Raw genomic sequence first — 55,612 nt, forward strand, 5'->3', positions numbered from 1 at the left:
GGCGGCGGCTGCGTGGTAGCTGGCCATGACGAACCTCCTGTCGTCTGTGTGACGGCACGGGTGCCGTATGTGCCCATCGTGAGGTATGGCACTGACAATCCGTTCTGACCTGGGCTTTTGCTTCGCTCGACAGTTCGGGTTAGTTTTTGCACTGACCAGTCAGTTTAAAAACAGGGGATGGGGGAGCCGTGGCCGCAGCAGGCGTCACGGCCCAGGGCCTCGGCCTCGAAGGGCCCCGCGGATGGGCGTTCCGCGGGGTCTCCTTCGAGGCGGACCCGGGCTCACTGATCGCGGTGGAGGGGCCGTCCGGATCCGGGCGCACGTGCCTTCTGCTCGCGCTCACCGGACGGATGAAGGCCACCGAGGGGACGGCCCGGGTGGGTGCGGCCGTGCTGCCTAAGCAGCTCGGGGCGGCGCGGCGCTTCAGCGCCCTCGCCCACGTCCCCGGTGTCACCGACCTCGACCCGGCGCTCACCGTCGCCGAGCACCTGCACGAGCGGGCGCTGCTCCAACGGCGGTTCGGCGGCTCCCTGCGCGGACTGCTGCGGCCCAGGGCGGAGCGGGCGACGGAGGCCCGGCTGCGGATCGACCGGGCGCTGGCCGCCGCCGGCCTCGACCGGGAGGCCCTGCCGAAGGGCTCCAGGACCGCCGTACGCGATCTGGAGCGGGTGGAGGCGCTGCGGCTGTCCGTGGCGCTGGCCCTGATCGGCGAGCCGGGGCTGCTGGGGGTGGACGACACCGACCTCAAGCTCTCCGACGCCGAACGGGACGTGGTCTGGGCGCTGCTGAGGTCGATCGCCGAGTCCGGGACGACGGTGCTGGCGGTGTGCAGCGAGGCGCCGGAGGGAGCCGTCGCCGTGTCCACGGCACCCCGGGAAGAGGCCGGGCAAGACGAGGACGCGGAGGAGGTGTCCGCCGATGCGCTCGCCGAGGCTCGCCGCGCTTGAGATCCGGCGGTTCGGGCGGGGGAAGCTGCCCCGTGCCGCCCTGGTGGCGCTGCTGGTGCTGCCGCTGCTGTACGGCGCCCTGTACCTGTGGGCCTTCTGGGACCCGTACGGCCGTCTGGACCGTATCCCCGTGGCGCTGGTGAACGACGACAAGGGGGCGAAGGCCGACGGGAAGAGGATCACCGCGGGTGACGACATCGTCGAACGCCTGCACGACAGTGAGGTTTTCGACTGGCACGAGGTCAGCTCCGACGAGGCACGCGCGGGCGTGGAGGACGGCACGTACTACCTGTCCCTGACCATGCCGGCCGACTTCAGCGAGCGGATCGCGTCCAGCTCCGGGAAGTCCCCCGAGACCGGCGCGCTCCAGGTGCGCACCAACGACGCCAACAACTACATCGTCGGGCAGATCTCCCGGACGGTCTTCAGCGAGGTGCGCGACGCCGCGTCCACCAAGGCCTCGCGGTCCTTCCTGGACCGGATCTTCATCTCCTTCTCCGACATCCACGGCGAGACGGTGAAGGCCGCCGAGGGCGCCGACAAGCTGGAGAGCGGCATCGGGAAGGCCGAGAAGGGCTCGCGCGACCTCGCCGACGGGCTGAAGGACGCCAAGGCCGGCAGCGGCAAGCTGGCCAAGGGGCTGACGAAGCTCGACAAGGGCGCCGGCGATCTCGAGGACGGCTCCGCGAAGGTGGCCGAGGGCACCCAGAAGCTCGCCGACAAGGTCAACGCGACCGCCGGGAAGGTCGGTCCGTTCCTGAAGGACAACGAGAAGACCATCGGCGACACCGCCCAGCTGGTCGCCGACGCCTCGGGAGCGATCCGCGACAACCTGGACGCCCTGGTGAAGCGCGCGCCGACCGCCGCCGAGAACGCCCGCAAGGCCTCCGACGACCTGAACCGCGTCCACAAGGCACGCTGCGAGGACGCCGTGCTGCCCGACGCGGCCTGCGCCGACCTGAAGACGGCCAAGGACGCCGCCGCGGACGTGGCCGGGATCGCCGACGACGTCAACACGCTGATCGCCGACCAGGACGGCGACCTGGACAAGCTCGACGGGCACCTGGCCACCCTGGAGAAGCAGGCCCAGGCCCTGGCCGACCGCGCGCCCCACCTCTCCGAGGACCTCGACGACGCGGTCACCAGGATCAACGACCTGAACGAGGGTGCCGCCAAGGTCGCCGCAGGCGCCGGGAAGCTTCACACGGGACTCGGCACGGCCAGTACCGGGGCCACGGACCTGGACGAGGGCGTCGGCGACCTCAAGACCGGCGCCAAGGACCTCAAGTCCGGCCTGTACAAGCTCGTCGACGGCTCCAGTGACCTCTCGGACGGACTGCACGACGGTGCCGAGCAGATCCCCGACTACGGCAAGCGGGACCGCGACGAACGCACCGAGGTGATGGCCGACCCCGTCCGGCTGGTCTCCGAGGACCTGCACAAGGCGCCCAACTACGGCACCGGATTCGCGCCGTACTTCATCCCGCTGTCCCTGTGGGTGGGCTCGATGGTGGCGTACATGCTGATCGCGCCGATGAACCGGCGGGCCCTCGCGGCGGGCGCCTCGGCCTGGCGGATCGCGCTGGCGGGCTGGCTGCCGGTGGTGGCGATCGGGGTGCTCCAGACGGTGGCCCTGATGTCGGTGCTGCACTGGGCGGTGGGGCTCCAGATGGCCCGCGCGGCCGGGACGGTGGGCTTCCTGTTCCTGGTGACGGCGTGCTTCGCGTCGATCGTGCAGTGGCTGAACGCCCGCTTCGGGGCGGCCGGCCGGATCCTCGTGCTCGCGCTGCTGATGCTCCAGCTGACGTCCGCGGGCGGCACGTACCCCGTACAGACCAGCCCGGGCTTCTTCAACGCCCTCCACCCCTTCCTGCCGATGAGCTACGTCGTCGAGGCCCTCAGGAGGCTCATCACGGGCGGCGGTCTGGAACCGGTGTGGCACGCGTGCGTGGTGCTCGCCGTCTTCACCGCGGGCGCCCTCGCGCTGACCGCGCTGTCGGCGCGCCGCCGCCAGGTGTGGACGCTCGACCGGCTGCACCCGGAGCTGAGCCTGTGAGCGCGCGCGGGACAATCATGGCCATGGACAGCAGCAGCGCCGCGTCGGGCGGCAGCACGCGCCGTGAGGCCACCCGGCAGAAGCTCTACGAGGCCGCCGTCACCCTCATCGCCGAGCAGGGTTTCTCCGCCACCACGGTGGACGAGATCGCCGAGCGGGCCGGGGTCGCGAAGGGCACGGTGTACTACAACTTCGCGAGCAAGTCGGTCCTCTTCGAGGAGCTGCTGCGGCACGGCGTGGGCCTGCTCAAGGCCTCCCTCCAGGAGGCGGCCGAGCGCACGGACCGGGAGGGCGGCAGCAAGGTCGACGCCCTGGACGCGATGATCCGCGCGGGGCTCGGCTTCATCGCCGCCTACCCGGCCTTCACCCAGCTGTACGTGGCCGAGCTGTGGCGCACCAACCGGGCCTGGCAGTCCACGCTCATGGTGGTGCGCCAGGACGTCGTCGCCGTGGTGGAGGGCGTGCTGCGCGACGGCGTGGCGAACGGCGAGTTCAGCGACGAGATCGACATCCAGCTGACCGCCGCCGCCCTGGTCGGCATGGTCCTGGTGGCCGCCCTGGACTGGCAGTCGTTCCAGCCGGAGCGCTCCCTGGACGACGTCCACTCGGCGCTGTCGCGGCTGCTCCAGGGACGGGTGAGCGGCCGGGGCTAGGCCCCGGGCGAACAAGGCGCACAAGCCCGTACGCCCAAGGCGCACAAGCCCCGTACGACCAAGGCGTGCACGAAAGCGCCGGTCCGCCGTGGCCACGTTCCCCCGCGTGCCACCGCGAACCGGCGCTTCCGTCGTACGCCCCCGTTGTCCCCCGTGTCCCCCGTCGGTCCCCCGTCCGGTCGTTTCCCCCGGGTTCCCCGTGTCTCGCTTCCGCCGACGCGCGGGCCGGCGGAAGGAGCGGATCCAGGGGCGGCTCCGTTCCGGCGCCCCGTGTCGCCGGTGCCGGAGCCGGTCCCTTTCTCCGTGCCTCCACTCTCTCGTTCCCGCAGGTCGTACCCCATCCGCGCGCGTACTCATCTCCGCGCCTAGGTACCCGTACTCAGTCCTGCGCGCCCGGGCCCACGACGGCCGGGCCCCGCCTGGTTACGATCGCGTCCGTGTCGGTACTCCCCCTCGTCTTCACGAGCGGCTGGGCCAGCGGCATCAACGCGTACGCGGTGGTGCTGCTCCTCGGCGTCTTCGGCGCGACCGGGGTGAGCGAGGAGGTCCCCGAGTCGCTCCAGCGCCCCGAGGTGCTGATCGCGGCGGGCGTGTTGTTCCTGTGCGAGGCGGTCGCCGACAAGATCCCGTACGTCGACTCCGCGTGGGACTCGGTGCACACGGTGATCCGTCCGGTCGCCGGCGCCTGGATCGGCGCGCTGCTCGCCGGGCAGAGCGGATCGCTGTCGGACGTGGCGGCGGGCCTGGTCGGCGGTTCCTCGGCGCTGGCCAGCCACGCGGTGAAGGCCGGGACGCGGATGGCGGTGAACACCTCCCCGGAGCCGTTCAGCAACGTGATCGTGAGCCTGGCCGAGGACCTCGGCGTCGGCGCGATCGTCACCTTCGCGATGTTCAACCCGGAGGCGGCCGCGATCATCGCCGGGGTGCTGCTGCTCGCCGGTCTCGGTGTGCTGTTCTTCCTCGCCTCGCGCATCCGCCGGTTCCTGCGGCGCAGGGCCCAGCGCCGGGAGGAGCGACGACTGGCCGCGCGGCCCGAGCGGCCTCCGCCGCCGTGACTGTCAGTGGCGGCGGATAAAGTCCCTGACATGGCACGGATTGCGGTGATCGGCGCCGGGACGGGCGCGATGGCGGCCGCTGCCCGGCTGGCCGTCGCGGGCCACCGGGTGGCGGTGTACGAGCGTACGGAGACCTACGGCGGAGCGGTGCGCCGCTTCGAGCGGGACGGCTTCTCCTTCGACACCGGCCCCGGCCTGCTGCCCCTGCCCGCGGTCTGGCGCGATGTGTTCGTCAAGACCGGCAAGGAGCCCCTGGAGGACTGCGTCGAGCTGGTCCAGGTCGACCCCTCGTCACGGCATGTGTTCGCGGACGGCACGGAGTTCGCGCTGCCGAACGCCTCCCGCGCGGGCGTCGTCGCGGCCCTGGACGCGGCGCTCGGCGCGGGCGCGGGCGGACGCTGGGGCGACTTCCTGGTGCGGGCCCGCGAGGCGTGGGACCGCAGCCGCAGGCCGCTCCTGGAGGAGCCGCTGTGGCCCAACTGGCAGGTGCTGGCCGAGCGCGAGCCCTATCCGGCGGTCCCCCACAAGCGGCTGCTCCGTACCCGAAGGGCCACCACTCTCGCCGAGATCGGCGCCTGGGAGCTGCGCGACCCCCGGCTGACGGCACTGCTGGAGAGCCACGCCCTCGCCCACGGTCTGGATCCCGAGGCCGCTCCGGCGAGCGCGGCCGTCCTGCCGTACATGGAGCACGCCTTCGGCACCTGGTATGTGCGGGGCGGCATCCGGGAGTTGGCGCGCGCACTGTACGAGCGGTGCCTGGCCCGGAAGGTGGAGTTCCATTTCGGCGCCGAGGTGACCGGGGTGGTGGAGAAGGACGGCCGGGCGGCGGGACTGGAGCTCGCCGACGGCACGGTGACGGAGGCTGATCTCGTCATCGGCGGCGGGCCGTGGCGGCTCGGCGACCTGGCGCGCGGCCGGGAACTGTACGGCGTGGGGGACGTCCAGCCCCGGCCCGAGGGGTCCTCCCCCGGCCGGGTCGTGGTCTGTCTCGCCCTGCGCGGTGCGCGCGAGGCGGGGGCCGCGCATCTGACGGTGGTGCACACCCCGGACCGGCAGGCCGAGTTGGGCGCCCTCGCGCTCGGTGAGCCGCCCGCGCGGCCGACCGTCCGCGTCGGCCGCCCCGACGACCCCGCACTGCGGCCCGACGAGGAGCACGAGTCGATGGTGCTCACCGCGACGGTGCCCTCCCAGACGCGCTACGACTGGACGGCCCCGGGCGCCGCCGACTCCTTCGCGGACCGGATGGTGGAGGCGGCCGAGCGCGCGATACCGGGACTGCGCGAGCGGACGCTGTGGCGTGAGGTCCGTACGCCGGTGCACACCCGCGCGGAGACCGGCGCCGAGGGCGGCGGAGTGCCCGCGCCCGCGCTGGCCGCGGCGGAGGGGGCGTTTCTGTACCCGGCCAACAGCACCCGGATGCCCGGCCTGTTCAGCGTCGGCGGCTGGTCGCACCCCGGCGGCGGACTCCCCCACGCGGGCATGTCGGGCGCGCTGGTCGCCGGTCTGATCGTGGAGGGCCCGGACTTCCAGGGCTCTCAATGACAAGGGGCGCGAGAGCCGTCACAGCTCTCGCGCCCCCCGGTGAAGATCGCTCAGAAGCGGTACTGCTCGTCGTACCCGCCACCCTGCTGCCCCTGGCCGCCCTGGTACGGATACGGCTGCTCCGGCGGGAGTTCGCCGCCGTAGGGGTCCTCGGTGCTGCGCTGCTGCGGGACCCACACCCCGCCGGGCGGGGTCTCGCCGGTGTAGGTGCCGGTGACGTACTGGTCCTGGGCGTAGCCCTGCTGGCCGTACTGCTGGCCGTAGCCGGTGTCGTACGAGCCGCCGCCGTAGGTCTGGGTGCCGATGTACGGGTCGGAGTAGGCGGCGTACTGCTGCTGACCGGTGGTGTCGTAGCCGTACTGCTGCTGGTCGTACCCGGTGTAGCCGTCGTAGCCGTAGGACTGCTCGCCCTGGGCGGCCGTCGCGTACTGCTCCTGCGGCTGGTAGGAGGGGTCCGGGGTCGTGCCGTAGACGCCGTAGGAGCCGGTGTCGTCCGGCATGGGCTGCGGTTCGTAGACCGCGGTGGTCTCGGCGGCCGAAGGCTCCGCGGCACGGGAGGGAGTGAAGACGTCGTCGCGGTCGTAGGCCTCGTCCTGGCCGTAGCCCGCGCGGTCGCCGCCGTAGCGCTCGTCCTCGCCGAAGTGGCCCTCGCCCGCCTCGAGGTCGGAGACCTCCAGGGTCGGGTCCTGGTGGTCCGGCTCACCGCGGCGGCGCTTGCTGCCGGCCAGCGCCGGAGCGTTCACCGCCCAGCCGGAGGCGAAGCCGCGGCGGAACGACAGCGTGACGTAGGTCTGGCCGACCGCGAAGGCGGCGGCACCCAGACCGATGACGATCACCTGCGAGATCAGTACCCCGCCGACGACGCCGAGGAAGCCGCCGAAGGCGAGCAGCCGCCAGCGCAGGCGTGCCTTGTACTGCAGCAGCACCTCGCCCAGCAGCCACAGCGCGACGACGCCGAACGCGATGTAGAGGACCGTCCAGCCCATGTACGCCCCTCTCCCAGTGGCCGTTACGCAGTGTGTCGTACAGCGGTGTGGCCGGTCTAGGCCTGCGGAGGATGGTGCAGACCCAGGTTCTCGTAGATCTCCAGTGTCGCCGTGGAGTTGTTGAGCGTGATGAAGTGCAGACCGGGCACTCCCTCGGCCAGCAGCCGCGCGCAGAACTCCGTGGCGAACTCGATGCCAATGGAGCGTACAGCGGCCGGATCGTCTTTGGCTGTGAGGATCCGCTCTTTCAGGGCCGCCGGGAAGGCCGCGTTGGTGAGGGACGGGATGCGTTCCAGGGTCTTCACGCTGGCGATGGGCATGATCTCGGGGATGATCGGGGTCTCGCAGCCGGCCGCCGCGACCCGGTCGCGCAGCCGCAGATAGTCCTCCGGCTCGAAGAACATCTGAGTGATCGCGTAGTCCGCGCCGGCCCGGCACTTGTCCACGAAGTGCCGGACGTCCGTCTCCCACTCCGCCGAGCGCGGGTGCATCGCGGGGAAGGCCGCGACGCCCACGCAGAAGTCACCGGAGGCCTTGATCAGCTCGACGAGCTCGGCCGCGTAGGCGAGGCCCTGGGGATGCGGCACCCAGTCGCCCATGGGGTCGCCGGGCGGGTCGCCGCGCAGCGCCAGCATGTTGCGGATCCCGGCGTCCGCGTACTGCCCGATGATGTTGCGCAGGTCGGCCACCGAGTGGTCGACGGCGGTGAGGTGGGCGATCGGGGTGAGCGTGGTGTCGGAGGCGATGGCCTCGGTCGCCTTGACCGTGCCGGCGCGGGTGGTGCCGCCCGCGCCGTAGGTCACGGAGACGAAGTCGGGCGCCACGGCCTCGACCCGGCGCAGCGCGTTCCACAGGTTCCGCTCGCCCTTCGGGGTCTTCGGGGCGTAGAACTCGAACGAGTACGTCGTCTTGCCGGTCGCGAGCATCTCGCGCACGGTACGAGCGTGGTCCGACCTGGTGGATGCGGTGCCGAGGGCCATACCCGCAGGTTAGCCAGGGGGCGTCGGTCCCCCAACCGAACGCCGGGTATTTGCCCGATTTGTCCGGTTGTTGTCCAGCCCTTGGACAAACCGCGGCCGCTGAGGGCTACCGAGCCTGCCGCAGCCGCTTCGAGAACTCCGCCGCGGCGGCACCCGGGTCGTCCGCCTCGGTGATCGCCCGTACGACGACGACCCGGCGGGCGCCCGCGTCGAGCACCTCGTCGAGGTTGCCCAGGTCGATGCCGCCGATGGCGAACCAGGGACGGTCGGTGCCGAGGGCAGCGGTGTGCCGGACGAGGTCCAGACCCGGGGCGTACCGGCCGGGCTTGGTCGGGGTGGGCCAGCAGGGGCCGGTGCAGAAGTAGTCCACGCCCTCCTGGGCGGCCGCCGCCTCCGCCTCGGACTGCGCGTGCGTGGAGCGGCCGATGACGACGTCCTCGCCGAGGATCGCGCGGGCGGCCGGAACCGGCAGGTCGCCCTGGCCGAGGTGCAGCACGTCGGCGCCCGCGGCGTGGGCCACGTCCGCGCGGTCGTTGACCGCGAGCAGCTTGCCGTGGCGCGCGCAGGCCTCGGCGAGGACCGCCAGGTGCTCCAGCTCCTCGGCGGCCTCCATCCCCTTGTCCCGCAGCTGCACGATGTCGACACCGCCCGCCAGGGCCGCGTCCAGGAACTCGGCGAGGTCGCCCTGGCGCTTGCGGGCGTCCGTGCAGAGGTACAGCCGGGCGTCGGCGAACTGGTCTCGGGCGGTGGCAGGCATACGTGTTCCCCCGTGCTGGGTGGTGCACGGGCCGCGGACCGGCCGTGGCCCGTGCACCGGGACTGTTGATCAGGTCAGACGGCGAGCGCCTGGGCGCGGCGCTTCACCTCCGTGCCGCGATTCTCGCTCAGGGCCTGCGCGGGGGTGCCGGGCAGGCTCTCGTCGGGAGTGAAGAGCCACTCCAGCATCTCTTCGTCGGTGAAGCCGTCGTCCCGGAGCAGCGTCAGAGTGCCGGCCAGGCCCTTGACGACCTTCTGCTCGGCCCCGTCGATGAAGGCGGCGGGGACGTGCAGCGCACGGTTCTCACCACGGCGTACGGCGATGAGCTGGCCCTCCTTGACCAGCTGCCGCACACGTGTCACCTCGACGCCGAGCATTTCGGCGATGTCGGGGAGGGTGAGCCAGGCGGGGACGAGAGCATCGATCTTTGCGTCAATCTCGGTCACGGAAACAAGCCTGCCATCCCGCACTGACATCAGGAAGCCAGACGGCTCCGACCAGGCCGGACGGCGGCTACGCGACCGCCGATTTCAGCGGCCTGGCCGGGTCCTCCAGCAGCGTCGGGTCCATCTGCGTGCCCGCCTCGATCAGCTTGCGGCCCTGCGCCAGGTCCCGGGGCCTGCCGACCGCCAGCAGGGCGACCAGCCGGCCCTCGCGCAGCCAGCAGACGCTCCAGGCGGGGCCGGAGGGGTCGCCGCGCCACACCGTGAGGTCGGCGGAGGCGTGGTGTCCGGCGTACTGGACGAAGCGGCCGAACTGCTCGGACCAGAAGTACGGGACCGGGTCGTAGACCAGCGGGGTCTCGCCGATGATGTCGGCGGCCACCGTGCGCGGGCCCTGGAGGGCGTTGTCCCAGTGGTGGACGAGGAGCCGCTCGCCGTACCGGGCCGAGGGGAAGGAGGCGCAGTCGCCGACCGCGTGGACGTCCGGCACCGAGGTGCGCAGCCGGTCGTCGGCGACGACCTCGCCGTACGCGCCGAGTTCGATGCCCGAGCCCGCCAGCCAGGCGGTGGCGGGCCGGGCGCCGATGCCGACCACGACGGCGCCCGCGGGCAGCCGCGAGCCGTCGTCGAGGACGACCTCGCCGGGCTCGACGTGGGCCACGCGCGCGTGGGTGCGCAGTTCGGCGCCGCTGTCGGCGTACCAGGCGGTCATCGGCGCGGCCACGTCGGCGGGCAGCGCGCCCGCGAGCGGCCGGTCGGCGGCCTCGACGACCGTCACCGTGCAGCCGGCCTCGCGCGCGGCGGTGGCGAACTCGGCGCCGATCCAGCCGGCCCCGACCACCACGATGTCGTGCTGCCGGGCGAGCACCGGCCGCAGCCGCTCGGCGTCGTCGAGGGTGCGCAGCAGATGCACTCCGGGGACGCCCTCGGCGCCGGGCAGCCGGATCGGTTCGGCACCGGTGGCGAGGACGAGACCGTCGTACGCCACGGGCCCCTCGGCGGTGTCCAGCTCATGGTCGGCGGGGCGCACGCCCAGGACCTCGCGGCCGAGTCGCAGGTCGATGCCGAGCGCCTCGAAGTCCACGTCGAAGGCGGAGTCCTCGGCCTTGCCGAGCAGCACGGCCTTGGACAGCGGGGGCCGGTCGTAGGGCTGGTGCGGCTCGGCGCCGATCACGGTCACCGTGCCCGTGAAGCCCTGTTCGCGCAGGGCGACCGCGGTCTGGACCCCGGCCATGCCGGCGCCGACCACCACCACCGTCCGCTGCGACGTCTTCTGCTCGCTCACCTGATCACCCTAGCCAACTGACAATCTGTCAGTCAGCCGTCGTGCCGCGTGACCTGCTCCACAACGCTGGTCCCGGATCCCGGCTGGGACTCCCACTCCCAGGTCTCCTCCAGGCGCACGCGCCCGTCGGGCAGCTCCACCACGGTCGACACACAGTGCCCCGACGAGGTGGTCCCGTCGTGCTTGAGCTGCACGTACCGGAAGTCCAGCCGGTCACCCTCCCGCCTACCCACCAGATGCCCGCGTACGACATCGCCGCCCGCGTACTCGGCCCAGATCTCACCGTTCTTCTCGTGGTACGTGAACCGGGTGCGGGTGCCCACCTGACCTGGGGCCTGATCGGCGACAGGGGCGAGGACGAGACCGTCGAGCGAGCGGGCCACGGGCGGAGGCTCCCTTACTGAGACATACGGCGGGCGGCTAGGGTGGCCAACGTAGAGCACTCGCGGGAGCCCGGACGCACCGGGCTGAGAGGGAGGCTGGCGGCCTCCGACCGTACGAACCTGATCCGGGTCATGCCGGCGAAGGGAGGGGCTGGACGCCCATGTCGCGTACGCGAACGTCAGACGTCCTTGTCATCGGGGGCGGGATCATCGGCCTGGTCACGGCCTGGAGAGCGGCTCAGCGCGGCTTCTCCACGGCCGTGCTGGACCCCGAGCCGGGCGGCGGCGCCGCCCAGGTGGCGGCCGGAATGCTGGCCGCCGTCACGGAACTGCACTACGGCGAGCAGACGCTGCTCGGCCTGAATCTGGCCTCGGCCCGCCGCTATCCCGACTTCGCGGCCGAGCTCGGCGACCTCACCGGTCAGGACCTCGGCTACCGGCAGTGCGGCACCCTCGCGGTCGCGCTGGACGCCGACGACCGGGCGCACCTGCGGGAACTGCACGCGCTGCAGCGGGAGTCGGGGCTCGACTCCGAGTGGCTGTCGGGGCGGGACTGCCGGCGTCTGGAGCCGATGCTCGCGCCGAGCGTGCGCGGCGGGCTGCGGGTGGACGGCGACCACCAGATCGACCCGCGCCGGCTGGCGGGGGCGCTGGTGACCGCGTGCGAGCGGGCCGGGGTGGTCTTCCACCGGGACTGGGCCGAGCGGCTCGTCGTGACCGGGGACCGGGCGGCGGGCGTCGTCACGCGCGGGGGAGAGGAGCCGGCGGCCGGGCAGGTGGTCCTGGCCGCCGGGAGCCTGAGCCGACGCCTCGCCGGTGTCCCCGACGCCGTACTGCCGCCCGTGCGGCCCGTGAAGGGGCAGGTGCTGCGGCTGACCGTGCCGCGGCGGCACGCGCCGTTCCTGAGCCGGACCGTCCGCGCGGTGGTGCGCGGCAGCCAGGTCTACCTGGTGCCGCGGGAGAACGGCGAGCTGGTGGTCGGCGCGACCAGCGAGGAACTCGGCTGGGACACCACGGTGACCGCGGGAGGCGTGTACGAGCTGCTGCGCGACGCGCACGAGCTGATGCCCGGGATCACCGAGCTGCCGCTGACGGAGACCCGCGCGGGGCTGCGCCCCGGGTCACCGGACAACGCGCCGCTGCTCGGCCCGACGGAGCTGGACGGCCTGCTGCTGGCCACGGGCCACTACCGCAACGGCGTGCTGCTGACACCGGTCACCGGTGACGCCCTCGCCCATGCCCTGGCCACGGGTGAACTCACCGACGAGGCCCGTCCGTTCAGCCCGAAGCGATTCGCCCCGCAGTTCGCCCTCACGGAGCAGCCCGTATGAACATCTCGGTCAACGGCGAGCGGCGGTCGGTCGAGCCCGGCACGGCTCTCGACACGCTCGTGAAGTCCCTCACCGCGGCGCCCTCCGGAGTGGCCGCCGCGCTCAACGAAACCGTCGTCCCGCGCGCGCAGTGGTCCTCGACCTCCCTCTCCGAGGGGGACCGGGTCGAGGTCCTCACCGCCGTCCAAGGAGGCTGACCCATGGCCGACGATCCCTTTGTCCTCGGCGGTACGTCCTTCTCGTCCCGGCTGATCATGGGCACCGGCGGTGCGCCCAGCCTGGAGGTGCTGGAGCGGGCGCTCGTGGCGTCCGGAACGGAGCTGACCACCGTCGCGATGCGGCGGGTGGACGCCTCGGTGCACGGATCCGTGCTGTCGGTGCTGGAAAAGCTCGGCATCCGGGTGCTCCCGAACACGGCCGGGTGCTTCACGGCCGGGGAGGCCGTCCTGACCGCCCGTCTCGCGCGGGAGGCGCTCGGCACCGACCTGATCAAGCTGGAGGTCATCGCCGACGAGCGGACCCTGCTGCCGGACCCCATCGAGCTGCTGGACGCGGCGGAGACGCTGGTGGACGACGGCTTCACGGTGCTGCCGTACACGAACGACGACCCCGTGCTGGCCCGGAGGCTGGAGGACGTGGGCTGCGCGGCGATCATGCCGCTGGGCTCCCCCATCGGCTCCGGCCTCGGGATCCGCAACCCGCACAACTTCCAGCTGATCGTGGAGCACGCGCGTGTGCCGGTGATCCTGGACGCGGGCGCCGGCACGGCCTCCGACGCGGCACTGGCGATGGAGCTGGGCTGCGCGGGTGTGATGCTCGCCTCGGCGGTGACGCGGGCGAAGGAGCCGGTCCTGATGGCCGACGCCATGCGCCACGCGGTGGAGGCCGGGCGTCTCGCGCACCGGGCGGGCCGGATCCCGCGCCGCCACTTCGCGGAGGCCTCGTCACCGGTCGAGGGCCGGGCGGTGCTGGATCCGGAGCGGCCCGCGTTCTGACGAAGCGTGGGTTGCGTCACAGGTCGGCTTCAGTACCGCCCCTATCCCGGACTGAAAGCCGGCCGTGTCGGTCGCTGCTCGTACACTCGCCTGCGTGGATACGACCCTTCAGGACCCGCTGGTCGGGCAGGTGCTCGACGGACGTTATCGCGTGGAAGCGCGGATCGCCGTCGGCGGGATGGCCACGGTCTACCGGGCCGTGGACACCCGGCTCGACCGCGTGCTCGCGCTGAAGGTGATGCATCCCGGCCTCGCGGCCGACGCGACCTTCGTGGAGCGGTTCATCCGGGAGGCCAAGTCGGTCGCCCGGCTCGCGCACCCCAATGTCGTCCAGGTCTTCGACCAGGGCACCGATGGGTCGTACGTCTACCTGGCCATGGAGTACGTCGCCGGCTGCACCCTGCGTGACGTGCTGCGCGACCGCGGGGCCCTGCAGCCCCGCGCCGCCCTGGACATCCTGGAGCCGGTCCTCGCCGCGCTGGGCGCCGCGCACCGGGCCGGTTTCGTGCACCGGGACATGAAGCCGGAGAACGTGCTCATCGGGGACGACGGCCGGGTCAAGGTCGCCGACTTCGGGCTCGTGCGCTCCGTGGACACGGTCACCAACACCAGCGGTGCCGTCCTCGGCACCGTCGCCTATCTCGCCCCCGAGCAGATCGACCAGCCCGGCACCGCCGACGCCCGCGTCGACGTGTACGCGTGCGGTGTCGTCCTGTACGAGATGCTCACCGGCCAGCAGCCGCACAGCGGCGAATCCCCCGCGATCGTGCTCTACAAGCACCTGCACGAGGACGTGCCCCCGCCCTCGGCCGTCGTCCCGGGCCTCGCGTACGAGCTGGACGCGCTGGTCGCCTCGGCCACCGCGCGCACCCCGGACGTCCGCCCGTACGACGCGGTCGCCCTGCTCGCCGAGGCCCGCGACACCCGTGCCGCGCTCGGCGCCGAGCAGCTGGACGCGCTGCCCCCGCAGGCGCTCTCCGCCGAGCACGACAGCGCCGAGGACCGCACCAGCGTGATCCCGCGTTCCCTCACGGTGCCGCGCCCCCTGCCGGTCAACGAGGAGGAAGAGCAGCGCTTCCACACGAGCCGCCTGGAGAGCGCGCCGCTGCCTCCGTCCAACCGGCCCGGCCCGAGATCCTCCCGGCGCGGTCCCCTCGCCCTCGTGGTCGCCGTCCTGCTCGTCCTCGGCGTCGGCGCGGGTGTCTGGTACATCAACTCCGGCCAGTTCACCAAGGTCCCGGCGCTGCTGACCAAGACGGAGGCGCAGGCCGAGGACCGGCTGGCGGACGCCGGTCTGGAGCTCGGCAAGGTCGAGCTCGCCTACAGCGACACCGTCAAGCGCGGTCAGGTCATCAGCACCGACCCCGCCGCGGGCAGCCGGATCCGGCACAACGACTCGGTGAACCTGACGATCTCCAAGGGGCCGGAGGTCGTGAAGGTCCCGGACCTGACGGGCCACCGTCTGGACAAGGCGCGCGGGCTGCTGAGGGACGGGGGACTGGAGCCGGGGATGGTGACCCGGGAGTTCAGCGACTCCGTCCCCAAGGGCTTCGTGATCTCTACGGACCCCGAGGCGGGCACCGAGCGCCGCTCGGGCTCCGCCGTCGCGCTGGTCGTCAGCAAGGGCGCCCCGGTCGACGTGCCGGACGTGCTCGGCGACAGCCTGGAGGACGCGAGGGCCGAGCTGGAGGAGGCGGGCCTGAAGGTGCGGGTCGCCGCGGAGCAGGTGACCTCCTCCGAGTACGACAAGGGCGAGGTCGCCGCGCTGGACCCGGAGGCCGGCACCGAGGTCGTCACGGGTGAGACGGTGACGCTGACGCTGTCCAAGGGCCCGGAGATGGTCGAGGTCCCGGACGTCACCGGCGACAACGTCGACGACGCCAAGGCGGAGCTGGAGGCCGCGGGCTTCGAGGTCGACGAGGACCGCGGGCTGCTGGGGCTCTTCGGCGACACCGTCGAGAGCCAGTCCGTCGAGGGCGGCGAGACCGCGCCGAAGGGCTCGACGATCACGATCGAGATCCGGTGACCACGAACCGATGACCCGGCGACCGCTCCGCAATCCCGTAGGCGGCCATGTCCCCGTGGCCGGCGGCCTGAACTCCGTCGGCCTGACCTACGCCCGTGACCTCAAGGCGGAGACCGTGCAGGTCTTCGTCGCCAACCCGCGCGGCTGGGCCACCCCGGCCGGGAACCCCCGGCAGGACGAGGCGTTCCGCGCCGCCTGCGCGGAGGAGTCGATACCGGCGTACGTCCATGCCCCGTACCTGATCAACTTCGGTTCGCACACCGAGGCGACGGTCGAGAAGTCGGTGGAGTCGCTACGGCACTCACTGCGGCGCGGACGGGCGATCGGGGCGCTGGGCGTGGTCGTGCACACGGGCAGCGCGACCGGCGGCCGGGACCGCTCGGTGGCGCTGAAGCAGGTGCGGGAGCACCTGCTGCCGCTGCTCGACGAGCTGACCCACGACGACGACCCGTTCCTGCTGCTGGAGTCCACCGCGGGGCAGGGTTTCTCGCTGTGCTCGCGCACCTGGGACTTCGGGCCGTACTTCGAGGCCCTGGACGCCCACCCGAAGCTGGGCGTGTGCCTGGACACCTGTCACATCTTCGCCGCCGGACACGATCTGACCGGGCCGAGCGGGATGCATCAGACGCTCGATCTGCTGGTGGACACGGTCGGCGAGGGCCGGCTGAAGCTGATCCACGCCAATGACTCCAAGGATGTGGTCGGCGCACACAAGGACCGCCACGCGAACATTGGCGCAGGACACATCGGCGAGGACCCGTTCCGTGCGCTGATGACCCACCCCGCCACCGAGGGCGTACCGCTGATCATCGAGACGCCCGGCGGCAAGGAGGGGCACGCGGCGGACGTGGAGCGGCTGAAGAAGCTCAGGGAGATGTCGACGCCGTAGCTACAGCTCGGGCCCGTCTCCCGGCTCCTCCTGGTAGGAGTACCGCTGCTCCTTCCACGGGTCACCGATGTTGTGGTACCCGCGCTCCTCCCAGAAGCCGCGCCGGTCCGCGGTCATGTACTCCACGCCCCGGACCCACTTGGGCCCCTTCCAGGCGTAGAGGTGGGGGACGACGAGCCGCAGCGGGAAGCCGTGCTCGGCGGTGAGCAGTTCGCCGTCCTTGTGGGTGGCGAAGATGGTGCGCGCGTCGGCGAAGTCCTCCAGGCGCAGGTTCGAGCTGAAGCCGTACTCGGCCCACACCATCACATGGGTGACGGCCGCGGCGGGCGGGGCAAGCTCCAGGATCGTCCGGGCGGGAATCCCGCCCCACTCGGCGCCGAGCATGCTGAACTTGGTGACGCAGTGCAGATCGGCCACGACGGTGGTGTACGGCAGGGCCGCGAACTCCTCGTGGTTCCAGCAGTGCTTCTCGCCGTCGGCGGTGGCGCCGAAGACCCTGAACTCCCAGCGCTCGGGGCGGAACTTGGGGACCGGCCCGTAGTGGGTGACCGGCCAGCCGCGCTGCAGACGCTGCCCCGGCGGAAGCTCCGGCTGTGCCGCTCCTCCAGATGCGCTCTCCACCGGCTGACCCATGTATCCATCCTGACAGACCTGAGGCAGTGCCCTTGACCAGCCGCCCGCCGAAGCGGTCGAAACAGCTGAAAACGAACTAAGCATGCACTTACTTACTAAGTGAAGACTTACTGGACGATCTTCGAGACCGGTGCAAGGATGCGGCGCAACCTGCCAGTTCCCCCCTTCACTTGGAAGGAGCCTCTGCGATGCAGGGCGACCCCGAGGTCATCGAGTTCCTTAACGAGCAGCTCACCGGCGAGCTGACGGCGATCAACCAGTACTGGCTGCACTACCGGATCCAGGACAACAAGGGCTGGACCAAGCTCGCCAAGTACACGCGTGAAGAGTCCATCGATGAGATGAAGCACGCGGACAAGATCACCGAGCGCATCCTGATGCTGGACGGGCTGCCCAACTACCAGCGGCTCTTCCATGTCCGGGTGGGCCAGACCGTCACCGAGATGTTCCAGGCGGACCGGCAGGTGGAGGTGGAGGCGATCGACCGCCTCAAGCGCGGGATCGAGGTGATGCGCAACAAGGGCGACATCACGTCGGCGAACCTCTTCGAGTCGATCCTCGAGGACGAGGAGCACCACATCGACTACCTGGACACCCAGCTGGAACTGATCGACAAGCTCGGCGAGGCGCTGTACCTGGCCCAGCAGATCGAGCAGCCGAGCTAGGGCCTCGACTAGGCGGCGTCCGCCAGGTCGGTGAGCACCGGCTTGCCCTGGTCGGCCAGCTCACGGCGGGGGCACGCGCCCCGGCCCAGGATCGCCTGGATACGGCGTACGCACGAACCGCAGTCCGTGCCCGCCTTGCAGGCCGACGCTATCTGGCGGGGGGTGCAGGCACCGTCCTCCGCGTGCTTCTTGACCTGCTGCTCGGTGATGCCGAAGCAACTGCAGACGTACACGCGGTTCACCTCCCGGTGGGATCGATGTGCCATCCCCTTGATCGGTGAGGCTAACCTAACCTTACCCGGCTCACAGGAGCCATAAAAGTGCTGTGGGGTGCGGATCGAATGTGATCCGCACCCCACACTGCTCTGCTGTAACAGCCGAACCGGCTACTGGTCCCTGTACATCTCCGCGACCAGGAAGGCCAGGTCAAGCGACTGGCTGCGGTTCAGGCGGGGGTCGCAGGCCGTCTCGTAGCGCTGGTGCAGGTCGTCGACGAAGATCTCGTCGCCGCCGCCCACGCACTCGGTGACGTCGTCACCGGTGAGCTCGACATGGATGCCGCCCGGGTGGGTGCCGAGGCCCTTGTGGACCTCGAAGAAGCCCTTGACCTCGTCGAGCACGTCGTCGAAGCGGCGGGTCTTGTGGCCGGAGGCCGCCTCGAAGGTGTTGCCGTGCATCGGGTCGGTCACCCAGGCCACGGTGGCACCGGAGGCGGTGACCTTCTCGATCAGCTCCGGGAGCTTGTCCCGGACCTTGTCGGCGCCCATGCGGACGATGAAGGTCAGCCGGCCGGGCTCGCGGTCCGGGTCCAGGCGCTCGATGTACTGCAGCGCCTCCTCGGCCGTCGTCGTCGGGCCGAGCTTGATGCCGATCGGGTTGCGGATCTTCGAGGCGAACTCGATGTGCGCGTGGTCCAGCTGCCGGGTGCGCTCACCGATCCACACCATGTGCGCGGAGACGTCGTACAGCTGTCCGGTGCGCGAGTCGACGCGGGTCAGCGCCGACTCGTAGTCCAGCAGCAGCGCCTCGTGCGAGGAGTAGAACTCGACCGTCTTGAACTCCTCCGGGTCGGCCCCGCAGGCGTGCATGAAGTTGAGCGCCTGGTCGATCTCGCGGGCGAGCTGCTCGTAGCGCTGGCCGGACGGGGACGACTTCACGAAGTCCTGGTTCCAGGCGTGCACCTGGCGCAGGTCGGCGTAGCCGCCGGTGGTGAAGGCGCGCACCAGGTTGAGCGTGGAGGCGGAGGCGTTGTACATCCGCTTCAGACGCTCGGGGTCCGGGACGCGGGCGGCCTCGTTGAAGTCGAAGCCGTTGACCGAGTCGCCGCGGTACGTCGGCAGGGTCACGCCGTCGCGGGTCTCGGTGCCCTTGGAGCGCGGCTTGGAGTACTGGCCGGCGATCCGGCCGACCTTCACGACCGGGACAGAGGCGGCGTACGTCAGCACGGCGCCCATCTGGAGCAGGGTCTTGAGCTTGTTGCGGATCTGGTCGGCGGACACCGCGTCGAAGGCCTCGGCGCAGTCGCCACCCTGGAGGAGGAACGCCTCTCCCTTGGCGACGGCCGCCATCCGGGCGCGCAGCTGGTCGCACTCGCCCGCGAAGACGAGCGGCGGATACGACTCGAGGTCCGCGATCACTGCGCGCAGAGCCTCGGTGTCGGGGTACTCGGGCTGCTGCGCCGCGGGCAGGTTTCGCCAGGTGTTGCCAGCGCTCGCGCTGGTCTTAGCGTTCACGGTCACGACGTCAACATTACGGGGTCATGTCCGGAGCCCTGCCGCCCGCTCACCCATTGAGACAGGATGTCCGTTCCGTGCCCGCACTCCGGCCGGAGCCACGGCGAGGGCCAGCCGGCGGTGTTCGCGGCGCAGCGCGCGCCGGGCCATGAAGGGGTGGAACGGCCGTGCGAGGCCCCAGTAGAGCCGTGCGGGCAGGGTGTCGGCGCGGACGGCGGTGTTGAGGGTGACCTCGCGGGCGCCGACGTGGATCGAGGCGCGGGCGGTCAGGCCGCCGGCCAGGACTTTCTGCAGCAGTTCGGCCTCGGAGCGGGTCAGCTCCGGGAAGCCGAGGACACCGGCCCAGGCCCCCGGGTCGCGGGGCATGCCGGGGAGCAGTTCGATCGCGTACGTGTCCGTGTACGCGGGCTGCTCGAGGGCGGTACGGATCAGCCGGGCGCCCTCGGGTGCGGCGGCCGCCTTCGCCCGCGGCCAGATCAGGCGGTTGCACAGCCGCACGTACGGCGACCAGCGCACCGGCCGGGCGACGGAGCCGGTGGCCGCCCGCTCGGCGTTGTCGAAGAGCTCCTCCACGATCACGTTGTGGAGCACCTTCACGGCCAGCACCCAGGCCAGCAGGTCGGCGCCCCGCATGTCCTGCTCAAGGACGTGCCGGATCCGGCAGCGGGCGTCGCCGAGGGGTTCGACGGAGATCTCGTGGAAGCCGTTGTCCGGCGGGCTGAAGTCGAAGCGGACGCGTCGGCCCGGCTCGTAGGCCGAGACGCCGTAGCGGACCGGGCCGTGACCGCCGGTCGCCCCTACGGCGAGTGGGCGGTCGAAGAGCATCGGCTCCCAGGCCGGTGCCGGGAAGAGTGGGTCGTCGGCGGCGGAGAGCCGGTCCAGCAGGGGGCCGACGGCGGTCGCCGGGGCCTCGATCACGCGCTCGTGGATGTTGCGTATCGCAGTCATCGCGCACCTCCATACGCTGGCGTATGTTCCACCGTACGGTACCGTATGGTCATGGTGCAACGTCCTCGGAAGACCACCGGCAAGCCCCGGCTCAGCGCGAGCGACTGGGCCGACGCGGCGCTCGCCGCGATGAGCGAGGGCGGACTCGCCGCCGTCGCCGTGGAGCCCCTCGCCGTCCGCCTCGGCACCACCAAGGGCAGCTTCTACTGGCACTTCGCCAACCGGGACGCCCTGATCGAGGCCGCGCTCGAACGCTGGGCCGAGACCGAGACGGAGGCGATCATCACCGCGCTGGAGGCCGAGCCCGACCCGGAGCGGCGGCTGCGGCTGCTGTTCGGCGAGGCGATCCGGTCGAGCGTCGAGGACCCGCTGGAGGTCTCGCTGCTGGCCACCGCCGACGACCCGCGGGTGCGGGCGGCGCTCGAACGCGTCACCGAGCGCCGCGTCGCCTACGTCGCGCAGCAGTTCGAGGAGGCCGGCTTCCCCGTCCCGGAGGCACGACGCCGCGGCCTGCTCGCCTACACGGTCTACCTGGGCCACGCCCAACTCGCCCACGCCGTCCCGGCCACCCTCCCGGACGACGAGGAACTGACCCACTATCTCGACCGCGCCCTGGATCTGCTGCTCATGCGCTAGCGCCTGTCCGGCGGATCAGGCCGGCTGGAGCAAGCGGCGCTCGAAGGCGCAGGTGAGCGGGGTCTGGCGGGTCCAGCTGCAAGGCGGAGGAGGGCGGCGACGCGGAGCGTCGGCAACCGACGACAACGCCGCAGATGGGCGCGTCAGACCCCGCGACGCTGGCATGATCCGCCGGACAGGCGCTAGGGTTCGGGGCATGTTCGCGCACTCGATCCAGAACTGGTGGTGGACCGCTTCTCCGGCGGCCCGCTGACTGCGCGTACTCAAGACTTCGCGAAGGCCGCCCGAGGGGCGGCCTTCGGTGTTTTCCGGCGGCGCGCTCCTCTCCCCCTGAGAAGGAGCACGGACCATGAACCTGCTCGGCTTGCTGGACGATCCCCGCCCGTTCGCCCTGCTGCGCCGCCGCACTCCGGGACACGACGAGAACACCGTGGAGGTGTTCCTCGGCCCGGTCGGCGACCACGACCGTCTCGCCGACCTCCCCGACGAGGGGCTCGCGCTCGTCCCCTTCCGCCAGATCCGCGAGCGCGGCTTCGACGTCCGCGACGACGGCACCCCGCTGACGGTGCTGGTCCCCGAGGAGCGCTACGACATCCCGCTCGCGCAGGCGCTGGAGCAGCTCCCCGCTCACGAGGTCCGGGTACGGGGCGGCGGCTTCGACGTCGGGGACGAGGAGTACGCCGAGATCGTCGGCCGTGTGCTGCGGGAGGAGATCGGGCGCGGCGAGGGCGCGAACTTCGTGATCCGGCGGACGTACGAGGGCGAGATCCCGGGATTCTCCCGCGCGGACGCCCTCGCCCTGTTCCGGCGGCTGCTGAAGGGTGAGCGGGGTGCCTACTGGACCTTCGTCGTGCACACCGGGGAGCGGACCCTCGTCGGCGCGAGCCCCGAGGTGCACGTGCGGATGTCCGGCGGCACGGTCGTCATGAACCCGATCAGCGGGACGTACCGCTATCCCGCCGAGGGCCCCACCCCCGAGCATCTGCTCGGCTTCCTCGCCGACGGCAAGGAGATCGAGGAGCTGTCGATGGTCGTCGACGAGGAGCTCAAGATGATGTGCACGGTCGGGGACATGGGCGGGGTCGTCGTGGGGCCCCGGCTCAAGGAGATGGCCCATCTCGCGCACACCGAGTACGAGTTGCGCGGCAAGTCCTCGCTGGACGCGCGGGAGGTGCTGCGGGAGACCATGTTCGCGGCCACCGTGACCGGGTCGCCCGTGCAGAACGCCTGCCGGGTCATTGAGCGGCACGAGGTCGGTGGGCGCGGCTACTACGCGGGCGCCCTGGCGCTGCTCGGCCGGGACTCCGGCGGGGCGCAGACCCTGGACTCCCCCATCCTCATCCGCACCGCCGACATCTCCGCCGGCGGCCACCTGCGCGTGCCGGTCGGCGCGACCCTGGTCCGTGGCTCGGACCCGGCGAGCGAGGTCGAGGAGACCCACGCGAAGGCGGCGGGCGTGCTGGCGGCGCTGGGGGTCCGTGCGGGGCGGGCACGCGCCGAAGCCGTACGGCCGCGGCTGTCCGACGATCCACGCGTGCGTGCCGCTCTCGACGGGCGCCGGGCCTCCCTCGCCCCCTTCTGGCTGCGGATGCAGGAACGGGCCGAGGACCTCTCCGGGCACGCGCTCGTCGTCGACGCCGAGGACACCTTCACCGCGATGCTCGCGCACGTGTTGCGGGCCGGCGGCCTGGACGTCACCGTCCGGCGCTACGACGAGCCCGGCCTGCGCCAGGCGGTCCTCGCCCATGCGGGCCCGCTCGTCCTCGGCCCCGGCCCGGGGGACCCGTCCGACACCGAGGACCCCAAGATGCGCTTTCTGCGCGGCCTCACCGCCGAGGTGATCCGCGAGAACCGGCACGGCGTGCTCGGCGTCTGTCTGGGCCATGAGCTGATCGCGGCCGAGCTGGGCCTGGAGATCGTCCGGAAGGAGGTGCCGTTCCAGGGCGCCCAGACGACGGTCGACCTGTTCGGGCGGGCGGAGACCGTCGGCTTCTACAACAGCTTCGTGGCCCGCTGCGACGACGAGGCGGCCGGGGAACTGGCCGCGCACGGCGTCGAGATCAGCCGCAGCACGGCGTACGAGGTCCACGCGCTGCGCGGTCCGGGCTTCGCCGGGGTCCAGTTCCACCCCGAGTCCGTGCTGACGCTGAACGGCGCCGCGATCGTCCGGGACCTGGTCGGTCAGCTCCGCGGCACCAGCACGTTCTCCGAGCGGCGGCCGGCCGTGTAGTCGAGGACGTTCCGCACCGTGGCGTCGACGATCTGGCCGACGGCGTCCACGGTGTAGTACGCCTGGTGGGAGGTGACCAGGACGTTGGGGAAGGTGACCAGGCGGGCCAGGGTGTCGTCCTCGATCGCCTCCAGGGACCTGTCGAAAAAGAACAGGCCCGCCTCCGCCTCGTACACGTCGAGCCCCACGCCCAGGAAGCGGCCGGCGCGCAGTTCGGTGACGAGGGCCGCGGTGTCGATCAGGCCGCCGCGGCTGGAGTTCACCAGGATCGCGTCGTCCCGCATCGCCCGCAGGGCGGCGGCGTCGATCAGCCGCTGGGTCTCGGGCATCAACGGGACGTGCAGGCTGACCAGGTCGGACTCGGCGAGGAGCTGTTCCTTGGGGACGTACTTCATGCCGAGTTCCAGGCAGCCGGGGTTCTCGGCGATGTCCCAGCCGAGCAGCCGCATGCCGAAGCCGTGGGCGATCCGCGCGAAGGCCTCACCGATCTTCCCGGTGCCGAGGACGCCCGCGGTACGGCCGTACATGTCGCGGCCCATCAGTCCGTCGAGCCGGAAGTCGAAGTCCCGGGTGCGGATGGAGGCGCGCACGACACGGCGGTTGACGGCCATGGCGAGGGTCCAGGCGAACTCGGCGACGGAGTACGGCGAGTAGTACGAGACCCGGGCGACCGTCATGCCGAGCCGCTCCGCCACGTCGAGGTCGATGTTGTTGAAGCCGGTGGAGCGCTGGGCGACCATCCGCGTGCCGCCGGCGGCGAGGATCCGCAGGACGCGCGCGCCGAGGTCGGCGTTGACGCTGGTGGAGACGATCTCGTAGCCGGCCGCGATGGGAGCGGTGTCCTCGTTGAGGAAGACGTCGAGGCAGCGGACCTCGTGGTGGCCCTGGAAGGCCTGCTCGATCAGGGGTTTCTCGTCCGCTTGCACGCCGAAAGCCAGGATCTCCACGAGGAGGCTCCCCTTCTGGTGGGTTATGGGCCGAATATACGGCCCATAACCCGGGCGTGCCGGTCGGGTATCAGCCGGGTATCAGCCGAAGAAGACCCCGACTTCCTCGTACAGTTTCGGGTCCACGGTCTTCAGCTTCGCCGTCGCCTCCCCGATCGGGACGCGGACGATGTCCGTGCCGCGCAGGGCGACCATCTTGCCGAAGTCGCCGTCGCGGACGGCCTCGATGGCGTGCAGCCCGAACCGGGTGGCGAGCCAGCGGTCGAACGCGCTGGGAGTGCCGCCGCGCTGGACATGGCCGAGAACGGTCGTCCGCGCCTCCTTGCCGGTGCGCCGCTCGATCTCCTTGGCCAGCCACTCGCCGACGCCCGAGAGCCGGACGTGCCCGAAGGAGTCCAGCGACTCGTCCTTGAGGACCATGTCGCCGTCCTTGGGCATCGCGCCCTCGGCGACGACCACGATGGGCGCGTACGACGCCTTGAAGCGGGAGGTCACCCACCCGCACACCTTGTCGACGTCGAAGCGCTGCTCGGGGATGAGGATGACGTTGGCGCCGCCCGCGAGCCCGGAGTGGATGGCGATCCATCCGGCGTGACGGCCCATCACCTCGACGACGAGAACGCGCATGTGGGACTCGGCGGTGGTGTGCAGCCGGTCGATGGCCTCGGTCGCGATGCCGACGGCGGTGTCGAAGCCGAAGGTGTAGTCGGTGGCGGACAGGTCGTTGTCGATGGTCTTGGGGACGCCGACGCAGGGCACGCCATACTCGTCCGACAGCCGCGCGGCCACCCCGAGGGTGTCCTCGCCGCCGATCGTGATGAGCGCGTCGACCTCCTGCTTGGCGAGGTTCTCCTTGATCCGGCGGATGCCGTCCTCGTGCTTGAGGGGGTTGGTGCGCGAGGAGCCGAGGATAGTGCCGCCGCGGGGCAGGATGCCGCGCACGGCGGGGATGTCGAGGCGCACGGTGTCCCCGTCGAGCGGACCGCGCCAGCCGTCCCGGAAGCCGGTGAACTCGTAGCCGTACTCCTGTACGCCCTTGCGGACGACGGCCCGGATGACGGCGTTGAGCCCGGGGCAGTCGCCGCCTCCGGTCAGTACTCCGACCCGCATGGAAATGTCCCTTCGCCGCGGTTGCCTGGTGAGGCCACGCTAATAGTGATCCAGGTCACTCAGGGATGGGTCGGAGCCGCAATTCCGGTGAAACGTCAGGCGGTTGGTTTACGCGTCGTCAAGTCCGCGCTCGATGGCGTACCGAACGAGTTCCACGCGATTGTGCAGCTGGAGCTTGCCGAGGGTGTTCTGGACGTGGTTCTGCACGGTCCGGTGGGAGATGACGAGACGCTCGGCTATCTGCTTGTAGCTCAGGCCCTTGGCTACCAGCCGCAGCACCTCGGTCTCCCGCTCGGTGAGCTGCGGGGCGCCCGGCTGGTCGGTGTCCCGGCCGGTGGGCGCGGGCTCGGAGGCGAGGCGGCGGTACTCGCCGAGGACGAGCCCGGCGAGGCCCGGGGTGAACACCGGGTCGCCGACGGCGGTACGGCGGACCGCGTCCAGGAGTTCCTCCGTGGAGGCGGACTTCAGCAGGTAGCCGGTGGCGCCGGACTTCACGGCCTCCAGCACGTCGGCGTGCTCGCCGCTGGCCGACAGGACGAGGACGCGCAGGGCCGGGTTGTGGCCGACGAGTTCCTTGCAGACCTGGACGCCGGGCTTGGCGGGCAGGTTCAGGTCGAGGACGAGGACGTCGGGGGCGGCGGCCTTGGCGCGGCGCACGGCCTGCTCGCCGTCGCCCGCCGTGGCGACCACCTCGAACCCGGACTCGGCGAGGTCCCGGGCGACGGCGTCGCGCCACATGGGGTGGTCGTCGACCACCATGACCTTGATCGTGCCGGCCTGCTCGCTCATCGCGTCCCCCGGGACATCTGCTTCGGTACCTTCAGTTCCACTTCCGTGCCCTGTCCGGGCACGGAGATCAGCTCCGCGCTGCCCCCGATGTCGCGCAGCCGGCCCCGGATCGACAGGGCGACCCCGAGCCGCCCCTCGCCCTCGGCCTGCGCGAGCCGTCCCTCGGGGATGCCGGGTCCGTCGTCCCGGACGGTGACGATGACCGCGTCGGGCTCGTCCTCCACCAGGATCCACGCGCGTGCCTGCTCGCCCGCGTGCCTGCGCACATTGTCCAAGGCGGCCCCGACGGCCGCCGCCAGCTCCCGCGCGGAGGCCCGGGGCAGCACCACGGGCGCCCCCGGCTCGGCGAGGCTGACCCGGGAACCGGCGTAGGAAGCGAGCAGCGAGCGCAGGTCCAGCGGCCCGTCCTGGTCCGCCTCCTCCTCCACGGCCCGGACGAGGGCGCCCTCCGCCGCGTCCTCCGACACTCGCGACACGGGGGTGAGGCCGCCGGAGACCAGCGTGCGCAGCGCCACCTCCTGCTCGCCCGCCAGCCGGCCCAGTTCGGCCGCCTCGCCGCCGATGACGGCACCGCGCCGCTGCACCATGGCCAGCACCTGGAGCACGCTGTCGTGGATGTCCCGGGCCAGCCGCTCGCGTTCCCTGGTCGCGGCCTCGATCTCCAGGGCGCGGGCGAGGGTGCGCTCGGAGGCCCGGGCGACCTCGACGACGTAGCCGATGGCGATGGAGGCGACCCAGACGAGGATCACCGCGTGGACGGTGTCCCGGGTCGGGGAGCCGCGGTGCACCAGGTTGCCGACGGCGACCAGGGTGGAGGCGAAGGCCGCCCAGCGCCAGCCGCCCTTGATGGCGAAGGCCAGCACCGAGCCGGCCGTCCATATCGAGGGCAGCGTGGGACTGCCCGCCTCGATGTGCGCCGCCGAGTCGGCGAACCGGGTGAGCAGGATGCCGACCAGCGCTATGGTCAGGTCGGCGGCGAGGAAAGGCTTGGTGCAGGCCGCCGCGTTCGCGACCTTCGGGAGGGTCGCGAACGTCCACACGGTCAGTACGGCGAAGTAGCCGATGGCGACCCAGGGGCGGGCGAACTCGTCGTACGCGCTGACGAACAGGCCGATCGCGTACAGCAGGGTGAGGATCCGGTACCCCCGCAGCGCACGCCACAGCGGCTGCTCGACCGACATCCTCAGGACTCTCTCGCGCTTGGCCAACTCCCCCACCCCCCGAACCGGAATGCCGCGTCTAGGACTCGGACTTCTCCTTGTCCGCCTGATCCTGGTCGGCCTTGGCGAGGGCGGCCTTGGCCGCCTTCTCCGCTTCCTTCTCGGCCTTCGCCGCGTCCGCGATCTGGCGCTTGGCGGCGGTGGCGTAGATGTCGACGTACTCCTGGCCGGAGAGCTGCATGATCTCGTACATGACCTCGTCGGTCACCGCGCGCAGGACGAAGCGGTCGTGCTCCATGCCCTGGTACCGGCTGAAGTCCAGCGGCTTGCCGATCCGGATGCCCGGACGCATCAGCTTGGGCATTACCTTGCCCGGCGGCTGGATCTTCTCGGTGTCGATCATGGCGACGGGGATGACCGGCGCCCCGGTGGCGAGCGCCACGCGCGCGAGGCCGCCGGGCTTGCCCCGGTAGAGCCGGCCGTCGGGCGAGCGCGTGCCCTCCGGGTAGATCCCGAACAGCTCACCGCGCTCCAGGACGTCTATGCCGCTCTTGATGGCGGCCTCGCCCGCGCCGCGCGCACCGGAGCGGTCCACGGGGAGCTGGCCGACGCCCTTGAAGAACGCGGCCGTCAGCCGGCCCTTGAGGCCCGGGGTCGTGAAGTACTCCGCCTTCGCGATGAACGTGACCTTCCGGTCCAGGACCGCAGGCAGGAAGAACGAGTCCGAGAAGGAGAGGTGGTTGCTCGCCAGGATCGCGGGGCCCTCGGTGGGGATGTTCTCCAGGCCTTCCACCCAGGGCCTGAAGGCGAGCTTCAGCGGCCCCCCGATGGATACCTTCATCGCGCCGTACAACAACCGAGTGCCTCCTGTGTCTGTCGATCAGACCTTAACCCGGAGCGCCGTCAAAGAGTCCGACGACCCTGGTCGGTGTCAGTGCGGTCGCGTACGGTGAAGTACCTGCAACCGACCTCATGAACAGGAGACCGAAGGTGCCGGTCCTTCCTGGAGCCGAGCCGTACCGCCATGAGGGCGGGGAGATCTCCGTACTCCTCTGCCACGGCTTCACCGGTTCCCCGCAGTCGCTGCGCCCCTGGGCGGAGTATCTCGCCGAGCGCGGTCTGACCGTCTCGCTGCCGCTGCTGCCCGGGCACGGCACCCGCTGGGAGGACCTCCAGCTCACCGCCTGGCAGGACTGGTACGCGGAGGTGGACCGCGAGCTGCGCGCACTGCGGGAGCGCTCCACCCACCTGTTCGTGGCCGGTCTGTCCATGGGCGGCGCCCTGGCGCTCCGGCTGGCGGCGAAGCACGGCGCGGCGGTCGACGGCGTGGTCGTGGTGAACCCCGCCAACAAGGTGCACGGCTTGGCCGCGCACGCCCTGCCGGTGGCCCGGCACCTCGTCCGTACGACCGCGGGCATCACCAGCGACATCGCGAAGGAGGGCGTCGAGGAGCTGGGCTACACCCGGGTGCCCCTGCACGCGGCGCACTCGCTGCGGAACTTCTTCCGGCAGGTCGACGGAGAGCTTCCGCAGGTCACCCAGCCCCTGCTGCTCCTGCACAGCCTCCAGGACCATGTGGTGCCGCCGGCCGACTCGGCGCGCGTGCTCAGCCGCGTCTCGTCGGTCGACGTGCGGGAGATCGTGCTGGAACAGAGCTACCACGTGGCGACGTTGGACCATGACGCGGACCGGATCTTCCAGGAGAGCCACGCTTTCATGAGTCGGCTCGCATCCGGTCTCGGCAAGGAAGGGACGGCCGTAGGTGGCTGAGCACGACTCCGACCGCGAGGATCGCGAGCCGGACGACCAGGGCGCCCGTTTCGACGAGGACGCCGCCTGGGCGGCCATCGTCGCCGGGTACGGCGCCGAGCCGGAGGACCCGCCGGGCGCCAAGCCGTTCAAGTCCGTGGAGGACCTGGCGCTGCTGGAGGCCGAGACCAACGACGACGAGCCGGAGGAGAAGCAGCCGGCCAAGCCGCTGGGCGGCTCGGTCACCTTCGCGCCCGGCGTCGGCCCGCGCGACTACACCGCGCCGGAGCCGACGGAGGACGACTTCGACGAGGACGACGAGGGTCACTTCGTCCCGCCGGAGCCGCCGCCGCTGCCCGCGGCCGACACCACCGCGAAGTTCGCCTGGCTGGCGGTCGTGGGCGGTCCGATACTGCTGCTGCTGGCGGTCGTGCTGAGCTGGGACATGACCTGGTGGCTGACGACGCTGGGCATCGGCGGCTTCCTCGGCGGCTTCGCCACGCTGGTGATGCGGATGCGCACGGACGACGAGGACGACGACCCGGGGCGCGGCGCGGTCGTCTGATCACATGTGACCGAGGGCCCGCCCGGACAGGTTCCGGGCGGGCCCTTCCGCGTGCGCGCGAAAACGGAACTCGATCCGGCCGGCCGGCGAAGGACAGGTGAACAACCCGAACAAGCCCAAGCCTTCGAGGCGTTCAGACGAACGAGAGGAGCCCCGATGACCGTCGAGGATCGCGAGGAGAGCGATGCCCGCGTGATCGCACGGTCCCGGGACGAGCCCGAGCGGTTCGCCGCGCTCTACGACCGGTACGCCGACGCCGTGCACCGTTACGCGGCCCGGCGGCTCGGTCCCGAGGCGGCGGAGGATCTGACGGCGGAGACCTTCATCACCGCCTTCCAGCGGCGCCACACCTACGACCCGGGGCGGGACGACGCCCGCCCCTGGCTGTTCGGCATCGCGACCAACCTCGTGGGCCGGCACCGCCGGGCCGAGGCGCGCCGGTTCAAGGCGTTCGCGCGACTGCCGGAACCGGTCGAGCACGACGAACCGGTCGCGGAGAGGGCGGTGAACAGGGCCGGTGCCACGGGGGTGCGCCGGGAACTGGCGGCCGCGCTGGCCGGGCTCTCCGCCCGGCACCGCGACGTCGTGCTGCTGGTGGCCTGGGCCGGCCTCGACTACGAGGAGGCGGCCCAGGCCCTCGGGGTGCCCGTCGGAACGGTCAGATCCCGGCTGCACCGGGCTCGCAGCAGATTGCGCGAAGCACTGGGCGGATCCGATCCGACAGCTTTCCGAGAGGCAGACGCCCATGCGTGACATCGACGAAGCGCGCGAACTGCGCGCACTGCGGGACTTCGACGCGGGGGTCCCCCCGCTCGACGACGAGACCCGTCGACGGGTGCGGGTACGCCTGTTCGCCGCGATGAACGGCCCGGCCCCGGTCGTACGGCCGCGCCGCGCCCAGCGCCCCGCCCTGCGCATCGCCCTGACCGGCACGCTCGCGGCCGTGATCGCCGCCGGCACCCTGGTCGCCGTACGGGACGACGACGGTGCGGGCACGGACCGTACGGCCCAGCCGCCCGCCACCAGCGCACCCGCCATGCGCAACGTCAGCGCGCGGACCGTGCTGAACGGAGCCGCCGCCTACGAGCGCGAGCACGAGCGGGCGGTGACCCCGCGGGACGACCAGTTCCTCTACACCAAGGAGATCATCAAGGAGACCGAGCAGAAGACCGGGACCACGAAGAGCTACGTCGACGAGAACTGGCGCTCGGTGGACGGCACGAAGGCGTCCTGGATCATGGAGATCGGCAGGGGCTGGTGGTCGCAGCCGCTCGGGGAGGGCGAGAGCATGTGGCCGCCCCAGGACTGGGGCACGCTCGAGAAGCTGCCGACCGATCCCGAACAGCTGATCCTCACGATCGGGCGGGACGTCGGCATGAGCGGGGAGGGCGGCTCGCTGGACGACCTCACCGACCAGGAGTGGTCGCACATCCACTTCAGCCTCGCCGGACTGCTGAAACTGGTGCCGGTGATGCCAAAGGGGCTGCGCCCGGCGGCGTACGAAGCGCTGGGGATGGTGCCCGGGGTGAAGGCCGTCCCGAACCAGCAGGACGCCAAGGGGCGCACGGGCGTGGCCGTCACGTACGACGACCCGACGCTTCCGGAAGGGGCGTCGGGATTCGGCGGCTACTTCATCTTCGACCCGAGGACGTACGAGTTCCTCGGCTTCCGTGACACGCGCACCTCGGGCGACGGCGCGGCCATGAAGACGTACACCCAGCTCTCGTACCTCGACAGCTGGGCGGTGGTCGACAGGGCGAAGCAGCGGCCGTAGCTAGGACGCGGGGATTCTGAGGGTGGCCAGGACCGGGAGATGGTCCGTGGCCGCCCTCAGGTCGTGCTCGGTGACGCCGGGCCGGTCCAGCGGGACTCCGCAGCTCACGACCTCGATGCCCTTGGTGGCGAAGATCGCGTCGATACGGCTGTGGGGCTCGGACCGCGTCCAGGTGTGCTCGCCGCCGTCGGGGGCGGTGGCCCAGCAGTCCTGGAGCGTGTCGGACAGCAGGGCGAAGGTGCGTCCGGCGGGGCCTTCGTTGAGGTCACCGCCCGCCACGGCGTGCTCCACGCCCATCCCGGCGAGGCGGTCCAGGAGCATGCCGCCCTGCTCGTACCGCTCCTCCTTCTGGAGGCTGAGATGGCAGCTCAGGACGCCCACGCGGGCGGGACCGAAGCGCACGACCGCCGTCGCGAAGCCGCGGCGATGCAGGCCGGGGGTGAGGGGGAGCAGGACGTCCTCGGTGCGCTCGACGGTGGCGCGGAGGCCGCACAGGACGGCGGGGCCCGCGGCGGTGGCTCCGCCGCTGAGGATCACGAGATCCGACGCCCTGGCCAGGCGGGCCAGTTTCTTGCGCCAGCGGAAGAAGCGGGGCGCTTCCTGGACGAGGACGAGGTCGGGAGCGCAGGCGCGGATGACGCGGGCGAGTGCCGCCGTGTCGTCGCGCATCGAGCGGATGTTGTAGCTCAGGACTCGGACGAGGGCTGAACCGTCGGACATGCCGATCAATGTACGCCCAACAAGGCGGGGCGCGAGGGCTGTACGCCTCGCGCCCCGTCCAGGAGTTACATGATCGGGTCGGGTTCCCGCGCCAGGTCCGCCGCGCCCACCAGGCCCGCCTTGTTGCCCAGCTGGGCGGCGATCACGTCGGCGACCGGGCGCCAGTTGCCGCCCACCAGCCAGCGCTTGTAGGACTTGCGGATCGGGTCGAGGACCAGCTCGCCCTCGTCCGACAGACCGCCGCCGACGATGAAGGCGGACGGGTCGAAGAGCGAGGCGAGGTCGGCGAGACCCGCGCCGGCCCAGCGGGCCAGCTCGCGGTAGGAGTCGACGGCGACCAGGTCGCCCTGCCGGGCGGCCATGGAGATGTGCTTGCCCTCGATGCCGTCCGGGGTGCCGTCGCCGAGGCCGAGCAGGACCTCGGCGTTCTCCGGGGTGGCGTTGGCCCGCTGCTTGGCGTACCGCACGAGCGCCCGCCCCGACGCGTACTGCTCCCAGCAGCCCTGCGAGCCGCAGCCGCAGAGCAGGCCGTCCGGGACCATGCGGATGTGGCCGAACTCGGCGGCGACGCCGAAGTGACCGCGGCGCAGCTTGTTGCCGATGATGATGCCGCCGCCGAGGCCGGTGCCGAGCGTGATGCAGATGACGTTGCGGTGGCCCTTGCCGGCGCCGAACTTGTACTCGCCCCAGGCCGCGGCGTTGGCGTCGTTCTCCACGACGACCGGGAGACCCACGCGGCCCTCGACCGCCTCCTTCAGCGGCTCCTGGCGCCAGTCGATGTTCGGCGCGAAGTAGACCGTCGAGCGCTGGCGGTTGACGTAACCGGCGGCACCGATGCCCACGCCGACGATCTCGTGTCCGGCGCGCGCCCCTTCCACGGCGGAGGCGATGGCGTCCACGATGCCCTCGGGCGTACCCGGGGTCGGCACCTTGTGGGTCGAGAGGATGTTGCCTTCCTCGTCGACCACGCCGGCCGCGATCTTCGTGCCGCCGATGTCGACGCCGATGGTGAGTCCCATGAATCCCTCAGTTTCGGTCGAGCCCCGCTACGGCCAACCGTACCCGAGGGGGCTTTAATCCAAGTCGATGCGTTCCCCCGGACCGGCACCCTCGTCCCCGTCGGGGTCCCGGGGGGCGGTCCAGCGGCGCTCCTGGGCCTGCACGGCCGAGCGGTAGGCGGCGAGGAGTTCGTTCCCGGCCGCCGCGAGGTGGTCGAAGACGTCCGGGTTGCGCTCGATGACGGGCTCGACGGCGGCCTTGGCCTGCTCCACGACCTGCTTGACCACCTGCTGGGCGGCGGGTCCGGCGACCGCGCCGAGCAGCGGGGAGTTGAGCGAGGACAGCTTGTCGCTGACGGCGTCGACGAGTTTGCGCAGTTCCTCGGCGGCCGAGCCGGGCGGCGGGCCGTACTCGGCCCGGCGGCGGGCCTGCTCCGCGGCGAGATCCTCGGCGCACGCCGTCGCCCACGCGTCGGCGTCACTCGCCCGCACCTCGTCGAGCGCCTCCTGCCCGTCGTCTCCGGACGGCTGGAGCTCTTCGCTCATGACGGACTCCTGACTACGTTTCGTCCTTACGACGTTACCCGAACGGGCGTACCGGCTTCACCGGGTCCCGGGCCACAGCTTGGGGTCGGGGGCGAACCGGACGCGCAGCTCGCCCTCGCGCAGCGCGGCGCCGTCGACGGTACACCGGCGCAGGGCGGACGGCAGCGGGACGATACGGCGGAACGGCCCGGCGGTGAGGACGAGTTCGTCACCGCGCCGGACCAGGTCGAGATCGTCGCGTATGGCGCCGGGCAGCGGGATGTGCCACACCAGCACCCCGTCGTCGGCGAGGCTGTCGGTGACGGGCCACTCGACCGTGGAGGCGGTGGGGTTGACGGGGACGTCCAGGGCCTCCAGGTCGTCGGCCCCGCGCGGGTCGTGTCCGAGGTGCGGGACGACCTGGACGTCGTACGACTCCCGCCACTCCTCCAGGGTCTTGCGCTGCTGGGCGACGACGCCGGCGGGCCAGTCCTCCGGTACGGCGCGGTTGGCGATCAGGACGTCGGGGCGCAGTCCGCGCAGGGCGAGGGCGAGGGTCGCGGCCCGTACGGCGTCGGCGCCGGCCGGGCCGGGCTCGGCGACGAGCCGGACGGCGGTGCGCTTGTCGGCGACGACGGCTTCGACGGCGGCCAGCTCGACGTCCCAGCGGGCGGCGGTCTCGTACAGCCACTCGGCGGGCATCGGGACCCCGGCCAGCCGCCCGAGCATGGGCCGCAGTGCCCGGGCGGCCTGCCGCTCCGGGGGCAGCAGCCGGCGCAGGTACCGGCGCAGTTCCTCGGGCAGGGCGAGCAGGGCGAGGGCGTGCGGGGTGGCCGGGAGATCGACGACGAGAAGGTCGTGCCGCTCGGAGAGGGCGGTGTCGCGCAGGGCCCGGAGCAGGGTCAGCTCCTCGGCGCCCGGAAGAGGGGTGACCTCCTCGGGGTCCAGCCGGGAGGCACCGAGGAGATCGAGGGCGGCGGTGGCGCGTTCCTGGAAGGCGGCGAGATCGTCCCGGAATCCGGCGGCGGCGTCGGGACAGCGGACGGTGAGATTCGGTTCGGCCTGCGTCCCGAGCACCGCGCCGACGGTGTCGGCCGGGTCACCGCTGAGCAGAAGGGTCCGGCTGCCCGCACGGGCGGCACGCAGCGCGGTGGCGGCGGCGACGGTCGTACGACCGCCACCGCCAGGGCCGGTGATCAGGATGGTGCGCATGAGGGTGAACGGTAACGGACACCCGGCTGCCCACCGGTTACTTGGATCCTGCCTCGACCCGCTTCTTCAGCCCGGCCAGCGCCCGGTCGATGATGACCTTCTCGGCCTTCCGCTTGATCATCCCGAGCATCGGGATCTTGACGTCGACCGTCAGCACGTACGTGACCTCGGTCGACCCCGCTCCGGCCGGCTTGAGGATGTACGACCCGTCCAGCGACCGCAGCATCTGGGACTTCACCAGGGTCCAGGACACCTCGTGCTCCCCGGTCCAGGTGTACGCCAGCACCTGGTCGTCCTTGATCGCACCCGCGTCCATCACGAGCCGCACCTGCTCGGCCCGCCCCTGGGGATCCGACTGAAGGACCTCCGCCTGCTTCACCTCGCCGGTCCAGTCCGGGTAGCGGGCGAAGTCGGCGATCACCTCCATGACGTCGGCCGGTGCCGCCTCGATCGTGATGCTCGAGCTGGTGTGTTCCGCCATCGCCGTGGCTCCTCCAGATGCGGTCCGGTAGGTCTTTCTCATGCGCACGTGCTCATGCGCACGTGTGTGCAGCGTGAAGGCTACCGCGCACCCGACCCGCCGAACTCCAGCGCCCACGGCTTCCCGCTCCCGGCGAAGTGCCCCACGTTCACGCACTCCGTGGAGCCGATCCGCATCCGGCGCACCAGCGGCTGATGGACATGGCCGAAGAGCGAGTACCGCGGCTTGGTGCGCCGGATCGCGGCGAGCAGCGCCTCGCTGCCCCGCTCGAAGCGGCGCGCGACCGTGTCGTAGACGAGTTCCGGCACCTCCGGGGGGATGTGGGTGCAGAGCACGTCCACCTCGCCGACCGCCTCGATCTTCGCCGCGTATTCCTCGTCGCTGATCTCGTACGGCGTGCGCATGGGCGTGCGCAGGCCGCCGCCGACGAAGCCGAAGGTCCAGCCGCCGATCTCCACCCGCTCCCCGTCGAGCACGGTGGTGCCCGGTCCCGCGTACTCGGGCCACAAAGGCGGCATGTCGACATTGCCGTACGTCGCGTACGTCGGCGTGGGAAACACCGCGAACATCTCGGCGTACTGCTTGCGTACCGCCTTCTCGATCACCGCGCCGCGGTCCGCGCCGATCCCGGCCCACAGCCGGGCGCCGAACTCGCGGGCCTCGTCGTAGCGGCGGGCGGTGCGCAGTTCGACGATGCGGTCGGCGTTCTCCGCGCCGAAGAGGTCCGGGAAGATGCCGCGGGAGTGGTCGGCGTAGTCGAGGAAGAGGACCAGGTCACCCAGGCAGATCAGGGCGTCCGCGCCGTCACCGGCGCCGGCCAGGTCCCGGACGTTGCCGTGTACGTCGCTGACCACGTGAACGCGTGTCCTGCTGCCGCCGGCTGGTGTGGATGCCATGGCGATCAAGCGTAAGCGTGTGCGGCATGCGTGAACAGTGGCGGCCGGACCTGCGGTTACTGGCTAGTCGTCAAACGCGTCGACTACTGTGCGCGCAGAACCACCCATTCATGCAGTACCGATCTGTGTGACGCAGCGAACATCTCGCCGGGCCCCCCTGTCGAAGAAGCCATACCGGCGGGTAACGTCCGGGCAGTCCAGTCGTGCTCAGGATTTCAACCACCGAGGTTCCTGAGTACCTGCCCGAGCCTTGGACCGGACCGTCGCATCACACAACGTCGTGGCGCCGGCGCCCTATGAGGAGCAGCAGTCTTGCGCGAGTTCAGCCTTCCGGCCATGTACGAGGTCCCTGCGGACGGCAATCTGACCGACATCGTCCGCAGAAACGCCGCGCAGCATCCCGACGTCGCCGTCATCGCCCGCAAGGTCGGCGGGGCGTGGCAGGACGTGACGGCCACCGCCTTCCTCGCCGAGGTGCGCGCGGCCGCGAAGGGGCTCATCGCGGCCGGAGTGCAGCCGGGCGACCGGATCGCCCTGATGTCGCGCACCCGCTACGAGTGGACCCTGCTGGACTTCGCGATCTGGTCCGCGGGCGCGGTCACCGTGCCGGTGTACGAGACCAGCTCCCCCGAGCAGGTGCAGTGGATCCTCGGCGACTCGGGCGCGACCGCGGTGCTGACCGAGCTGGACAACCACACGGCCGCCGTGGAGTCGGTGCGCGACCGGCTGCCCGCCCTCAAGCACGTCTGGCAGATCGAGGCCGGCGGTATCGAGGAGCTGGGCCGGCTCGGCCAGGACATCAGCGACAAGACGGTCGACGAGCGCAGCTCGCTGGCGAAGGCCGACGACGCGGCGACGATCGTCTACACCTCCGGCACGACCGGCCGCCCCAAGGGCTGTGTGCTCACCCACCGCAACTTCTTCGCCGAGTGCGGCAACATCGTCGAGCGGCTGCGCCCGCTGTTCCGTACCGGCGAGTGCTCGGTGCTGCTGTTCCTGCCGCTCGCGCACGTCTTCGGTCGTCTGGTGCAGATCGCCCCGATGATCGCGCCGATCAAACTGGGCTGTCTGCCCGACATCAAGAACCTCACCGACGAGCTGGCCGAGTTCCGGCCGACGCTGATCCTCGGTGTGCCGCGCGTCTTCGAGAAGGTCTACAACTCGGCGCGCGCCAAGGCGCAGGCGGACGGCAAGGGCAAGATCTTCGACAAGGCGGCGGACACGGCCATCGCCTACAGCAAGGCCCTGGACACCCCGTCCGGCCCGTCGGTGGGCCTGCGGATCAAGCACAAGGTCTTCGACAAGCTCGTCTTCGGCAAGCTGCGCGCGGTCCTCGGCGGCCGGGGCGAGTTCGCCATCTCCGGCGGCGCCCCGCTCGGCGAGCGCCTCGGTCACTTCTTCCGCGGCATCGGCTTCACGGTCCTGGAGGGCTACGGCCTGACCGAGACCTGCGCGGCCACCGCCTTCAACCCCTGGGACCGGCAGAAGATCGGCACGGTCGGCCAGCCGCTGCCCGGCTCGGTGGTGCGCATCGCCGACGACGGCGAGGTGCTGCTGCACGGCGAGCACATCTTCAAGGAGTACTGGAACAACCCGGGCGCAACCGAGGAGGCGCTGGCCGACGGCTGGTTCCACTCCGGTGACATCGGCACCCTCGACGAGGACGGCTACCTGAGGATCACCGGCCGCAAGAAGGAGATCATCGTCACCGCGGGCGGCAAGAACGTCGCCCCGGCCGTGATCGAGGACCGGATCCGGGCGCACGCGCTGGTCGCGGAGTGCATGGTGGTGGGCGACGGGCGGCCGTTCGTGGGCGCGCTGGTCACCATCGACGAGGAGTTCCTGGGTCGCTGGGCCGCCGAGCACGGCAAGCCCGCGGGTGCCACCGCGGCGTCGCTGCACGAGGACGCGGACCTGATGGCGGCCATCCAGTCGGCGATCGACGACGGCAACGCCGCGGTGTCCAAGGCGGAATCGGTGCGGAAGTTCCGCATTCTGTCCTCCCAGTTCACGGAGGAGTCGGGCCACCTGACGCCCTCGCTGAAGCTCAAGCGGAACGTGGTGGCGAAGGACTTCGCGCAGGAGATCGAGGCGATCTACGCGAAGTAGTCACGCCGTACGACGCTATGGCGCGGTGTCCTCCACGAGGACCCGCGCCATCGTGCGTTCGGCGAGCGCGGTGATCGTGACGAACGGGTTCACGCCGAGCGACCCGGGCACGAGCGAGCCGTCGGTGACGTACAGCTTCGAATACCCCTTCACCCGACCGTAGTTGTCGGTCGCCCGGCCGAGCACGCAGCCGCCCAGCGGGTGGTACGTGAAGTTGTCGGCGAAGGCCCGGCTGGGCGAGCCGAACAGGTCGTACCGGTAGATCGTGGCGTTGGCCCGGTTGATCCGGTCGAACAGCTTCTTGGCCATGGCGGACGAGACCGCGCTCTGTGCCGCCGTCCAGTTCAGCGCCAGCGAGCCGCCCGAGAGGGAGAACGACGCCCGTTCCTGGTTCTTGGTGATCGCCAGATAGAGGCTCACCCAGTTCTCCAGGCCGGTCGGCAGCGGGGCGATCTCGGCGAACACCGGGTTGGCGGTGTTCGCCCAGTCGTCGATGCCCATCACCGGCATCGTGGACTGGTTCACCCCGACCGTGTCCCACAGGTGGTTGGCCCGCCCGAGCATCACGTTGCCGTTGGTGCCCCAGCCGGTGCCGACGCTCGCGTCGAGCGCGGGCAGCGCGCCCGTCTCCCGCGCCCGCAGCAGCAGTTCGGTGGTGCCGAGGCTGCCGCCGCCGAGGAAGAGGTACGTGCAGTTGTACTCCTTGGTCCCGACGACCGCGCCGGTCTCGTCGATCCGCTGGGTGGTGAGCAGGTACGTCCCGTCCCCGGCCCGCCTGATCGAGGCCACCCGCTCCAGGGTGTGGATCGTGACGTTCCCGGTGCCGAGCGCGGCGGCCAGGTACGACTTGTCCAGGCTGCGTTTGCCCTGGTTGTTGCCGTACATCACCTCACCGGCGAGCGCCGACCTGGGCGCGGTGCCGGCCGCCTCGCGCTGCATGTGGCCGAAGTCGTAGACGTTCGGCACGAAGGTGGTCCGCAGTCCGGCGTTGGCGGCGTGCTTGCGGGAGATCCGGGTGTAGCGGTACCACTCGGTGGACTCGAACCAGGCCGGGTCGATGCTGTTGACCCCGAGCATGGAGCGGGCCCGGGGGTAGTAGGTGGCGTACATCTCGTTGGCGTCGACGGAGGGGAACTGCTCCTCGAAGTACGACTTGAGCGGGGTGACGGCCATGCCCCCGTTGACCAGGGAGCCGCCGCCGACGCCGCGGCCCACGAACACCGAGATGTTCGCGAAGTGCACGCGGTCCAGGACGCCGGGGTAGGGGCTGATGTCCTTGTTGACGACGTCCAGCCACAGGAAGGTGGCCAGCGGGGCCTCGGTGCGGGTGCGGAACCACATGGAGCGCTGGTCCGGGGCGGTGGTGGAGCAGAAGACCTTTCCGTCGGGGCCGGCCGTGTTCCACAGCCGGCCCATCTCGATCACGATCGTACGGATCCCCGCCTGGCCGAGGCGCAGGGCGGCGACGGAACTGCCGTACCCCGAACCGACGACGATGGCGGGGGCGTTGTCCACGGCGGCGGGTTCTGCGGCCGACGCCGACTGGAGACCGATGCGGGTGAGACCGGACGCGGCGGCGGTCTGCAGGGCCACCATGCCCAGGATGTGACGTCTCGTCAGCTGACGCTGCATCAGTTTTGCTGTCATGTCCGGAGAATGGGCGGATTATTGGCTTCCGCCTAGACCACGAGCATGCTTTACAGCAGCGTTTTCAACTTCTCCGCCAGCAGGTCCCAGCGCCACTTCTCCTCGACCCACTCCCGGCCCCGCTCCCCCATCCGGCGGCGCAGCTCGGGGTCGCCCAGGAGGGCGGTGATCCGGTCGGCCGCCTGCTCCGGCGAACCGCCCCGCACCACCCAGCCGGTCTCGCCGTCCAGGACCGCGTCGGGCGCGCCGCCCGAGTCGCCCGCGACGACCGGCAGACCCGTCGCCGAGGCCTCCAGGTAGACGATGCCGAGGCCCTCCACGTCCAGGCCGCGCCGCCGGGTGCGGCAGGGCATGGCGAAGACGTCGCCGGCGCCGTAGTGGGCGGGCAGCTCGGACCAGGGGACCGCGCCGGTGAAGTGCACCGAGTCGGCCACCCGGGTCTCGTGGGCCAGGCGCCGCAGCTCCTTCTCGTACGGCCCGCCGCCGACGATCAGCAGGACCGCGTCCGGCTCCTTCGCCAGGATCCGGGGCATGGCGAGGATCAGCGTGTCCTGGCCCTTGCGCGGGACCAGCCGGGAGACGCAGACGACCACCGGGCGGTCGGTCAGGCCGAGCCGGGCCCGCACCTCGGGGCCGCCGGAGCCGGGGTGGAAGGTCTTCTCGTCGACGCCCGGCGGCAGCTGAACCATCCGGGAGGCGGCCTCGGCCGACAGCGCGGTCGCGATCCGCGAGCGCGTGTACTCGCCGAGATAGGTGATCGTGTCCGTCGACTCCCCGATCCGGCGCAGCAGCTGCCGGGAGGCGGGCAGCTGGGCCCAGCCGGCCTCGTGCCCGTGGGTCGTGGCGACCAGCCGCTCGGCACCGGCCGCGCGCAGTGCGGGAGCCATGAGCCCGAGCGGGGCCGCCGCCCCGAACCACACCGAAGTACAGCCGTGCTCGCGCAGCAGTCCGACCGCCCGCCGGGTCGCCCCCGGCGTGGGCAGCAGCATCGTCGTGGAGTCGCGGACCACGGTGAAGGGCTGCTCGGCGTCGAAGGCCGCCGTGGCCTCGATGCCCTCCCGGCTCCGCTTCCAGGTGGAGGCGTAGACGACCAGCCGCTCCGGATCCAGCCGTAGCGCCATGTTGTGCAGGAAGGCCTGGATGCCGCCGGGGCGGGGCGGGAAGTCGTTGGTCACGATGAGCGTCTTGTGCATCGCGGCCGACCTTATCGGAGCACCGCCCACAGCACGTCACGGCCGTGCCGGTGGCCGACCCACAGCTTCCCGGGACATCATGTTCCCCTCAAGGCAGACACCGGGGCGCACACGAACGGCAGGGAACCAGTGGAGACGACGGGCACACGGCGGTCCCTGGCGGGCCTGCTCGGCATCTGGGCCCTGACCAGGGTGTTCCTGCTCCTCTTCGTGTTCAGGGTGTACGTCTTCCCCGGCCCGGACGTCACCACCGACGTGTCGGTGATCTACCAGGGCTGGTACGAGGTGCTGCGCACCGGAACGTTCCCGCAGGACGACGTCACCTGGCAGTACCCGCCCGCCGCGGCCCTCGCGATCCTCTCCCCCGCGCTGCTGTTCTACCTGGACTACGCCTCCGCCTTCTTCGTGCTGGCCTTCGCCGCCGACGTCGCCGTCCTCGCCCTGCTGGTCTACACGGGCCTGCGTCCTGGCCGGCGCCTGCGCGGGGCCTGGGTCTGGGCCGTGGGCGTACCGCTGCTCGGGCCGACCGTGTACGCCCGGTACGACGTGATGGTGACCGCGGTGGCGGTGGCCGCGCTGCTCGCGGGCGCCCGGCACCCCCGGGTGATGGGGGCGCTGACGGCGTTCGCCGCGCTGCTGAAGGTGTGGCCGGTGCTGCTGCTGGTGGCGGCCCGGCGCCGCTCGGCCTGGGCGTCGGCGGCGGTGACCGCGGGTCTGGTGGCGGCGCTGTTCTGGCTGGCGATGCCGGGGGCGTTCGCGTTCCTGACCTTCCAGCGGGACCGCGGCACGGAGGTGGAGTCGCTCGGCGCCCTGGTCTTCCACGTGGCCCGGCACTTCGGCTGGGACGGACAGGTGCTGCTGAACTACGGGTCGGTGGAGTTCCTCGGCCCGTACGTGGACGTCGTCAGCACGGCCGCGCTGGTGCTGACCGGGGTCGCCTTCGGCTGGCTGCTGCTGTGGCGGTTCAAGGCGAACCGATTCCTCCCGCACACCCTGGCGGACGCGGCCTTCGTGGCGGTGCTGATGTTCACGTCCACCAGCCGGGTGATCAGCCCGCAGTACATGGTGTGGCTGGTCGGCCTGGCGGCGGTGTGCTGGTGCTTCCGGGGGAGCCGGATGGGCGTGCCGGTCGTGCTGGTGCTGGCGGCTTCGCTGGTGACGGTGCTGGAGTTCCCGGTCTGGTTCGCGCACGTGGTGGCGAGCGACGGCCTGGGGATCACCCTGCTCGTCCTCCGCAACGGCCTGCTGGTCCTGGCCACGGTGCTGGCCGCCCGGGCCCTGTGGCGCTCCACGGTGACCGCCCCCGCCCCCGCTCCCGTCCCGTCTCAGCCCACCCGCGCCAGGGAGACCTCCCTCCCCTCCTGACGGACCCGGCGCAGCAGCAGGGCGCCCTGCAGCGCCATCGCGAGCCCCAGCGCCAGACACAGCCCCGGCAGCCCCAGCCCGGACAGCCCATGGGCCAACGGCAGCTGTACGGCCGTACCGACGAGGGTCACCCGCAGCAGCGCCGGCGCTCCCCCACCGCCCTCGAAGACCCCGCCGAGCGCGATGCAGCAGGCCATGAGCACGAGATAGGGCCCGACGCAGCGCAGGAAGAGCACGCCTTCGCCGGCGACCTCCGGCCCGGCACCGAAGGCGGCCATGACCCAGGGCGCGGTCACCGCGAGCAGCACGGCCGCCGCGAGCCCCACCGCCCCGGACACCAGCACCGCCTGCCGCCCGATGGCCCGCCGCTCGTCCCGCCCGGCACCGAGGCTGTGGGCGGTGTGGATGGCGGCGGCCTGGCGCACGGCGTAGAAGGCCATCGTGGCCAGGTACAGGACCTTGTAGGCGATCGAGTAGGCGGCCACCGCCGTCACCCCGAGCCGGGCCACGATCGCGACCAGGACCAGGGCACCGCCCTGGCGCACGGTGAAGTCGGCGGCCATGGGCAGCCCGATGGCGAGCGTCCGGCGCGGGGAGGCCCCGGTCCGGACGCGTGCGCCCGACCGCAGCAGCTCGTTGCGGCGCAGGGCGAGCAGTCCCACGCCCAGGGCCACCGCACGGCACAGGACCGTGGAGGCGGCGGCGCCCTGGACGCCGTGGACGTGGATCGCGAAGGGGTCCACGACGAGGATCAGGCCGTTGGCGAGCAGGGCGAGGCGCAGCGGGGTGCGGGTGTCGCCGGCGCCCTTGAGGATGCCGTCGAGCAGGGTCTGCGCGAAGAAGACGGCGATGCCGGGCAGGGAGATCGCGAAGTAGGCGGCGGCGAGCGGCACCGCCGGGCCTTCGCCGCCGAGGACCAGCCGGGCCAGGGGCTCCCGCAGCGGCAGACCGGCCAGGACGACGACGGGTGTGACCAGGGCGTACAGCGCCCAGCCGCCGCGTACGGCGGCCCGCAGCGCCACCGGGTCGCGGGCGCCCCTGGCGTGCGCGACCAGCACGGTCGTACCGGAGCCGAAGACCAGCGCGACGCCGAGCAGCACGTTCTCGGTGTTGGTCGCCACGGCCACGGCGGCGACGGCCGGGCCGCCCAGCCGGGAGACCCAGACGGTGTTGATGATCCCGGCGGCGACGGAGGCCAGGAGGGAGAAGTAGACGGGGTGGGCGAGCGCGATGAGCTGCCTGCGATGGGTGTTCACGGGTCCCCCTGAGCCTGCCGCGACTGACTACCTCGATTCGAGGTAGCTCGGTTAGAGGTAGCATGGCGCGCACGACACCCGCAAGGAGGAACCGGTGCTGGAGCTGTCGATCCTCGGTTTCCTGGCCGAACAGCCACTGCACGGCTACGAGTTGAAGGAGCGCATCACCGCGCTCAGCGGCCATGTCCGGCCGGTCAGCGACGGCGCCCTCTACCCGGCGATCACCCGGCTCACCAGGTCCGGCCTGCTCGACCAGCGCACCGAGCCCGGCGTGAGCGCCGCCCCTCGCCGGACGCTGTCGCTGACCGAGGAGGGCCGCGCCGACCTGCTGGAACGCCTGCGCCACCCCAAGCAGACGGAGATCACCGACCAGGTCCGCTTCAACACCCTGCTGGCGTTCCTGCGGCACCTGCCCGAGCCGGCCGAGCAGGCCGCCGTGCTCCGCCGCCGGCTGGATTTCCTGGAGACACCGTCGAGCTTCTTCTACCGCGAGGGCGAACCGGTGCGCGCGGAGGAGGCCGGCGATCTGTTCCGGCAGGGGATGCTGCGGGTGGCACGGGCGACGGGGGCGGCGGAGCGGGCGTGGCTGGCGGAGGCGATCGAGGTGCTGGAGGGGTCGAAGTGACCGCGCCGGGCGCCGCGCGCCGGCGCGGGCTCAGGCGGACCGCCCGCGTCGGGCGGCGCCACGCGCCGACGCGGGCTCAGGTGAACTGACCGCGCAGATAGTCCCGCCACTGCCAGGTGAAGTCCTCCACCGTCGTGCCGAGGACTTTTTCCATCGCGTCCTCGACCGCGCCCGGCCGTTTCTCGTGCGCGCCGACGGCCCGGTAGAACTCGCCGAGCCGTACCTCGCCCCAGCGGTCCGCGATCATCCGGCAGGCCATCCAGCCGCTCTCGTAGGCCTGCGCGAGCCCGGCCGCGGCGCCGGTGAACCCGAAGTCCTCGTCGGTCGGCAGCCCCGCCGGGACCCGGCCCTGGGTCACCGCCCGCCACAGTTCGGGCGCGGCTTCGGAGGGCGTGCGGCCCGAACCGAGGTAGCCGACCCAGTCGGCGTAGCCCTCGGAGAGCCACAGCGGGGTGGCGGCGCTGGTGTGGGCCCGGGTGGCGACGTGGGTGGCCTCGTGGGTGAGCACGACCTGCTTGCCGCTCTGCCCGAGGACGCCGTACGCGACCGGGTTGAGGATGATCCGGTCCGCGGGCGCCTCGGCGGGGGCGCCGGTCTCACCGGTGGTGACCGCCGCGATCCCGCGGTACGAGGAGGCGGGCGAGCCGAGCAGCCCGGCCATCCCCTCCAGCGACTCCGGTACGAGCACGACGATCCGGCGCGGCCACTCGGTGCCCCACGCCTGGGTCACCGAGGGCACCGCGCGGTCGGCCAGTTCGGCGAAGGAGCGCAGCCGGTCGGCGGGCTGTCCGACCCCGAGCACGAGGCTGCGCTCGCCCCGGACCGCGTCCACCCGGCCCTGGTCCCAGAGTTGCTCGGCCGCCTTCTTCGCGGGCCGCTCGGACTCGACGTACCACTCCCCCGCCGCGTCCAGACTGAGCTTCAGCGTGCGGGCGGCGGTGACCGGGGCCCGGTCGTGGCCCTTGACGCGGTACCGCAGTTCGGCCTCGGCGGTGGCGGTGTCCCCGGTGCGCCGGACGCCGGTGACACGGTAGGCCCACTCCTCGAAGGGCACCGCATGCAGATCGTCGAACCCGCGCCGCGCGCCCGTCCGTACGAAGGCCGACGCGTCGCGCTCGACGATCGCCTCGGCCCGCCGGTCGAGCACCCGCTGCACCGACTCCTGGACCCCGTCGACGGGAGGACGCCCGCCGCACGCGACGAGCGAGACGAGCAGCAGACACAGCGCCACCACCGCACCCGACCCGGACGCCCGCCGTCGACCAGCCATGCGGTGATCGTACGGCGATCAGCGCGCGAAGGTCAGACCCCGGTCGGCACCGGACGACCATCGGCCCCGGGCCGCGCCGACGGACCCCGGGCGACCGCCACTGCCGCACCACGGCCACCGGGACACAGCGCCACGCGACCCGTCCGGGCCGCGCGTCAGACCCTCGTGACCGTCGCCCCCGGCATCATCCCCACCGGGTCGTAGCGCACCGGCGCCCCCGGGTAGGGCGCGTGGATCACCTGGCCGTTGCCCACGTACATCCCGACGTGGGAGGCGTCGGAGCGGTAGGTGACCAGGTCGCCGGGCTGGGCCTGGGAGAGGGGTACCTGGCGTCCGGCGAAGCGCTGGCCCTGGGAGGTGCGCGGGAGGGCGACCCCGGCCTGCGCGTACGACCACTGCATCAGGCCCGAACAGTCGAAGCCGCTGGGGCCGTTCGCGCCCCAGACGTAGGGCTTGCCGAGGGCGGAGCGGGCGGCGGCCATCGCGGCGCCGGCGCGGCCCGAGGCCGGGGCGGCACCCCCGAGCTCGGGCATGTCGGAGCGGCCCGAGCGGGAGGCCCGGTCGTAGGCGGCCCGCTCGGCGGACGGCAGGGAGTTGAGCAGCTCCCGGGCCTTGGCGAGCTTGCCCTCCACCGTCCGCTTGTGGGCGGCGACGGCCTTGCGGCTCTTCTCCAGCTCACTGAGCTTGCGGGTGGCCTCGGCGCGCTCCTGGGCGAGTTCGCGCATCGCGTCCTGGAGGTCCTTCAGCTCGCCCGCCTGGTGCGCGGTGATCCGGTCGAGGGCGGCCGCCTTGTCGAGGTAGTCGTCCGGGTCGTCGGAGAACAGCAGCGCCAGGGACGGGTCGAGCCCGCCGGAGCGGTACTGCGCCCCGGCCAGCGAACCGAGCGTCTCCCGCAGGGAGTTGATGCGCTCCTGCTGCCGGGCGATCCGGTCCCGCGCGTCGCCCACCTGCTCGCGCAGGCCGTCGGCGCGCTCGTCGGCCTTGTTGTAGGCCTCGGTGGCCTGCTCGGCCTCCTCGTAGAGGCGGTCCACCTCGGCCCGGGTGTCGTCGTGCGGCGCGGCGGAGGCCGGTACGACCCCGAGGACGGCGGCCGCTGCTGACATGACACAGAGCGCTGCGCTCGCGCCCCGGTCGAACCCGGACGGTACAAGGCGACGATGAGACCCCACGAGAAGCCGCACCCCTTCCGCTGGCGGACAGGACTTTTCCCCGCGAGGGGGAAACGCGGCAGACAGTAACCACACGACGGGGCACCGACCAACGACCGCCGTGGCCACGCAACGTGACGCCCCGCCACAGACGCAGGTCATGGGCGGGGCGTGGGGTCAGTTCAGGTCGACGCGATTCGCCCGTTCGGGCGGCACGGTGTCGTGATCTTGAGGGTGATCAGATCCGGACGCCGAACTGGTACGGCATGTTGTTGATCGACTCGTAGCGGACGACCGCGCCGGTGCGCGGGGCGTGCAGCACCTGGCCGTTGCCCGCGTAGAAGCCGACGTGGTGCAGGTCGCCGTAGAAGATGACCAGGTCGCCGACCTTGAGGTCGGACTGGCTGTAGATGCGCGTGCCGTAGCTGGCCTGGGCCTGCGAGGTGCGCGGGATGCCGACGCCGGCCTGGGCGAACGCCCAGGAGGTCAGGCCCGAGCAGTCGAAGGAGGAGGGGCCGGAGGCGCCGTAGACGTAAGGCGAGCCGATCTTGCTCTGGGCGGCCTGGAAGGCGGCCATGGCCCGGCCGGAGCCCTGCGCGGCGTCGCCGAGGTCGACGCGGTCGGCGGAGGAGCGGCTGGCGCGGTCCTCCTCGGCGGCGAGGGCGGCCTTCTCGGCGGCGGTCAGGGAGTTCAGGAGCTTCTGCGCCTCGGCGAGCTTGTCCTGGACTTCCGTCTTCTTCTTGCCCAGTTCGGTCCGGGTGGAGGCGAGGTCCTTGAGCTTCTCGGTGGCCTCGGCGCGGTCCTGGGCGAGTTCGCGCTGCTTGTCCTGGATCTTCTTCAGCGACTCGACCTGCTGGCTGCTCAACTGGTCGAGCGTCGAGGCCTTGTCGAGGTAGTCGTCCGGGTCCGAGGAGAGGAACAGCTGGACCGAGGAGTCGATGGAGCCGGTGCGGTACTGGGCCGCGGCCGCCAGGCCTATGGAGTCGCGCATCTCGTTCAGGTCTTCCTGACCGCGCGCGACGTTGTCCTGGATCGTGGAGATCTCCTTCTGGAGCTTCTCCTGCTTCTCCTTGGCGCCGTTGTACTTCTCGGTGGCCTGCTCGGCCTCCTCGTAGAGCTTGTCGACCTTGGCCTTGACCTCGTCCTTGCTCGGCTTCTCACTGGGAGCGGCGTTGGCCGCCTGCGAGCTGATGGCCACGGCAGCAGCGGCGGCGGTGGTCAGCACGGTCACACGTGCGCGGCTCGGCTGCTTGGGTCGACGGTGGGACGCCACGGAGGCGAACTCCTTCTTCTCAGTGATCTTCCGATCGAAGGTTCGAAGGCAGACCCTAGTGACCTCGCTGTGATCAGTTCAAACCCAAGGGCGATTTATCCCGGTTACGGTCCGCATTCTTTACCATCAACCCACGTGCAGTGATGCCCACTTGACGCTACGTTGCGTGACGCTTCCGTCAATTCGGGCATTGCAACCGGAGGTTGACCTTCAGGACAGTCGCTTCAGAAGCACCGCAGATGCCACGGGCCGGGCGCCCGCCCTGGCGACCCCGTCGGCCACCTCGCGGTCGGTCGAGACGACGATGACCGGACGCCCCGGCGGCTCGGCGCGCACCAGCTGACGGATCAACTCGTCGGCGGTGACCCCGGCTTTGGAGAACAGCACCCGCACCCCGCGCGGCGGCGCCAGCAGCACCGGCGCGGCCAGCTCGGCCCCGTCGAAGACACAGGTCACCTCGGCGCCGGTCTGCGCGGCGAGCGTGGAGAGCTGCCCGAGGAGCCTGAGCCGCTGCTTCTCCAGCGGCATCTGGGGATAGCCGGTCTTGGTGACGTTGTAGCCGTCGACGACCAGATGCGCCTGCGGCAGCGCCAGCAACTGGTCGAGAATCGCCGGGTCGTTCTCGGACAGCGCCCGCGCGGCGATGTCCTTCGGTGTCATACGTCCCGGTTCGACCGCGTCCACGGTCTCGGCCGGACGCACCGACACCGGCGGCAGCGCCAGCTCCCGGCGCAGCCCCTGGGTGGCGTCGAGCAGGGTGTCCAGCAGCAGCCGTACCCGCATGTCCTCCACGCTGCGGCCCTCGCGCGCGGCCCTGCGGGTGGCCTCCAGGGCGGCCTCCGCCTCCCCGAGCCGGGACTTCAGCCGCCGGGTCTCGCTCTCGGCGGCGGACACCTGTCCGTGCGTCTCGGCCCGTACGGCCTCGATCTCAGCGTGCGCCTTGCGCAGCGCGGCCTCCCCGCGCTTGACGTCGCTGAGGGCGGCGCGCAGCTTGCGGTGAAGCGATTCGGCTTCCTTCTTGGCCGCGTCCAGCTCGGTGCGCAGCCGCTCGGTCTCGGCCCGGATCTGCTCCCTGGCCTGGGCGAGTTCGCCGCGCACCCGCTCCAGCTCGGCCCGGCTCTCCTCGTCGGCGCGCTCGGCGTCGGCCCGCTGGGCCTCCTCGCCGGCCGCGGTCACGAGCTTCACCCAGCCCGTGGGCCGCATCACATAGGCCGCGGCCGCCACATCGAGCGGATCCGCGGCCGGGGGCGGCGAGCCGGAGTCGAGGGCGCCGGCCAGTTCCGGCTGGGCCTCTCTCAGCTTCTCCCCGATCCGCTGGCGGAACAGCGGATCGGTCTCCAGCGCGGCGGCCATCGCGTTGCCCGCGAACTTGGCCCGCCGGTTCGGGGCGAAGCGGGCGTACTGCCTGAGCTGGGCGGGCAGTTCACCGACGGTCAGCCCGCCGAACCCGTCCGAGACGATCTGCACGACGCGTCTGCGCACTCCGTCGGGCAGCGGACGGTCGAGCACCTCGGCGGCGCCGTCGCCCGGCCCCCCGCCTGTGGTCTCCACCATCCGTCTTCACCCCAATGCCTGTGCGGGATCCCCCTGGCTGAGGGGATCGCCCCGGCGGGTCCCGCTCCGCTCAGGAGCCGGCGCCCGGCCTGTCCACGAGTTCCACCTGATCCACGGCGTTGCACCAGCGGCAGCGCACCGACTCGATCGTCTCACTGACCACCTCGCGCTCCTCGACCGTGGGCTCACCGGCGAGGTCGAGGTGGACGTACTCCACGACCTTCGACGAGCGGGTCACGTCGAACCGGGTGAGGTTGCCGCAGAGAGTGCAGCGCCACCGCGTGGTGGCGGTCGGCAGGGGAACCGTCATCGCGACCGTTCTTTCCTTCCAGTGTCGGTGACTCACCGGCATCCCCGGTGCGTGTGGCTCGTAACCCTACGGCCTGGCGGGTACCCACCGCTCGGCCGTCCGTCGCGGCGAGGCAGTCTGTTCCTGTACGCCCCCTTACGTCATGCTCTGTGTTCATGATCAGCAACTGGAACAGCACGGTCGTCAGAGCCCTCCGGATGCCCTCCGCGCCGGTGACATATGCCCTGATCGGCCTGTGCACGCTGATCTTCCTGATCGGCCCCGCTTCCGGGCTGAACCCCGGCTACGGCACCGGGGACGAGCTCATCGCGGCGCAGAGGGCGTATTTCCGCCGTTGGGGTGTGGTCCCGGCGGTGCTGTTCGAGGGCTCCGCGCGCGCCGCGCTCACCCCGGCCACCGCCCTGTTCGTGCACGGCAGCTGGGTGCATCTGCTGGGCAACATGCTCTTCCTCTACGTCTTCGGCGTCATGACCGAGGAACGCATGGGCCGCCTCCAGTTCACGCTCTTCTACCTGGGCTGCGGCTATCTCGCCCTGCTCGGCTACGCGGCCGCCAACTCCGACTCCGAGCAGTCCCTGGTCGGGGCCTCCGGCGCGATCTCGGCGGTCCTCGGCGCCTTCCTGGCCCTGTTCCCACGGGCCCGGGTGACCAGCCTGCTGCCCTTCCTGTTCTTCCTGCCGCTGCGCTTCCCGGCCTGGGTGGTGCTGCCGTTCTGGGCGACCCTGCAGTGGCTGGCGGCGGGGCAGGCGGACAGCGGGCCCGGGGTGGCGTATCTGGCCCATCTGGTGGGCTTCGGGCTGGGCTGCGGCTTCGCGTGGGTGCGGTTCGGCCGTACGACTAGAGTGAAGCCCACCCCAGCGACGCCGGCCCCCGAGGGAGAGAACCAGCCGTGATCACCGCGATCGTCCTCATCAAGACCAGCGTGGACCGGATCCCCGAGATCGCGGAGCAGATCGCTTCGCTGGACAGCGTCAGCGAGGTCTTCTCCGTCACCGGGACCTACGACCTGATCGCGATGGTCCGGGTCAAGGAGCACGAGGACCTCGCCGAGGTCATCCCCGGCCGCATCAGCAAGATCCCGGGCGTCGAGGGCACCGACACCCACGTGGCGTTCCGGACGTACTCCCAGCACGACCTGGAGGCCGCGTTCGCGATCGGCCTGGACGGCTAGGACCGGCCCTAGGACGTCAGGTCGACGGCCGCCACGCCCGCCTCGGAGGTGACGTAGAGGCGGTTGCCGCGGATCAGGGGGGCCGAGACCGGGTAGCCGGCCTCGAGCGGGAAGCGCCAGACCCGCTCGCCCCTGAGGTTCAGGGCGTGGATCTCCGTGGGGGTCTGGAGGAGGATCCGGTCGGCCAGGACCGCCGGTTCCGTCAGGTCGTCGCCCTCGGCCCGGTACGTCCAGGCGGGCCCCCCGTCCGCCGTGAACGCCTTCAGGACCTGGTTCTCCGTGACGAGCGCCAGCGAGCCGGCCGCGGTGACCGGCGCGTCCCACTCACCGTCGACCTCCTTGGTCCGCCACAGCCGCTCCCCGTCGAGGGTGTAGCCGTGCCAGGTCCACTCGCCCGCGGAGGCGGCGGCCAGGGCCCGGCCCCCCACCACCACGGGCCGCCGGAGCTCGGTGCCCACCTCGGCCTTCCACAGCTCCGTGCCGTCCTTGGCGGACAAGGCGACCAGCCAGCCGGTCCGGGTGCCCGCGTAGAGCACCCCGCCGTGCACCAGCGGTGCCTCGGTGAGAGCGCCCTCGAGGCCGCGCTGCCAGGGCATGCTCCCGTCCGCCGCGTAGGCCCGCAGCTCCCCGATCTCCTCGTCCCCGGTGCCCACCACGACCGTGTCCCCCGCGAGCACGGGTGCGGTGCCCTCCGGTCCGAGATCCCGGCTCCAGCGGCGCTTGCCCGCCGTGTCGTAGCGGTACAGCCGATGCCGCTGGGAGCCGTCCGCGCTGTCGCCCTCGACCACCGTGCAGCAGACGCCGTCCGCGGTCGCGAGGGGATCGAGACCGGCTCCCGGAAGCACGGTCTTCCAGAGGTCCTCGCCGGCGGCGGAGAGCGCGAAGAGGTCGTCGGTGGAGGACGCGACGTACAGGACGTCCCCCTTGGGCGAGAGCGCGCCGAGCCGCGGGGTCATGACCTGGTCCATCGAGAACTGCCAGCGCACGGCGGGCTTGCCCGTGGCCGACGCGGTGGGCGCCTTCTGCTTCTTCCCGCCGCCCGGCTCCTCCCGCAGCCACCACCAGCCGCCCACGCCTCCGGCGACGGCCACCGCGGCCGCTCCGCCGGTCACGGCCCGCAGGACCCGCCGCCGGGACGGCGGGACGGGTACCGGCTCCGGGGCGGGGGCAGGGGCGGGCGTCGCGACCGCGCCCTCCGCCGTCGCGGGCGCCACGTACTCGACGCCGCTCGCCCGCTCCCCGTCCTCTCCGGGCACCCACCGGGCACTGCCCTGGAACCAGCCCGGCCGGACCGCGGCCCGCAGGGACGCGTCGGTGTGGCCCACCGCCGCCGTGACGGCCTCCGGCCGGGGCCGCTCGGCCGGGTCCGGGCGCAGACAGGACTCCACCAGCGGGCGGAACTCCGCGGGCACCCGGGACAGATCGTGGTCGCCGTTCAGGATGCGCAGCAGGATCACCGAGTCATGCCCCTCGCCGTAGGGCCGGCGGCCCCCGGAGGCGTGGGCGAGGACCGCGCCGAGCGCGAACACATCGCTCGGCGGGCCCACGTCGGTGCTGTTGCGGATCTGCTCCGGGGAGACGTAGCCGACCGTGCCGACGATCGAGCCGGGGTTGGTCAGCGCGGTCGCCTCCAGCGCCCGGACGATCCCGAAGTCGATGACCCGCGGACCGTCCGCCGCGAGCAGGATGTTGGAGGGCTTGAGATCCCGGTGGACCAGGTCCCGGGCGTGGATCGCCGCCAGCGCCCGGCCGAGGGCCGCCGCGAGGATCCGTACGGCGGGACCGGGCAGCGGGCCCTCGTCGTGCACGGCGTGGGCGAGGGTCGGGCCCTCGACGAACTCGGTGGCCATCCAGGGCGGTTCGCCATCGGGGTCGGCGTCGACCACCCGGGCGGTGTACGTGCCGTCCCCGCCGACCTCGCGCGCGGCCCGCAGCTCCTGGCGGAACCGGGCGCGGAAGGTGCGGTCCCCGGCGTGCTCGGGCCGCACCACCTTGACGGCCAGCCGCAGCCCACCGCGCCCCTCGGCGAGATACACCTCGCCCATTCCCCCGGCGCCGAGCCGCCCGAGCACCTCGTACGGCCCGATCCGCCGAGGATCCGTCCCCCGCAGCGTCTGCACCCCGTGCCTCCCCCACCTGATCCCCAGGGGGAGCGTACGTCAGACGATCACACCGCGGGGACGCAACGCCCGTCCTGCGTGCGGTAGTTCCACTTCGCCCCGTCCCGGACCAGTTCGCGCACCGCGGTCACGAACCGCTCCACGTGCTCGTCCGGCGTGCCCGCGCCGAAGCTCACCCGGATCGCGTTCAGGGACTTCTCGCCGGGCGCCGCCTCGGGGGCGCCGCACTCGCCCTGGGTCTGCGGGTCGCTGCCGAGCAGGGTGCGGACCAGGGGGTGGGCGCAGAACAGTCCGTCGCGCACTCCGATGCCGTACTCGGCGGAGAGGGCGGCGGCGAAGTGGGAGCTGTTCCAGCCGTCGACGACGAAGGAGATGACGCCGACGCGGGGGGCGTCGTCGCCGAACAGGGAGAGGACGCGGACCTCGGGGACCTCGGCCAGGCCCGCGCGGACCTTCTCGATCAGGTACTGCTCACGGGCCACGAGGGTGTCGAACCCGGCCTCCGTGAGGGCCTTGCAGGCCGACGCGATGGAGTAGGCGCCGATGACGTTCGGCGACCCGGCCTCGTGCCGCGCCGCGCTGTCGTGCCACTCCACGTCCACTCCCCCGTCCGCGCGCCGGGCGACCTTGCGGCTGGCGCCACCGCCCGCGAGGTACGGCTCGGCGGCCCGCAGCCAGTCGGCGCGGCCGGCGAGGACGCCGGAGCCGAAGGGCGCGTAGAGCTTGTGGCCGGAGAAGGCGACCCAGTCCACGTCGAGGTCGCGCACGGAGACCGGGTGGTGCGGGGCGAGTTGGGCGGCGTCGAGGACGATCCGGGCGCCGTGCGCGTGGGCGGCGGCGGCCAGCTCCCGCACCGGCCACAGCTCACCGGTGACGTTCGAGGCGCCGGTGACACAGACCAGGGCGGGGCCCTGAGGGTCGCGGTCGGCGAGGGCGCGCTCCAGGGTCTCGACGGCCTGGCGCGGGGTGCGCGGGGCGTTGAGGCAGGTGACGCGGGCGTCCCGCCAGGGCAGCAGCGAGGCGTGGTGCTCGGTCTCGAAGACGAAGACCTGGCAGTCGGCGGGCAGCGCGGCGGCGAGCAGGTTCAGCGAGTCCGTGGTGGACCGGGTGAAGATCAGCTGGTCGTCGGCGCGGCAGTCCAGGAACTCGGCGACGGTCTCGCGGGCGTTCTCGAAGAGGTCCGTGGACAGCTGCGAGAGGTACCCGGCGCCCCGGTGCACGCTGCCGTAGTACGGCGCGTAGGCGGCCACGTCGTCCCACACGCGCTGCAGCGCGGGGGCGCTGGCGGCGTAGTCGAGCGCGGCGTAGGTGACCTCGCCGCCGGTGACCAGCGGGACGGTGACATCACGGCCCAGAACGGGCAGGGGGGAACAAACGGCCTGGGCGGAGACAGCGGTGGGGACAGACATGACGGGGCTCCCGTGAAGGCGTACGAGGAAAGGAGAAGAAGGGTGCGCGGAGGCGGGGCTCGGCGGCCCTATCGCATTCGCTTGCTCACGGGAGACTCCCTCGAATGACCAGGACCCCTGGTGTCGAGAGGGGTCCGCGCTTGCCGTAGACCTCGCTGCCTACGGCCTGGTCTTCACCCGGGGCACCCCGCCACGGACGGAGGGTTGCCGGACAGTCGGCCGGGGCCTCATGACTGTCACTCATGACCTGGTACGGGAACGTACGCGAAATGATCGATGTCCCGCAACCCGTGTCCGGATCGCGGGACATCCGTGCGGCGCCGTCAGCTGTTGCTGGCGGCCACCCACCGCTCCAGCGTCCGCTTGGCCGCGCCCGAGTCGATCGACTCCGCAGCCTTCGCCATGCCGGCCCGGATCTGCTCCGTCAGCGGGGCCTCGGTGAGGTGCAGGGCCACCAGCGCCGCCGCCGAGTTCAGGAGTACGGCGTCCCGGACGGGGCCGGTCTCGCCGTTCAGCAGGCGCAGGGCCACGTCCGCGTTGTACGACGCGTCGGCGCCCCGCAGGGCCTCCACCGGGACGAGGTCGATGCCGACGTCGCGGGGGTCGAAGGCCTCCTCGGTGACCTTGCCGTCGCGGACGATCCAGACCCGGGAGGTCGAGGTGGTGGTCAGCTCGTCCAGGCCGTCGTCACCGCGGAACACCAGCGAGGAGTTGCCGCGCTCGGCGAACACGCCCGCCACGATCGGCGCCATCCGCGGATCGGCGACCCCGACGGCCTGCGCCCGTACCCGGGCGGGGTTGGTGAGCGGGCCGAGGACGTTGAAGACGGTTCTGATCCCGAGCTGGCCGCGCGCCGCGCCCGCGTGCCGCATCGCCGGGTGGAACTTCGCCGCGAAGCAGAAGGTGATCCCGGCCTCCTCGACCACCTGCGGCACCCGCGCCACCGGCAGCTCCAGGTTGACCCCGAGCTTCTCCAGGACGTCGGAGGAGCCCGAGGCGGAGGACGCGGCCCGGTTGCCGTGCTTGACGACCTTGGCGCCCGCGCCGGCCACCACGATCGCGG

General features: G+C 71.8%; 56 protein-coding genes and 2 riboswitches (2 of these 58 running past the window's edge). Of the genes, 23 read left to right on the forward strand and 33 right to left on the reverse strand.

The window, feature by feature from the left end; all coding sequences use genetic code 11:
- Positions 1-27 carry the 5' portion of an SAV_6107 family HEPN domain-containing protein gene (locus AC068Z_RS30730; RefSeq protein WP_478562798.1) on the reverse strand. 537 nt of this gene lie to the left of the window's left edge, so 27 of the gene's 564 nt are visible here — the first part of the coding sequence; it begins with the start codon at positions 25-27; the stop codon falls past the left edge of the window.
- 161 nt (positions 28-188) lie between these two features.
- On the opposite strand from AC068Z_RS30730, the gene AC068Z_RS30735 reads away from it, so the two are divergent.
- The 5 genes from AC068Z_RS30735 (at position 189) to AC068Z_RS30755 (ending at position 6,253) form a co-directional block, all read left to right on the forward strand.
- Positions 189-947, forward strand: a complete 759-nt coding sequence (locus AC068Z_RS30735) for an ATP-binding cassette domain-containing protein (RefSeq protein WP_478562801.1) — start codon at positions 189-191, stop codon at positions 945-947.
- Positions 919-3,003, forward strand: coding sequence for a YhgE/Pip family protein (locus AC068Z_RS30740; RefSeq protein ID WP_478562804.1), 2,085 nt, complete (start codon positions 919-921; stop codon positions 3,001-3,003). Before AC068Z_RS30735 ends, AC068Z_RS30740 begins: the two co-directional genes overlap by 29 nt.
- Positions 3,004-3,026: 23 nt before the next feature.
- On the forward strand, positions 3,027-3,656 hold the full coding sequence (locus AC068Z_RS30745) for a TetR/AcrR family transcriptional regulator (protein ID WP_478562807.1): 630 nt from the start codon (positions 3,027-3,029) through the stop codon (positions 3,654-3,656).
- Between the two features lie 437 nt (positions 3,657-4,093).
- Entirely contained in the window at positions 4,094-4,711 is a 618-nt protein-coding gene (locus AC068Z_RS30750) for a DUF4126 domain-containing protein (RefSeq protein WP_478562810.1), read from the forward strand.
- Between the two features lie 30 nt (positions 4,712-4,741).
- Positions 4,742-6,253, forward strand: a complete 1,512-nt coding sequence (locus AC068Z_RS30755) for a phytoene desaturase family protein (protein WP_478562813.1) — start codon at positions 4,742-4,744, stop codon at positions 6,251-6,253.
- A gap of 50 nt (positions 6,254-6,303) precedes the next feature.
- Here the strand turns inward: AC068Z_RS30755 and AC068Z_RS30760 are convergent, their stop codons facing one another.
- The 6 genes from AC068Z_RS30760 to AC068Z_RS30785 form a co-directional block, all read right to left on the reverse strand.
- Entirely contained in the window at positions 6,304-7,239 is a 936-nt protein-coding gene (locus AC068Z_RS30760) for an SCO2102 family sporulation regulator (protein ID WP_478562816.1), read from the reverse strand.
- Between the two features lie 56 nt (positions 7,240-7,295).
- A complete protein-coding gene (gene metF / locus AC068Z_RS30765; protein WP_478562819.1) occupies positions 7,296-8,219 on the reverse strand; it encodes a methylenetetrahydrofolate reductase [NAD(P)H] in 924 nt (307 codons plus the stop codon).
- A 106-nt stretch (positions 8,220-8,325) separates the two neighbouring features.
- On the reverse strand, positions 8,326-8,976 hold the full coding sequence (gene thiE / locus AC068Z_RS30770) for a thiamine phosphate synthase (protein WP_478562822.1): 651 nt from the start codon (positions 8,974-8,976) through the stop codon (positions 8,326-8,328).
- A gap of 74 nt (positions 8,977-9,050) precedes the next feature.
- Positions 9,051-9,422 carry an Rv2175c family DNA-binding protein gene (locus tag AC068Z_RS30775; RefSeq protein ID WP_478562825.1) on the reverse strand — a complete coding sequence of 124 codons (372 nt, stop codon included), beginning with the start codon at positions 9,420-9,422 and terminating at the stop codon, positions 9,051-9,053.
- Positions 9,423-9,489: 67 nt separating this feature from the next.
- Positions 9,490-10,653, reverse strand: a complete 1,164-nt coding sequence (locus AC068Z_RS30780; RefSeq protein ID WP_478562998.1) for an NAD(P)/FAD-dependent oxidoreductase — start codon at positions 10,651-10,653, stop codon at positions 9,490-9,492.
- Positions 10,654-10,736: 83 nt separating this feature from the next.
- The gene (locus AC068Z_RS30785; protein WP_478562827.1) at positions 10,737-11,087 is read right to left on the reverse strand and encodes an avidin-fold protein; all 351 of its coding nucleotides are present in this window, start codon (positions 11,085-11,087) and stop codon (positions 10,737-10,739) included.
- Between the two features lie 52 nt (positions 11,088-11,139).
- Positions 11,140-11,251: riboswitch (TPP riboswitch) on the forward strand.
- Between AC068Z_RS30785 and thiO the strand changes: the two genes are divergently transcribed.
- The 5 genes from thiO to AC068Z_RS30810 all read left to right on the forward strand — a co-directional run bounded on the left by thiO (position 11,249) and on the right by AC068Z_RS30810 (position 16,328).
- Positions 11,249-12,418, forward strand: coding sequence for a glycine oxidase ThiO (gene thiO / locus AC068Z_RS30790; protein WP_478562830.1), 1,170 nt, complete (start codon positions 11,249-11,251; stop codon positions 12,416-12,418). It overlaps the preceding riboswitch by 3 nt.
- A complete protein-coding gene (gene thiS / locus AC068Z_RS30795) occupies positions 12,415-12,615 on the forward strand; it encodes a sulfur carrier protein ThiS (RefSeq protein WP_478562833.1) in 201 nt (66 codons plus the stop codon). Before thiO ends, thiS begins: the two co-directional genes overlap by 4 nt.
- Before the next feature lie 3 nt (positions 12,616-12,618).
- Positions 12,619-13,413 (forward strand): thiazole synthase, encoded by a 795-nt coding sequence (locus AC068Z_RS30800; protein WP_478562836.1) that lies wholly within the window; start codon positions 12,619-12,621, stop codon positions 13,411-13,413.
- A 94-nt stretch (positions 13,414-13,507) separates the two neighbouring features.
- The gene (gene pknB, locus AC068Z_RS30805; RefSeq protein WP_478562839.1) at positions 13,508-15,439 is read left to right on the forward strand and encodes a Stk1 family PASTA domain-containing Ser/Thr kinase; all 1,932 of its coding nucleotides are present in this window, start codon (positions 13,508-13,510) and stop codon (positions 15,437-15,439) included.
- Positions 15,440-15,449: 10 nt separating this feature from the next.
- On the forward strand, positions 15,450-16,328 hold the full coding sequence (locus AC068Z_RS30810) for a deoxyribonuclease IV (RefSeq protein ID WP_478562842.1): 879 nt from the start codon (positions 15,450-15,452) through the stop codon (positions 16,326-16,328).
- Here the strand turns inward: AC068Z_RS30810 and AC068Z_RS30815 are convergent, their stop codons facing one another.
- Entirely contained in the window at positions 16,329-16,961 is a 633-nt protein-coding gene (locus AC068Z_RS30815; RefSeq protein ID WP_478562845.1) for a sulfite oxidase-like oxidoreductase, read from the reverse strand.
- 188 nt (positions 16,962-17,149) lie between these two features.
- Between AC068Z_RS30815 and bfr the strand changes: the two genes are divergently transcribed.
- Entirely contained in the window at positions 17,150-17,626 is a 477-nt protein-coding gene (bfr, locus tag AC068Z_RS30820; RefSeq protein ID WP_451731078.1) for a bacterioferritin, read from the forward strand.
- An 8-nt stretch (positions 17,627-17,634) separates the two neighbouring features.
- Here bfr and AC068Z_RS30825 read toward each other — a convergent pair whose 3' ends face one another.
- The 3 genes from AC068Z_RS30825 to AC068Z_RS30835 form a co-directional block, all read right to left on the reverse strand.
- Positions 17,635-17,868, reverse strand: a complete 234-nt coding sequence (locus tag AC068Z_RS30825; RefSeq protein WP_451731187.1) for a (2Fe-2S)-binding protein — start codon at positions 17,866-17,868, stop codon at positions 17,635-17,637.
- A gap of 144 nt (positions 17,869-18,012) precedes the next feature.
- Positions 18,013-19,365, reverse strand: a complete 1,353-nt coding sequence (locus AC068Z_RS30830) for a class II 3-deoxy-7-phosphoheptulonate synthase (RefSeq protein ID WP_478562850.1) — start codon at positions 19,363-19,365, stop codon at positions 18,013-18,015.
- A gap of 18 nt (positions 19,366-19,383) precedes the next feature.
- Positions 19,384-20,307 carry a DUF2867 domain-containing protein gene (locus tag AC068Z_RS30835; RefSeq protein ID WP_478562853.1) on the reverse strand — a complete coding sequence of 308 codons (924 nt, stop codon included), beginning with the start codon at positions 20,305-20,307 and terminating at the stop codon, positions 19,384-19,386.
- Positions 20,308-20,352: 45 nt separating this feature from the next.
- Here AC068Z_RS30835 and AC068Z_RS30840 point away from each other — a divergent pair, with 45 nt between their 5' ends.
- The 3 genes from AC068Z_RS30840 (at position 20,353) to AC068Z_RS30850 (ending at position 23,173) form a co-directional block, all read left to right on the forward strand.
- Positions 20,353-20,943, forward strand: a complete 591-nt coding sequence (locus AC068Z_RS30840; protein ID WP_478562856.1) for a TetR/AcrR family transcriptional regulator — start codon at positions 20,353-20,355, stop codon at positions 20,941-20,943.
- A gap of 196 nt (positions 20,944-21,139) precedes the next feature.
- The gene (locus AC068Z_RS30845) at positions 21,140-21,196 is read left to right on the forward strand and encodes a trp operon leader peptide (RefSeq protein WP_189697087.1); all 57 of its coding nucleotides are present in this window, start codon (positions 21,140-21,142) and stop codon (positions 21,194-21,196) included.
- 96 nt (positions 21,197-21,292) lie between these two features.
- Complete coding sequence (locus AC068Z_RS30850; protein WP_478562859.1) at positions 21,293-23,173, forward strand: anthranilate synthase family protein; 1,881 nt, start codon at positions 21,293-21,295, stop codon at positions 23,171-23,173.
- On the opposite strand, the gene AC068Z_RS30855 is transcribed toward AC068Z_RS30850, so the two are convergent.
- The 5 genes from AC068Z_RS30855 to AC068Z_RS30875 all read right to left on the reverse strand — a co-directional run bounded on the left by AC068Z_RS30855 (position 23,125) and on the right by AC068Z_RS30875 (position 28,020).
- On the reverse strand, positions 23,125-24,120 hold the full coding sequence (locus tag AC068Z_RS30855; RefSeq protein ID WP_478562862.1) for a 2-hydroxyacid dehydrogenase: 996 nt from the start codon (positions 24,118-24,120) through the stop codon (positions 23,125-23,127). The genes AC068Z_RS30850 and AC068Z_RS30855 overlap by 49 nt on opposite strands.
- 81 nt (positions 24,121-24,201) lie before the next feature.
- On the reverse strand, positions 24,202-25,230 hold the full coding sequence (locus tag AC068Z_RS30860) for a 6-phosphofructokinase (RefSeq protein WP_478562865.1): 1,029 nt from the start codon (positions 25,228-25,230) through the stop codon (positions 24,202-24,204).
- Positions 25,231-25,338: 108 nt separating this feature from the next.
- Complete coding sequence (locus AC068Z_RS30865; RefSeq protein ID WP_478562867.1) at positions 25,339-26,019, reverse strand: response regulator; 681 nt, start codon at positions 26,017-26,019, stop codon at positions 25,339-25,341.
- Complete coding sequence (gene macS / locus AC068Z_RS30870) at positions 26,016-27,227, reverse strand: MacS family sensor histidine kinase (RefSeq protein WP_478562870.1); 1,212 nt, start codon at positions 27,225-27,227, stop codon at positions 26,016-26,018. Before macS ends, AC068Z_RS30865 begins: the two co-directional genes overlap by 4 nt.
- A gap of 31 nt (positions 27,228-27,258) precedes the next feature.
- A complete protein-coding gene (locus AC068Z_RS30875) occupies positions 27,259-28,020 on the reverse strand; it encodes a lysophospholipid acyltransferase family protein (protein ID WP_478562873.1) in 762 nt (253 codons plus the stop codon).
- A gap of 149 nt (positions 28,021-28,169) precedes the next feature.
- Between AC068Z_RS30875 and AC068Z_RS30880 the strand changes: the two genes are divergently transcribed.
- From AC068Z_RS30880 to AC068Z_RS30895, 4 genes are all read left to right on the forward strand, one after another.
- Complete coding sequence (locus AC068Z_RS30880) at positions 28,170-28,949, forward strand: alpha/beta hydrolase (protein WP_478562875.1); 780 nt, start codon at positions 28,170-28,172, stop codon at positions 28,947-28,949.
- Positions 28,942-29,493: a hypothetical protein gene (locus tag AC068Z_RS30885; RefSeq protein ID WP_478562878.1), complete on the forward strand. Its 552-nt coding sequence runs from the start codon at positions 28,942-28,944 to the stop codon at positions 29,491-29,493. Before AC068Z_RS30880 ends, AC068Z_RS30885 begins: the two co-directional genes overlap by 8 nt.
- A gap of 156 nt (positions 29,494-29,649) precedes the next feature.
- Positions 29,650-30,246 carry an RNA polymerase sigma factor gene (locus tag AC068Z_RS30890; RefSeq protein WP_478562881.1) on the forward strand — a complete coding sequence of 199 codons (597 nt, stop codon included), beginning with the start codon at positions 29,650-29,652 and terminating at the stop codon, positions 30,244-30,246.
- Entirely contained in the window at positions 30,239-31,267 is a 1,029-nt protein-coding gene (locus tag AC068Z_RS30895) for a CU044_5270 family protein (RefSeq protein WP_478562884.1), read from the forward strand. Before AC068Z_RS30890 ends, AC068Z_RS30895 begins: the two co-directional genes overlap by 8 nt.
- Here the strand turns inward: AC068Z_RS30895 and AC068Z_RS30900 are convergent, their stop codons facing one another.
- The 6 genes from AC068Z_RS30900 to AC068Z_RS30925 all read right to left on the reverse strand — a co-directional run bounded on the left by AC068Z_RS30900 (position 31,268) and on the right by AC068Z_RS30925 (position 36,099).
- Positions 31,268-31,987, reverse strand: a complete 720-nt coding sequence (locus AC068Z_RS30900; RefSeq protein WP_478562887.1) for an endonuclease/exonuclease/phosphatase family protein — start codon at positions 31,985-31,987, stop codon at positions 31,268-31,270.
- Positions 31,988-32,052: 65 nt separating this feature from the next.
- Positions 32,053-33,006: an ROK family glucokinase gene (locus AC068Z_RS30905; protein WP_478562890.1), complete on the reverse strand. Its 954-nt coding sequence runs from the start codon at positions 33,004-33,006 to the stop codon at positions 32,053-32,055.
- A 54-nt stretch (positions 33,007-33,060) separates the two neighbouring features.
- Entirely contained in the window at positions 33,061-33,531 is a 471-nt protein-coding gene (locus tag AC068Z_RS30910) for a DUF5304 domain-containing protein (RefSeq protein ID WP_478562893.1), read from the reverse strand.
- A 57-nt stretch (positions 33,532-33,588) separates the two neighbouring features.
- The gene (locus tag AC068Z_RS30915) at positions 33,589-34,722 is read right to left on the reverse strand and encodes an ArsA family ATPase (RefSeq protein ID WP_478562896.1); all 1,134 of its coding nucleotides are present in this window, start codon (positions 34,720-34,722) and stop codon (positions 33,589-33,591) included.
- A 37-nt stretch (positions 34,723-34,759) separates the two neighbouring features.
- On the reverse strand, positions 34,760-35,203 hold the full coding sequence (locus AC068Z_RS30920) for an SRPBCC family protein (protein WP_451731121.1): 444 nt from the start codon (positions 35,201-35,203) through the stop codon (positions 34,760-34,762).
- An 80-nt stretch (positions 35,204-35,283) separates the two neighbouring features.
- On the reverse strand, positions 35,284-36,099 hold the full coding sequence (locus tag AC068Z_RS30925; RefSeq protein ID WP_478562899.1) for a metallophosphoesterase family protein: 816 nt from the start codon (positions 36,097-36,099) through the stop codon (positions 35,284-35,286).
- A 312-nt stretch (positions 36,100-36,411) separates the two neighbouring features.
- Between AC068Z_RS30925 and AC068Z_RS30930 the strand changes: the two genes are divergently transcribed.
- Positions 36,412-38,208: an AMP-dependent synthetase/ligase gene (locus AC068Z_RS30930; protein ID WP_478562902.1), complete on the forward strand. Its 1,797-nt coding sequence runs from the start codon at positions 36,412-36,414 to the stop codon at positions 38,206-38,208.
- Positions 38,209-38,223: 15 nt separating this feature from the next.
- Here AC068Z_RS30930 and AC068Z_RS30935 read toward each other — a convergent pair whose 3' ends face one another.
- Together AC068Z_RS30935 and AC068Z_RS30940 are read right to left on the reverse strand one after the other, a co-directional pair.
- Positions 38,224-39,855, reverse strand: a complete 1,632-nt coding sequence (locus AC068Z_RS30935) for a GMC oxidoreductase (RefSeq protein WP_478562905.1) — start codon at positions 39,853-39,855, stop codon at positions 38,224-38,226.
- 50 nt (positions 39,856-39,905) lie between these two features.
- A complete protein-coding gene (locus tag AC068Z_RS30940) occupies positions 39,906-41,048 on the reverse strand; it encodes a glycosyltransferase family 4 protein (protein ID WP_478562908.1) in 1,143 nt (380 codons plus the stop codon).
- A gap of 129 nt (positions 41,049-41,177) precedes the next feature.
- On the opposite strand from AC068Z_RS30940, the gene AC068Z_RS30945 reads away from it, so the two are divergent.
- Positions 41,178-42,413 carry a glycosyltransferase 87 family protein gene (locus AC068Z_RS30945; RefSeq protein ID WP_478562911.1) on the forward strand — a complete coding sequence of 412 codons (1,236 nt, stop codon included), beginning with the start codon at positions 41,178-41,180 and terminating at the stop codon, positions 42,411-42,413.
- On the opposite strand, the gene AC068Z_RS30950 is transcribed toward AC068Z_RS30945, so the two are convergent.
- Positions 42,374-43,669: an MATE family efflux transporter gene (locus AC068Z_RS30950; RefSeq protein ID WP_478562914.1), complete on the reverse strand. Its 1,296-nt coding sequence runs from the start codon at positions 43,667-43,669 to the stop codon at positions 42,374-42,376. The genes AC068Z_RS30945 and AC068Z_RS30950 overlap by 40 nt on opposite strands.
- 94 nt (positions 43,670-43,763) lie before the next feature.
- Between AC068Z_RS30950 and AC068Z_RS30955 the strand changes: the two genes are divergently transcribed.
- The gene (locus AC068Z_RS30955; protein WP_478562917.1) at positions 43,764-44,294 is read left to right on the forward strand and encodes a PadR family transcriptional regulator; all 531 of its coding nucleotides are present in this window, start codon (positions 43,764-43,766) and stop codon (positions 44,292-44,294) included.
- Between the two features lie 76 nt (positions 44,295-44,370).
- Here the strand turns inward: AC068Z_RS30955 and AC068Z_RS30960 are convergent, their stop codons facing one another.
- The 5 genes from AC068Z_RS30960 to AC068Z_RS30980 form a co-directional block, all read right to left on the reverse strand.
- Positions 44,371-45,564: a hypothetical protein gene (locus AC068Z_RS30960; protein WP_478562920.1), complete on the reverse strand. Its 1,194-nt coding sequence runs from the start codon at positions 45,562-45,564 to the stop codon at positions 44,371-44,373.
- A gap of 155 nt (positions 45,565-45,719) precedes the next feature.
- On the reverse strand, positions 45,720-46,733 hold the full coding sequence (locus AC068Z_RS30965; protein ID WP_478562923.1) for a C40 family peptidase: 1,014 nt from the start codon (positions 46,731-46,733) through the stop codon (positions 45,720-45,722).
- A gap of 217 nt (positions 46,734-46,950) precedes the next feature.
- Positions 46,951-47,985 (reverse strand): C40 family peptidase, encoded by a 1,035-nt coding sequence (locus AC068Z_RS30970; RefSeq protein WP_478562926.1) that lies wholly within the window; start codon positions 47,983-47,985, stop codon positions 46,951-46,953.
- Positions 47,986-48,195: 210 nt separating this feature from the next.
- Positions 48,196-49,539: an NYN domain-containing protein gene (locus AC068Z_RS30975; RefSeq protein WP_478562929.1), complete on the reverse strand. Its 1,344-nt coding sequence runs from the start codon at positions 49,537-49,539 to the stop codon at positions 48,196-48,198.
- A 70-nt stretch (positions 49,540-49,609) separates the two neighbouring features.
- A complete protein-coding gene (locus AC068Z_RS30980) occupies positions 49,610-49,849 on the reverse strand; it encodes a hypothetical protein (RefSeq protein ID WP_014672226.1) in 240 nt (79 codons plus the stop codon).
- A 155-nt stretch (positions 49,850-50,004) separates the two neighbouring features.
- Here AC068Z_RS30980 and AC068Z_RS30985 point away from each other — a divergent pair, with 155 nt between their 5' ends.
- Together AC068Z_RS30985 and AC068Z_RS30990 are read left to right on the forward strand one after the other, a co-directional pair.
- Positions 50,005-50,742 (forward strand): rhomboid family intramembrane serine protease, encoded by a 738-nt coding sequence (locus AC068Z_RS30985; protein WP_478562940.1) that lies wholly within the window; start codon positions 50,005-50,007, stop codon positions 50,740-50,742.
- On the forward strand, positions 50,739-51,020 hold the full coding sequence (locus AC068Z_RS30990) for an Lrp/AsnC family transcriptional regulator (RefSeq protein WP_250070320.1): 282 nt from the start codon (positions 50,739-50,741) through the stop codon (positions 51,018-51,020). Before AC068Z_RS30985 ends, AC068Z_RS30990 begins: the two co-directional genes overlap by 4 nt.
- 8 nt (positions 51,021-51,028) lie before the next feature.
- Here the strand turns inward: AC068Z_RS30990 and AC068Z_RS30995 are convergent, their stop codons facing one another.
- The 3 genes from AC068Z_RS30995 to trpD all read right to left on the reverse strand — a co-directional run.
- Positions 51,029-53,140 carry a protein kinase domain-containing protein gene (locus AC068Z_RS30995; RefSeq protein ID WP_478562945.1) on the reverse strand — a complete coding sequence of 704 codons (2,112 nt, stop codon included), beginning with the start codon at positions 53,138-53,140 and terminating at the stop codon, positions 51,029-51,031.
- A 47-nt stretch (positions 53,141-53,187) separates the two neighbouring features.
- Complete coding sequence (locus AC068Z_RS31000) at positions 53,188-54,549, reverse strand: aminotransferase class V-fold PLP-dependent enzyme (protein WP_478562948.1); 1,362 nt, start codon at positions 54,547-54,549, stop codon at positions 53,188-53,190.
- Between the two features lie 131 nt (positions 54,550-54,680).
- Positions 54,681-54,797: riboswitch (SAM riboswitch) on the reverse strand.
- A gap of 75 nt (positions 54,798-54,872) precedes the next feature.
- Positions 54,873-55,612: the 3' portion of an anthranilate phosphoribosyltransferase gene (gene trpD, locus AC068Z_RS31005; protein WP_478562951.1), read on the reverse strand. Its footprint extends 325 nt past the window's final position; only the last 740 of its 1,065 coding nucleotides appear in the window; its start codon lies beyond the right edge, outside the window; its stop codon occupies positions 54,873-54,875.

This window comes from Streptomyces sp. NPDC043726 (genome assembly GCF_056436565.1).

Bases quoted from the DNA above. Each gene is read 5' to 3' on its own strand.
- AC068Z_RS30900 (WP_478562887.1), bottom strand. From the start codon at position 31,987: ATGTCCGACGGTTCAGCCCTCGTCCGAGTCCTGAGCTACAACATCCGC.
- AC068Z_RS31000 (WP_478562948.1), bottom strand. From the start codon at position 54,549: ATGTCTGTCCCCACCGCTGTCTCCGCCCAGGCCGTTTGTTCCCCCCTG.
- AC068Z_RS30810 (WP_478562842.1), top strand. From the start codon at position 15,450: ATGACCCGGCGACCGCTCCGCAATCCCGTAGGCGGCCATGTCCCCGTG.
- thiE (WP_478562822.1), bottom strand. From the start codon at position 8,976: ATGCCTGCCACCGCCCGAGACCAGTTCGCCGACGCCCGGCTGTACCTC.
- metF (WP_478562819.1), bottom strand. From the start codon at position 8,219: ATGGCCCTCGGCACCGCATCCACCAGGTCGGACCACGCTCGTACCGTG.
- thiS (WP_478562833.1), top strand. From the start codon at position 12,415: ATGAACATCTCGGTCAACGGCGAGCGGCGGTCGGTCGAGCCCGGCACG.
- AC068Z_RS30940 (WP_478562908.1), bottom strand. From the start codon at position 41,048: ATGCACAAGACGCTCATCGTGACCAACGACTTCCCGCCCCGCCCCGGC.
- AC068Z_RS30915 (WP_478562896.1), bottom strand. From the start codon at position 34,722: ATGCGCACCATCCTGATCACCGGCCCTGGCGGTGGCGGTCGTACGACC.
- AC068Z_RS30755 (WP_478562813.1), top strand. From the start codon at position 4,742: ATGGCACGGATTGCGGTGATCGGCGCCGGGACGGGCGCGATGGCGGCC.
- AC068Z_RS30895 (WP_478562884.1), top strand. From the start codon at position 30,239: ATGCGTGACATCGACGAAGCGCGCGAACTGCGCGCACTGCGGGACTTC.
- AC068Z_RS30925 (WP_478562899.1), bottom strand. From the start codon at position 36,099: ATGGCATCCACACCAGCCGGCGGCAGCAGGACACGCGTTCACGTGGTC.
- AC068Z_RS30985 (WP_478562940.1), top strand. From the start codon at position 50,005: ATGATCAGCAACTGGAACAGCACGGTCGTCAGAGCCCTCCGGATGCCC.
- bfr (WP_451731078.1), top strand. From the start codon at position 17,150: ATGCAGGGCGACCCCGAGGTCATCGAGTTCCTTAACGAGCAGCTCACC.
- AC068Z_RS30935 (WP_478562905.1), bottom strand. From the start codon at position 39,855: ATGACAGCAAAACTGATGCAGCGTCAGCTGACGAGACGTCACATCCTG.
- AC068Z_RS30780 (WP_478562998.1), bottom strand. From the start codon at position 10,653: ATGGCCGGGGTCCAGACCGCGGTCGCCCTGCGCGAACAGGGCTTCACG.
- AC068Z_RS30975 (WP_478562929.1), bottom strand. From the start codon at position 49,539: ATGGTGGAGACCACAGGCGGGGGGCCGGGCGACGGCGCCGCCGAGGTG.
- AC068Z_RS30815 (WP_478562845.1), bottom strand. From the start codon at position 16,961: ATGGGTCAGCCGGTGGAGAGCGCATCTGGAGGAGCGGCACAGCCGGAG.
- AC068Z_RS30905 (WP_478562890.1), bottom strand. From the start codon at position 33,006: ATGGGACTCACCATCGGCGTCGACATCGGCGGCACGAAGATCGCGGCC.
- AC068Z_RS30875 (WP_478562873.1), bottom strand. From the start codon at position 28,020: ATGAAGGTATCCATCGGGGGGCCGCTGAAGCTCGCCTTCAGGCCCTGG.
- AC068Z_RS30850 (WP_478562859.1), top strand. From the start codon at position 21,293: ATGAACCTGCTCGGCTTGCTGGACGATCCCCGCCCGTTCGCCCTGCTG.
- AC068Z_RS30865 (WP_478562867.1), bottom strand. From the start codon at position 26,019: ATGAGCGAGCAGGCCGGCACGATCAAGGTCATGGTGGTCGACGACCAC.
- AC068Z_RS30835 (WP_478562853.1), bottom strand. From the start codon at position 20,307: ATGACTGCGATACGCAACATCCACGAGCGCGTGATCGAGGCCCCGGCG.
- AC068Z_RS30740 (WP_478562804.1), top strand. From the start codon at position 919: ATGCGCTCGCCGAGGCTCGCCGCGCTTGAGATCCGGCGGTTCGGGCGG.
- AC068Z_RS30800 (WP_478562836.1), top strand. From the start codon at position 12,619: ATGGCCGACGATCCCTTTGTCCTCGGCGGTACGTCCTTCTCGTCCCGG.
- AC068Z_RS30745 (WP_478562807.1), top strand. From the start codon at position 3,027: ATGGACAGCAGCAGCGCCGCGTCGGGCGGCAGCACGCGCCGTGAGGCC.
- AC068Z_RS30980 (WP_014672226.1), bottom strand. From the start codon at position 49,849: ATGACGGTTCCCCTGCCGACCGCCACCACGCGGTGGCGCTGCACTCTC.
- AC068Z_RS30960 (WP_478562920.1), bottom strand. From the start codon at position 45,564: ATGGCTGGTCGACGGCGGGCGTCCGGGTCGGGTGCGGTGGTGGCGCTG.
- AC068Z_RS30760 (WP_478562816.1), bottom strand. From the start codon at position 7,239: ATGGGCTGGACGGTCCTCTACATCGCGTTCGGCGTCGTCGCGCTGTGG.
- AC068Z_RS30890 (WP_478562881.1), top strand. From the start codon at position 29,650: ATGACCGTCGAGGATCGCGAGGAGAGCGATGCCCGCGTGATCGCACGG.
- AC068Z_RS30910 (WP_478562893.1), bottom strand. From the start codon at position 33,531: ATGAGCGAAGAGCTCCAGCCGTCCGGAGACGACGGGCAGGAGGCGCTC.
- AC068Z_RS30920 (WP_451731121.1), bottom strand. From the start codon at position 35,203: ATGGCGGAACACACCAGCTCGAGCATCACGATCGAGGCGGCACCGGCC.
- thiO (WP_478562830.1), top strand. From the start codon at position 11,249: ATGTCGCGTACGCGAACGTCAGACGTCCTTGTCATCGGGGGCGGGATC.
- AC068Z_RS30860 (WP_478562865.1), bottom strand. From the start codon at position 25,230: ATGCGGGTCGGAGTACTGACCGGAGGCGGCGACTGCCCCGGGCTCAAC.
- AC068Z_RS30840 (WP_478562856.1), top strand. From the start codon at position 20,353: ATGGTCATGGTGCAACGTCCTCGGAAGACCACCGGCAAGCCCCGGCTC.